The following is a 46,290-nucleotide window of genomic DNA, read 5'->3' on the forward strand; positions in this document are numbered from 1 at the left end:
CTCGCGGAGGCGGTCGGTGCCGACCTGGCCGGGATGCGTACGGCCCTGGAGGAGTCCGGGTATCTCGTCGAGACGGTGACCGGGCGGGAGGCCGGGCGTTCGGGCATCGCGACCGCGATCGAGGAGGCTGCCTCCGCCGTTCCGGAGCGCGGTACCTTCCTGCTGTACTTCACCGGCCACGGTGTGCGCCACGCCGGCACCGACTACCTCGTTCCCGCCGACGCCCGTGCCCCGCTGGAGGGCGGCGGGTGGCGCCGCTCGCACCTGGAATCGCTGCTGCCGGCCGATGTCAGCGACTACCTGACGGACTGCCGGGCGGGCCTGGTGCTCTGGCTGGTCGACGCCTGCCGTGACCCGCTGAGCGAACCGGACGAGGGCTTCGGCACCGCCATCACCCGGGGCCAGCCCGTCGGCCGCTACGCCGTCATGGTCGGCTGCTCGCCGGGCCAGCGGAGCGGCTATTCGGAGGAGGGGAGCTTCTTCACCCGGGGTCTGGCCGAGGCGCTCGGTTCGCTCTCCGCGCCGAGGACGGTGCACGAGGTGTTCGAGGCGGCCCGGGCCAGGACGGCCCGTTCGGCGGCGGTGTCGGGGCACCGGCAGGACGTCTGGATCCGCTACGGCGCCGACCAGGAGGAGGCGGCCAAGGCGACCGAGATCTGCGACGGGCGGCAGCTGCTGGCGGAGTGGGAGGCGATGGTCACGGCCCCCGCCCTGTGGGAGGCGGTGGCGCCCGGTCAGGACGAGGTGGTCGGGCGGCTCCAGCAGGCACTGGTCGAGTTGGTCCGGGACTGCGCCCGGTCGGTGCACCGGGCCCAGGAACGGCTGCCGGACCCGTGGGCCGACGAGGACTTCCCGGTACGGCTGCTGCGCGTCCTGCCGCAACTGCTGCCACCGGGCCGGGGCAGCTGCCTGCCGGTCGAGGTCGCCGCCCTCGCCGCCGCGCCGTTCCTGTACGAGCAGGCCCGAGCGGACCGCTGGCTCCAGCTGGCCGAGATCGAGCCGCTGACCGCCGAACGGCTGCCGCACGCAGGACAGTTGAGGCGCCATCTGGAGCAGGTGCACGACCACTACCGGCACGTCACCCGACGCTTGGAGCGCTGCCGGGAGCGCAACCGCCCCGAGGACGCCGAGACCCTGGCGCTGTGGCTGGCCCACCGGTGGGTCAACGAGCGGTCCGAGACGGACGCGGTCGCCGTTCCGGCGCAGGCGGCCGGGCCGTTCGCGGAGCTGGTGGCCGGGGCGCGCTCGACCGAATTCACCTCGGTAATAAGGGAGTTGGCGGGTCAGATCGGCCTCGATCTGCCGGCCGAGTACGAGGCGGGGCGCGAGGAGGTCCGGGTCCGGCCGTTCGGTCTGGCCGCGCAGTCCCTGCGGTTCCGCCCGCTGGCCGCCCTGCTCCGGCTGGCGGCCGCCCTGGCCGCCGACGCCCGGGCCCTCCCCTCGGTGGTGGCCGACCACCTGGCCGTCTCCGACCCCGTGACACCGGACGTCCTGCTGCGGGTGGTCCGGGAGACGGAGTGGGAACGCGACGCCCAAGGGCTGCTCCACCTGCACCTGGTGAGCCCGCATCAGGCCGTCCACGCCGCGATGGCCGAGATCGTCGAGCGCGCCGACCGCATCGCGGAGGGCATCGGCCGGGGGCGCAAGCGGATGCCCGGCAGCGAGACCGACCTGCTGGTGGCGGTGCCGCACCGGGTGACGGACAACCACCTGGCGGCGGGGGGCCAGGACGGCCGGCCCCGCTACGAGACCCCGCTGCTGCGTTTCCAGTTGGCGCAGACGGAGGTGCGGGAGCTGCTGATGGGCCGGCAGCTCTACGGGGAGCCGGAGTTGGCGATCCGTGAGCTGTACCAGAACGCGATGGACGCCTGCCGGTACCGGAGGATGCGCTGGCGCTACCTCGGGTCGAGCGGCCGGCACACCCTGCCGTGGACGGGGCGGATCACCTTCACGCAGGGGGTGGACGAGGCCGGCCGGCGGTACGTGGAGTGCCGGGACAACGGCGTGGGGATGGGCCGGGAGCAGCTGAAGTCGACGTTCACCCGGGCGGGTCGGCGGTTCGAGCAGTCGCGGTCGTTCCGGCGGGAGCAGGCGGCCTGGCTGCGGCACGACCCGTCGCTGCGGCTCTATCCCAACTCCCGCTTCGGAATTGGTGTGTTGAGTTACTTCATGCTGGCGGAGGAGATGACCGTGGTCACCCGGGAGGTGTACCCGGACGGCACCGTCGCCCGGCACGCGCTCCGGGTGGAGATCCCGAGCAGCGGCAGCCTCTTCCGCATCCAGCAGCACACCGACGGGACGGACGACAGCTGCCCGGAAGGCGGTACCCGGGTACGGCTCTACCTGCGCGACGATGCGGACCTGGCTGAACTGTCCTGCGTCAGCACCTTGGACCGCCTCGTTGCGGTGAGCGAGTTCGCGATGGAGGCCAGGTACGGCCACCTCGCGGAGGAGTGGGTGGCGGACGCGCTGCGTCCGGGCCCGTGGAACAGCGGTGGGGACGCCCAGCCGGCGGTGGCCGGAGCCCTCTGGTGGGTGCGCGGGACCGGGGCCGTGCTCACCGACGGGATCGTCTCGGACCGGAAGCCGACCGGGTACGTGCTGAACCTGACCGGGCCTCAGGCCGGGCGGCTGAGCGTGGACCGCAAGACGCTGCAGGAGTACGACCGGGAGTGGGAGAAGGAGACCTGCCTGGCGGGGCTGGACGCGCTGATCGCCTGGCCCCGGCTCACCATGGAATGGTTCTGGCAGTTGGAGGCCGCCGAGCTCCCGCTGGCCGAGGAGCTGTGGCCGCGGCTGAGGGGCCGGAGCTTGGTCGTCCGGGCGGAGACGGAGGGGGATGACCGCCAGGTCCGCTTGGACGAGGTCGGCTGGTGCTACCTGGATGCGGACCTCGGCGAGCTCCGCCGGCACCGGCTCTCCCCGGAAGTGAGCTCGGCGTTCGCCCCGTGGCGCGCAGCAGCCCTGTCGCGTCCCAGGGAGCTGCCCGGGCTGGTACCGCCGGTCTTCCTGACGGGGTACCCCCTGGCCGCGCCGGGCGACGTGGGCACGGCCGGTGTTCTGGTCGGGGGCTGGAAGGCCGCAGTGCGGGAGGCGTCCGGGCAGGGCCTGAGCCTGGCCGAGTTCCAGCGGGCAGGTCGCGGACTGCGCATGTGCCATCCGGACCTGGCGGTTCCCCGGCTGACGCCGGAACTGGCACGGACCGAACTGTCCCAGACGGACCTGCGCCTGATCGACGGAATGGCCTGGCAGTTGCCGCACCAGAGCGACTGGGTGATCCGTATCAGTCCGGGGATCGACGACCACGACGGCCTGCTCTGGTCCTCGATGGCACTCCGCCGGCCGCTGGGTGAGTTGGTGGAGCGGTTGAACCGGCTCGCGCCCCTGCCCCGCCTGGTGCTCCCGGAAGTCCCGGAGCACCATCGGGGCCATGTGTGCACGGAGGCGGAGATCGGCATGCTCTATGCCGACGGCGGTCGGGTCCGGACGTACTGGGACGTCCTGGAGGTGGCACCGGACGGCGACGTGGAGGTCGTGCTGGCCACCTTGGAGGCCTACGGTTGGCTGGGCTGGACCTGTCCCGACCGGTCGGCAGCCACAGCCTGGTCGACGCTCCCCGGCGATCTGCGCTCGGTGCTCCGGAAAGTGATGGTCCATCAGGAGGGGGCCTGGCTGCTGCGGCCCCTGGCGGAAGTGGTGCTGGCCCACGAGCTGGAGATCACGGTGGGCCGGGCGAGGGAGCTGGTCGCCGAGGTGGCGGAGAAGTTGAACCTGGTCCACACCTCCATGCCCGAGCCCGGGGTGCCGCACGACGAGCTGATCCCCTCCAGGCTCACGTCAGCGCTGTGCTTCAGCCCGTTGCGCCCCGTGGCCGCTCTCGGGGCGATGGTAAGGGCGTGCCGGCATGCACAGCTGGACGAGGTCACCGCGGCGCTGGACGAGCTGCGACGGCTGGGGATCGCTCTGCCACCCGGAAGCGGGCTGATCCGCGAGTGGCGGGAGCTACCCTTCCAAGCTCAGGTCGTTCTGGCGGACGGATCCTCCGAGAGCGACGACAGGATCGGTCCGGCCGATCGCATGACCGAGGCGGGTCTGTTCGCGGCGGCGCGGCGTCTGGGTGAGCCGCTGGAGAGCGTCTGGGCGTTGGCCCGGACCTTGGCGGACCGATTCGGTTTCCCCTGCCCGGAGTTTCCGGTGAGCCTCGCCGGGTTCCGGCCCGGCCAGCGGCACGGCCGGGCGCTGCTGCGGCTGGCCGGGCCGAGGCCGCAGTTGCTGCAGGTCGACCGCTGGGAGTGGCAGCCGCTGACCGGTGAGCTGCTGGCTGAGTGCACGTCGTCCCTCGAAGGGAGCGGCAACCCCGGTGCCGCCTACCGGGAGTTGGCAAGGATCCGTGATTTCGGCGCACTGGTACCGGAGCTGACGGCCGAGCAGATCGCCGCACTCGACGCCGCGTCGTGCAACGCATCCATCTGTGAGGCACTGAAGGACGACTATCGGGTGAGCGAGCCCGGGATGCCGCTGGTAGCGCTGGACTTGTTGAGCATCGCCGGCCGCCTCGGCGAGTCGGTTCGAGAGGTGTGGGAGCGGATCGAGCCGTACCTGGCGCTCGGGCCGGAGCCGCAGGTGCCGGAGCGGCCCGATGTGCTGCCGCTCTGGCAGGATTTCGCGATCCTCTCCGTGTACCTGGACGGGCTGCTCCCGGCCGTCTCGGGACGGGTGAGCCGGGAGCACGTGGTGTTCGTTGCCGGAGAGATCGAGGAGAGCGAGGAGTGGGTCTGGGGCCGGCTCGCGCTCTACCAGGGGATGTTCGGGCTGGACTTGGGAGAACGGAAGCAGGATGGCTGAGCACGACTTCGCCGCACAGTACGTCGAGCAGCGGCTGCCCGACGTGCCGGAGGCGGACTACACCCGCACCGAGGACGACAAGGGCGTCCGGGTGGTGGGGCCGTGTCCGCGGTGTCAGGGGCGGACGGAGACCAACTGGGGCCACGGGCTGGCCGGGACGGGGACCAAGGCGATCTTCCGGCGGAACCGGCAGGCGGTGGCCGCGCCCGTGCGGGAGGTCTACTACTGCGAGTGCGGATACCCCCACCCCGGGATGGCGGTGAACGCGCCGTTCACCGGGTGCGGCGCGAGTTGGCAGATCGAGGTGGCGCCGTGAGCGAGCAGGCGGACCGGCGGTGGGAGGTGCTGGCGCGGGAGTTGGAGTTCACCCAGCTGCCGGAGCTGCGCAAGCAGGCGGAGGGGTGGCGCAACGGGCTGTCGGGGCTGGCCGCGCTGGTCGCGGTGCTGACCGTGCTCAAGGGACGGGACGGGCTCGCCGAACTCCCCGACGGGCTCCGGAACGTGGCCGGGGTGGCGGTGGCCGCCGCGTTCGTGCTGCTGGTCACCGGGACGTTGCTCGCGGTGCGGGCCGCGCACGGCAGTCCGGGGGAGACCATCCTGCGCAACGGGCCCAGGCTGAAGGCGTGGACGGAGCAGGAGCTCGGCCGGGTCACCAGGGGTCTGCGGAGGGCGACTTGGTGCTGCGTCGGTGGTCTGGTGGCGGCGACCGCCGCCGTGGCGGTGGCCTGGTTCGGGGCGCCGTCCCCGCCCGCGCATCCGGTGCGGGTCGGCGAGGTCTGCGGTGAGCTGGTCTCGGCCGGGCCGGAGGGGATCGTGTTGAAGGTGGGGGACGAGGAGAAGCGGCTGGCGGTCGGGACGGTGGTGGCGGTGGGGAGTTGCACCCGGTCCTGAGGTGATCAGGCGGACAGGGCCTCGTCGAGGGCCGGGAGGGCGCGCTCGAAGCCGTGGTCCGAGGTGGCGGCGAAGCCGATCAGCAGTCCGCCGGGCAGGCCGGGTGCTGCCGGGTCGTGGTGGAGCTCGGTCAACCCGCGCAGGGCGATGCCGCGTTCGGCGCAGCGGGCCAGCAGGGCGGCCTCCTCGCGTTCGGTGGTGACCAGGGTGTGCAGCCCGGCGGGGACGCCGTGCGGGGTGAAGTCCGGGTGCCGGTCGATGAGTTGGTGCAGCAGGAGGCGGCGCCGGCGGTAGCGGAGTCGGGCGGCGCGGACGTGGCGGTCGTAGGCGTGGGTGTCGATCAGTTCGGCGAGGGTGAGCTGGCCGAGGGTCTCGGTGTAGAGGTCGGCCCGCTCCTTGGCCGCGACCACGGGGCGTACCAGGTGCGGGGGCAGGGCCAGCCAGCCCAGGCGGAGGGCGGGGGCGAGGGTCTTGGAGGCGCTGCCGCAGTAGGCGGTGTGCGCGGGGGCGAGGCCCTGGAAGGCGCCGACCGGGCGGCGGTCGTGGCGGAACTCGCCGTCGTAGTCGTCCTCGATCACCAGGCCGCCCGTGCGGTGGGCCCAACTCGCCAGCTCCCGGCGGCGGTCGGGGTGCAGCGGGACGCCGGTCGGGTACTGGTGCGAGGGGGTGAGCAGCACCGCCGGGGCGGTCAGCGTCTCCACCCGGGCGCCGTCGCCGTCCACCGGGACGGGCAGTACCCGCAGCCCCGAGCGGGCGATGGCCTCGCGGTAGGTGCGGTGGCCCGGGTCCTCGGCCGCCAGCTCCGTCACCCCCGAGTCCCGCAGCACCTCGGCGAGCAGGCCGATCGACTGGTAGAAGCCGGTGGTGATCACCACCTGCCCGGGCGTGGTCACCACGCCCCTGGTGCGGCCGAGTTGGGTCGCGAGCGCGGCGCGCAGCTCGTACCGGCCCTGGGGATCGCCGGGGCCGAAGTCCTCGGGCCGGGCCCGGGTCAGTACCCGCCGGGTGGCGGCCAGCCAGGCCCGGGTGGGGAAGGCGCTGCCGTCGGGAGTGCCGGGGCGCAGGTCGTGGCGGACGGGCGGGGTGGAGCGGACCGGCACCTCGAATGGCCGGTCGGGGAACAGGAGTTCGGCGACGGTGGTGGCCGCGCCCGGGTGGGTGAGCAGCAGGCCCTCGGCCACCAGCTGGTCGTAGGCGGCGGTCACGGTGCCCCGGGCCAGGCCGAGTTCGCGGGCCAGCGCCCGGGTGGAGGGCAGGGTGGCGCCGGGGCCGAGCCGGCCCTCGCGGACGGCGGCGCGCAGGGCGTCCTCCAGCCCGGCCTGCCGCCGGCCCGGGCCGAGCGACCCGACGTCCAGGTGCAGGTCCGGCCCGTGGGACGAGCGGTGGTTCGCCGACGTACTGGACCAGTCCTCTGTCACGGGACTGGACCTTACCGCTGGTCCGGGCGCTGGCTAGCGTGGGGATCACTCCCCTCGCCGACCGCCCTGGAGAACTCCCGTGATCGTCCTCGCCCATCTCAGCGACACCCACCTGGACGGCTCGCCGCGCGCCGCGGCCCGCACCCGGGCGGTGATGGAGTACCTGAACTCCCTGCCGTACGAGCTGGATGCGGTGCTGGTCAGCGGGGACGTCGCGGACCACGGCAGCCCGGCCGAGTACCGGGAGGCCCGGGAGCTGCTGAGCACCCGTCATCCGCTGCTGCTCCTACCGGGCAACCACGACCGGCGCGCCGCCTTCCGCTCCGTCCTGCTGGGGGAGCCCGGCGGTGAGGGTGCCGCGCCGGTGAACCGGCTGCACGTCGCGGAGCGGTTCGCCGTCGCGCTCTGCGACTCGACCCGGCCCGGGCGGGACGACGGGCTGCTGGAGGAGGAGACGCTGGAGTGGCTGGACGGCGCGCTGGGCTCGGTGGACGTGCCGGTGTTCGTCGCCTTCCACCATCCGCCGGTGCTGCTGGGCATCCCGTACCTGGACGGGCTGCGGCAGTTCGGCGCGGAGCGGCTGGCCGCGCTGACGGCCCGTCATCCGCACGTGGCGGCCTTCCTCTGCGGGCACGCGCACCTGTCGACCGCGACGACCTTCGCCGGCCGCCCGCTGGTGGTCGCCCCGGGAGTGGTGTCGACCGCTCGGCTGCCCTGGGAGGCGCGGCCGGCTCCGGAGGCGCACGTGCACCACGAGCTGCCGCCGGCGGTGGCGTTCCACGTGCTGGACGGGGAGGGGCGGTTCGCCACGCACGTCCGCGTCTGCTGAGTCGGGGCGGGTGCGAACCAGCCAAGTGCCGTATGGGGCGGTGCATCTGAGGGTGCGTCAGTCTCTCAGGAAATCCTCACGGACCTCTTTCGGAGCCATGTGATGTGTGCCATGGTACATGTCACACTCCCCACCGTGTTCACGTCAGGCGACGGGAGAGCCAGCACCACGTCCGTCGCCCTTCACGGTCCGCACCCTCAGATGCCGTGCCCCAAAACACGGCTCGCAGACCGGCCCGGAGGCCACTCCATGCGTAGTTCCCCCACGACGAAGGACCTTGTGCGGCTCCTGGTAGCCGCGTTGATCTGCTGTCTGGGCTTCGCCCTGTTCACCCCCGCCACCAGGGCCGCGGCCCGTGACACCAAGGCACCGCAGCCCGTTCCCGCGCCCCGCGCCGGTGTCGCCCCGCAGCCCGCGATCTCCTCCATAGCCCGCGACGCCCGGGCCGAGGACGGCCACGGCGCCGTCGACGCCGAGCAGCGCGCCCCGTTCCAGACCGTCGAGACCCCGGCGAGGAGCGAGCAGATCCGCTCCAAGCTCTCCGCCGGTGCCGCCGCGGCGGCGGCCGCCGTCTGCACCGTCTCCGACTTCACCTCCAAGACCGGCGCCGCGCTGGTCCAGCAGGTGAAGACGGCCGAGCCCGGCTGCGTCAACACCCTGTTCGCGCTGAAGGGTTCGGAGGCCCAGGCCGCGTTCCGCGAGGCTCAGATGGTCACCGTCGCCGACGCCCTGCGCGCCAACGTCGCCAACTACCCCGGCGACAACAGCACTTCCACCCTCCAGCTGGTGCTCTACCTGCGCGCCGGCTACTTCGTCCAGTGGTACGACCCCTCGGTCGGCACCTACGGCCCGGCCCTCAAGAGCTCCATCGAGGGCGCGCTGGACGCGTTCTTCGCGGCCCCGCGCTCGGCCGACGCGAACGACGCCAACGGCAACGTCCTGGCCGAGACCGTCACCCTGATCGACAGCGCCCAGCGCAACGCCCGCTACCTCTACGTGGTGAAGCGCCTGCTGACCAACTACACGAACGCCTACAACAGTTCGTGGTACATGGTCGCCGCCACCAACAACGCCTACAACGTGCTGTTCCGCGGCCACCAGATGGACGACTTCCTGCCCGCGGCGCAGGCCGACCCGGCACTGTTCACCGTGCTGCGCGACTTCGCCGTCGCCCACGACGACCTGCTCGGCACCGACCAGTGGTACCTGGCCGCCAACGCCGGCCGTGAGCTCGGCCGCTTCCTGCGCCACGACGAGCTGAAGTCGGCGATCCGCCCGATGGTCAAGGAGCTGCTCGGCCGTAGCAACATCACCGGCCGCACCGGCTCGCTCTGGATCGCGCTGGCCGAGATGGCCGACTCGTACGACCAGGCCAACTGCGCCTTCTACGACGTCTGCGACCTGCCCGCCAAGCTCAAGGCCGCTGTTCTGACGGTCAAGTACACCTGCAGCCCGAGCATCCGGATCATCGCCCAGGAGATGACCGAGGCCAACCTGGCGGCGGCCTGCACCAGCCTGACCAACCAGGACGCCTTCTTCCACAACGTGGTCCAGGACAAGGGCCCGGTGGCGGACGACAACAACAGCACCATTGAGGTCGTCGTCTTCAACTCCAGCGCCGACTACAAGAGTTACGCCGGGACGATCTTCGACATCTCCACCGACAACGGCGGCATGTACCTGGAGGGCAAGCCCGCGGTGTCCGGCAACCAGCCGCGCTTCGTCGCCTACGAGGCGGAGTGGCTCCGGCCGGACTTCCAGATCTGGAACCTCAACCACGAGTACACCCACTACCTCGACGGCCGCTTCGACATGTACGGCGACTTCGACGCCGGGCAGACCACGCCGACCGTGATGTGGGTCGAGGGCTTCGCCGAGTACGTCTCCTACTCGTACCGCAACGCCGCCTACGACAAGGCGGTCACCGAGGCCGGCAAGAACACGTACAAGCTCAGCACGCTGTTCGACAACACCTACAACAACTCCGACTCCACCAAGGTCTACCAGTGGGGCTACCTGGCGGTGCGCTACCTGATCCAGTCGCACCCGCAGGACGTGACCACCCTGCTGGCCAGGTACCGGGCCGGTGACTGGGCCGGCGCCCGCACCCTGCTGACCTCCACCATCGGCACCCGCTACGACGCCGACTTCGCCGCCTGGCTGGCGAAGTGCGCGGCCGGTGACTGCAGCACCACCGCCCCGTCCAACCAGACCCCCTCGGCCGGGTTCACCGCCCTGGCCACCGGCCTCTCGGTCAACTTCACCGACGTCTCCGTCGACCCGGACGGCACCATCGCCTCCCGGGCCTGGGAGTTCGGCGACGGCAGCAGCGCCACCACGGCCAACCCGACCAAGGTCTACGCCGCGGCCGGCACCTACACCGTCAAGCTCACCGTGACCGACGACAAGGGCGCCACCGCCACCATCAGCAAGCCGGTCACCGTGGTGGCGCTGCCCAACAACGAGTGCACCACGCCCCGCCGGGACGAGCTGGGCAAGAACTGCCAGCGCTCGAACGTCTCGGCCACGGCCGGGAACTACAGCCCCTTCTTCGTCTACCTCCCGGCGAAGGTCAGCTCGCTGAAGATCACCGTCTCGGGTGGCACCGGCGAGGCGGACCTCTACTACAACCCCACCGGCTGGGCCACCACCTCCGACTACACCGCGCGCTCGGTGAAGACCGGAAACGCGGAGACCCTCACCATCAAGAAGCCGCCGGCCGGCTACGTCTACATCAGCCTGTTCGCGGCCAAGAGCTTCGAGGGCGTCACGATCAAGACCGAGTTCTGAGAAGGCAGTTGATCCACGAAGGCAGTTGATCAACCGCTGAGACGAACGGCCCCGCCCACCGCGATCCGGTGGACGGGGCCGTGCGTCGTCGTGGGGTCAGTGCTCGGCGAAGGCGGCGGCCAGGCGGCGCAGGCCCTCCTCGATCTCCTCGGGGGAGTGGGTGGTGAAGGACATCCGCAGGGTGCGGGGGTCCGGCTCGGCGGCGTGGAACGGGGCGCCGGGGACGTAGGCCACGTCGTGCCGGACGGCGGTGGCGAGCAGCGCGGTGGCGTCGTAGCCCTCGGGCAGCGTGACCCAGAGGAACATGCCGCCCTCCGGCTCGTTCCAACTGCTGCCCGGGGGAAGGGTCTTGGGCAGCCCGGCGAGCAGTGCGTCGCGGCGCTCGCGGTAGGCCGCCTTGATCCGCTCCAGGTGGGCGTCCAGGTCGGCGTCGCGCAGGTACCGCGCGGCGGCGGCCTGGTCGATGGTGGAGGTGTGCAGGTCGGCCGACTGCTTGACCACCGTGCAGGCCCGGCGCAGCGCGGCCGGCGCCCGGAGGTACCCGAGGCGCAGGCCCGGTGCGAGCACCTTGGAGAAGGACCCCAGCAGTACGGTGCGGTCCTCGGCGCCGGGGAGGGAGGCGATCCACGGCTGCGGCTCGCCGTCGAACCGCAGCTCGCCGTACGGGTCGTCCTCGGCGATCCAGAAGCCGTACCGCCCGGCCAGCTCGGCGATCCGGCGGCGGCGCTCGGCGTGCAGGGTGCGGCCGGTGGGGTTCTGGAAGTTCGGCACCAGGTAGAGCAGCTTCGGCCGCTCGGCCGCCACCAGCTCCTCCAGCGCGTCCGGGAGCAGCCCCTCGTCGTCGGTCGGCACGGGCACGACCCGGGCCCCCGCGAAGGCGAAGGCCTGCAGCGCGGCGAGGTAGCACGGGTCCTCGACCAGCACCACGTCGCCGGGTTCGAGGAGCGCGGTGATCAGCAGCGTCAGCCCCTGCTGCGAGCCGGTGGTCACCACCAGATCGGACGCCTCGGTGGCCAGCCCACGCTTCGTCAGCCGCTCGGCGACCGCGGCCCGCAGGGCAGGGTCCCCCTCGGTGGTGGAGTACTGCAGGGCCTGCTCCGGCGTCTCCGCCAGCACCCGGTCGAACGCCGCCCGCAGCCCGGCCACGTCGAACAGCTCCGGGGCCGGCAGCCCGCCCGCGAACGACACCACCTCCGGACGGGCGGTCAGGGCGAGGATCTCCCGCACGGCGGAGGGCGCCACGGAGGCGGCCCGGCTGGCGAAGGGCGGCAGTTCGGCTCTGGTCATCCTCCGAGCCTACGAGTCGGCCCGGGGTGGATCGACCCCTTTCCACGGGTTGAGAACGGGGCGCGTGATCATCGCGGGAACCGGCGGCATTGACTGGGCGTCAGAAGGATTGCGGAAGTCGATGATTTCTGCAAAAGCGGATGATCAAGGCATTCTGCGCAAAGCTTCCCAGGTCGGTGCAATTTGCTGGCATGTTGTCAGATTGATATCAGGAATCGGAAGTTGGCTCTCAGGGGTCTGTCAGATTTGTCAAGAGTCGATCTTGGCTCGACAGATTCCAGGAGCTTTCCTTGCAACGTAGGTTCAAGGCCCCACGCGAGTTCGCGGGTGGGGTCTTCTCAGCACGTCGCGTGCGCCGAATAGCGGTGCTCGCCTCACTTGGGCTGCTGATCGAGACGGGGGTGGCGCTCGACGCGCTGAACTCCGCACCGGCAGTCGCAGCATCACCGTCCGCGCAGGCCGGGACGCCGAAGCCGTCCTCGACGGAGGCGCCTGACGCCGTGTCGGCGCTCCTCTCGGCCAAGCTGCAGGGCCACCGGGTCGAGGTGACCGGTGAGCGCAGCGAGACGTCCACGCTGTGGGCCAACCCGAACGGGACGCTGACGCAGGAGCGGTCGGTCGGTCCGATCCGCAAGCGGGTGGCCGAGGCCTGGGTCCCGGTCGACACCACGCTGGTGGAGACGGCGGACGGCAAGGTCGCGCCGAAGGTCCACCCGCAGGACGTGGTCTTCGCGGGCGGCGACGCCGGCGTGACGGTCGGGGACAAGCTCCCCGGCACGATCACCCCCACCCCCACCCCCACCCCGACCCCCGCGCCCTCGGCCGATGCTTCGCGGGCCTCGCGTGGCCTGGCCCGGGCCGCCGCGGTGGCGGCCGACCCGACTCCGGCGGCCGCCGATGCGGCCAAGCCGGCGGAGCGGGACCTGGTGAAGGTCGGCTCGGGTGACAAGCAGGTGGAGTTCGGCTGGCTGGGCAAGCTGCCCAAGCCGAGGCTGGACAAGAACAAGGCCACCTATGTGGACGCCCGGCCGGGGGTGGACCTCCTGCTGGAGGCGACCCGGTCAGGCTTCGAGCAGTACTTGATCGTCAAGGACCGCTCGGCCGTCTCGCAGGCGGGTACCCTGACGCTGCCGGTCGACACCACCGGCTACCAGGTGGCGCGGCAGTCGGACGGTGCGATCCACCTGTTGGGCGCCGACGGCAAGGCCGCCGTGAAGATTCCGGCGCCGGTGATGTGGGACGCCTCGGTCGAGGCCCTTTCCGGTGAGCACCTCAACCGCGCTCCCGTCGCGATGGAGCTGCGCGGTACGGGTGCTGACGCGGAGTTGGTCTTCACCCCGGACGCGGCATTCCTCGCGGACGCGAAGACGCAGTTCCCGGTGACGGTCGACCCGGCCGTGAGTGTCGAGGCGAACTTCGACACCTACGTCCACACGGGTGAGAACTTCGACAACTCCTCGTCCACGGAGTTGAAGATCGGGACGTACAACGGCGGGGCGACCAAGGCCCGTTCGTTCATCCACTTCCCCGGTGGCGACTTCAACGGCAAGCAGATCCTGGACGCCAAGCTGTACCTGGCGAACTTCCACTCTTCTTCCTGCGTTCCCAAGCAGTGGGAGGTCTGGACGTCCCAGTACGCCAACACCGGCAACCGGTGGGCCAACCAGCCGGGTCTGGGCTCCCGTTACGCGGTCTCGGACGAGACCCGTGACGTGGCGTGGGACAGCGGCGACACGCACACCTGCCTGGGCCCCGGCAACACCTACTGGGTGCAGGCCAACGTCACCAACCTCATCCGGGACTGGTCCGGGATGGGTGCGGGTACGTACGCGATGGGCATCAAGGCGGCGGACGAGAACGACTCCCTGAGCTGGAAGCGCTTCGAGTCCTCCGAGGGTGACCATCCGCCGTTCCTGGAGATCACCTACAACACGATCCCCAGCACCCCGGCGCTGGAGATCCGTCCCTCCCAGCAGGGCACCCCGCGCTACACCTCCTCCGCCACCCCGACCTTCGAGGTCCTGGCGCAGGACCCGGACGGCGGCAACGTCGGCGTGGACTTCGACCTCTACCGCGAGGGCGTATTCGTCAAGCGCGCGTACAAGGAGGGCCCCAACGGCACGGTCCAGAAGGCGGTTCCGTCCGACTTCGGTCTCGCGCGCCTGGACGAGGGCGTCTCCTACTCGATCGGCGCGCGCCTGTGGGACGGCCGGGCCAACTCGGGCTGGACGCCGACCGCCACGGTGATCGCCGACACGGTGGCGCCGGGCGCTCCGTTCGTGACCTCGTCCGCGTACCCGGCCGACGGTCTGTGGCACGGTGCCGCAGGGCAGGCGGGGACGTTCAGTTTCACCCCGGCAGGCGGCGTGACCGACCAGGTCGGTTACGTCTACACGGTGGACGGCGGCGCCTCGGTGACCGTCGACGGCACGGGTGCGGCCAACGCTGTCATCACCCCGGCCACCGACGGGTACCGGGTCCTGAAGGTGCAGAGCAAGGACCGTGCGGGCAACCTCTCGCCCCCGAACGTCTACACCTTCGCGGTCGGCACGGCCGGCCTGACCTCGCCGGTCAACGGCAGCCAGGCCGCGAAGCGCGTCAAGCTGTCGGTCGACGCGCAGACGCAGTACAAGCGCGTGGTCTACCAGTACCGCCGTGGCCCCGGTGCCACCGAGTACAACGTGCCGCTGGCGAACCTGGCCAAGGCCGACAACACCCCCGTCACCGACCCCAAGCCGCGGATGGCCGACCTCGGCCCGCACGCCAACTGGACGGTCGTCGACACCCTCGGCAACATCGGCGGCGTCGTCCAGGTCCGCGCCGTACTGTTCCCCGAGGACGGCTCCGGTACCGGCTACGCCACCTCGTGGAACACCATCACGGTGGACCAGAACGCCGACGGCGCCGCCTCTACCGAGGTCGGCCCCGGCTCCGTCAACCTCCTCACCGGTGACTTCACCACCGATGTCACCGACGCCAACGAGTTCGGTCTCTCGGTGGCGCGTTCGGCGTCGTCCAGGGGAGCGCAGCGCGGTTGGCAGGCTCAGGGTGAGCGGCTGGCGCTGAACCAGCGTCAGGTCGGCACCGGGACGGTCGGTTTCACGGCCGGCCACGGTTCGATCGAGCGCTCCACCGCGCGTGGTCACGACAGTTCGACGGACTCGCTGCTGGTCAAGGCCAGCACGACCGCCGGGCAGTGGGACTCCTTCGCGCAGCTGGACACCACGAGCATCGGGGTGAAGCCGGGCAAGACCTACCGCCTCAACGGCTGGATCTACGTCCCGGGTGCCACGGGTCTCAACTCGGCGGACTCGAACGTGGACGCCAAGCGGCGTGACCTGCGTCTGGTCGCCTTCTACATGGTCAACGGGGTGTGGCAGGAAGTCGCCTCGCCGCGCGCATCGTTCGTCGACGGCTGGCAGCAGCTGTCGGTGGACATCGCCTACCCGGGCAACACCCAGCAGGCGATGTTCCGCCTCTACAACGGCTCCACCAGCGGCTCCGGCAAGGAGGTCTACTTCGACGACCTGTCGCTGAAGGAGATCGTCGCCCCGTTCGGCCCGCAGTGGTCCGGCGGCCCCGACGCCGGTTCCGGCTCGGACTACCGCTCGCTGTCGTTCCCGCAGTCCGACCTGGTCGAGGTCAAGCAGAACGACGACTCGGTCCTGACCTTCGCCAAGGGCACCGATGGTGCGTTCTTCCCGGAGCCGGGCGCGGAGTCGCTGACCCTGACCCGCCAGGCGGCTGTCGCCGGTCAGATCACCACGCCGACCACCGGTCGCTGCCTCGACGTCTTCAACGGCAACACCGCCAGCGGCACTGCCGTCCAGACCTGGGACTGCAACGCCACCGCCGCGCAGCAGTGGACGCGTAACGACGACGGCTCGATCAGCGCGCTCGGCAAGTGCCTGGACGTCCCCAACGCATCGACCGCCGACTACGTCAAGCTCCAGCTCTGGGACTGCAACGGCACGTCCGCCCAGAAGTGGGAGGTCCGTGCCGACGGCACCCTGACCAACCCCAACTCGGGCAAGTGCCTGGACGCCCCGGACTCCGGTCAGCAGGGCACCCAGGTCACCCAGCACTTCTGCCACGGTGGCCTGAACCAGAAGTGGAACCCGGCCAGCGCGGGCAGCACCTACACCCTGAGCGACGTCGACGGCTCCGTCACCACCTTCGCGCGTGGCCAGGGGACGGACGTCTTCCAGGTCCAGAGCGAGACCGGCCCCGAAGCCGCCTCGACCACGCGCTACGTCTACGACGTCACCGACGGACGGGCGCTGCCCAAGCGGGCGATCGCCGCCGTCGAGCGGGGCGTTGACGACACCGGCAAGTGCGCGACGGCCACCCTGGCGCGCGGGTGTGAGGTGATGGACTACGAGTACGCCACCACCACGACCGCGGTCGCGGGCACCCCGGGTGACTTCACCGACCGGATCAAGTCCGTGAAGGTCTGGTCCTGGAATCCGACGACCAGTCAGCAGGAGGCCGTCGAGGTCACCCACTACGTCTACGACGAGCAGGGCCGCCTCGCCCAGGTCTGGGACCCGCGTCTGGCCACCCCACTCAAGACCTCGTACAGCTACGACGGTTCGGGCCGGGTCACCAGGATCACCCCGACCGGTGAGCTGCCCTGGTCCTTCGACTACGGCCGCGCCTCCGCGACCGACACCGACGCCGGGCGTCTGCTCAAGGTCCGTCGTGAGAGTCTCGCGCCCGGCACCAAGAGCACCGTCAACGGCGAGATCGCGACGAAGGTCGTCTACGAGGTCCCGCTGACTCCGGCGGCCGGTGGTCCGTACGACCTGTCCGGTACGACCGTGGGCACCTGGGGGCAGAAGGACGCGCCGACCGACGCCACCGCCGTATTCGGTCCCGAGGACGAGCCCGGCATCCACGCGGCCACGTCCGCGAGCCCGGGTACCGGCGGCTACAAGGCGGCCACCGTCCACTACCTCAACGCGTCCGGGCAGGAGGTCAACACCGCCACCCCGTCCGTGAACCCGGAGGGGGACATCGACACCTCCGAGTACGACCGGTACGGACACGTCGTCAGGACCCTTGAGGCGACGAACCGTTCCATCGCGCTCGGCAAGCACCCCGACACCGCCCGCTTCGAGGCCGAACTCGGCCTCCCCGCCGCCCCGGCGGACCGCGCGCAGCTGCTCGACTCCCGCACCACCTACACCCCCGATGGCCTCGACCTCGTCGAGACCCTCGGTCCGACGTACCGCGCCAAGCTCGCCGAGCCGGTCAACGGCGGCACGACCCCGGCCACGGTCACCTTCGAGGGCGAGGCCCTGCCCCGCCTCGGCGCCACCGCCACCGTCAAGACCCAGAGCGACGGCGGCTGGGTCGGCGGAGGCGGCTGGTCCGGCAACTCCCAGGTCATGCTCGTCGGCACCAAGACCGGCGACTACGCCTCGTTCCGGATCAGCGTCCCCGAGACCGGCCAGTACCTGCTGTCGGGCAAGCTGACCAAGTCCTACGACTACGGCACCGTCAGGTTCCTCATCGACGGCACCGCCGTCCCGGGCGCTTTCGACGGCTACGCCCCCATGCCCACCACCTCACCGTGGTCCGCAGGCGGCGCCCTCAACCTGGCCCGTGGTGACCACCAGCTCGACCTGGTCATCGACGGCGCCAACACGCTCGCTCAGTCGCCCTACTTCCAGGCCGGCATCGACACCGTCACCCTGACCAAGACCACCGTCAACCCCTCCCTGGAAGCGGGGACTTCGGTCCTGGTCCGCGACCACAACACCAACACCTACGACGAGGGCAAGCCCGACGGCCAGGCCTACCACCTGGTCACCACCTCCACCGACGGTGCCCGTCTAGACGGCTACACCAACGATGTCGACGTCCGGGTCACCAAGAACGGGTACGACACCCCGATCGGCGGCACCTCGGGCTGGGTCCTGAAGACCCCGACCTCGGTCACCACGGACGCGACCGGCGACAAGCTGACCGCGACCGTCAAGTACGACCCGTCGGGCCGCGCCTGGGAGTCGCGCAAGCCTGGTGCCTCGGGCACCGACGCCACGACCTCCAAGACCATCTTCTACATCGCCGGGCCCAACCCGGACGACCCGGCCTGCGGCAACCGTCCGGAGTGGGCGGGCAATCCGTGCGTCTCCTTCGCCGGTGGCCCGGTCGTCGGCGCGGACGCCAACCGGATGCCGACCACCCTGCCGGAGAAGCGGATCACCCGGTACTCCCGCTTCGGCGACGCCGAGGAGACCACGGAGACCAACGCCGGCAAGTCCCGCAAGACCGTCACCGTCTACGACGGTGCGGACCGGATCGTCTCCACCGAGATCACCGGTGACGACGGCTACCCGGTCCCCGCGGTCACCACCGAGTACGACCCGGCGACGGGTGACGCGGTGAAGACCACGGCCGGCGGCAAGTCGCTGTCCCGCACGATGGACGCCCTCGGGCGCTTGATCTCGTACACGGACGCAGACGGCGGCACGACCACCACGGAGTACGACAAGTTCGGCAAGCCGACCAAGGTCTCCGACCCGACCGGCTCCACCACCTACACCTACGACCGGGCCAAGGAACCCCGGGGCATGGTGACTTCGGTCAACGACAGCCTCGCGGGTGAGTTCACCGCCAAGTACGGCTCCGACGGCCAGCTGGTCGAGCAGAGCTACCCCGGCGGCATCGTCCGCAAGGACAGCTTCAACGCCGTCGGCGCGGCCACCAGCCGTACCTACACCCGGACTTCGGACAACAAGGACGTCTGGTCCCAGAGCATCGACGTCACCACCCAGGGTGCCGTCGCCAAGGACACCAGCTCCACCTACACCAAGTCCTACACCTACGACCGGGTCGGCCACCTCACCAAGGCCGAGCACTCCTCCGTCAACACCGGTTGCGTGACGCGTCAGTACTCCTTCGACGCCCACTCCAACCGGACCAAGAAGGCCACCTCGCAGACCGGCAACGCCAGTTCCTGCAGCACGGCCAACGCGGTGGAGGAGAACCATACCTACGACAGCGCCGACCGGATCACCGACCCGGGCTTCGCCTACGACGCCTTCGGCCGGACCATCGAGACCAACACCGGTACCGGCGTCGGCTACTACATCAACGACCGGGTCGCGGCCCAGCAGAAGGGCGACACCAAGCAGCAGTGGCAGCTTGACCCCGCCCACCGCATCGCCGGTTTCACCACGGCCAAGAAGCAGGCGGACGGCTCCTGGGCCAACGCCACCTCCAAGCTCAACCACTACGGCGACGACTCCGACGAAGTCCGCTGGACCATCGAGGACACCACCCAGGGCACCCTGACCCGCAACGTCTCGGGCCCCGACGCGGACCTCGTCGCCACCACCTCCAAGACCGGAGACCTCCAGCTCCAACTCACCAACCTGTTCGGCTCGGTGGTCCTCACCACCGACACCGCCCTCACCACCCCCGTCGCCCTGGACTTCGACGAGTTCGGCGTCCCGCTGCAGGGCCAGGCGGGTGTCCGCTACGGCTGGCTGGGCGGCAAGCAGCGCTCCGCCGAGGCGATGGACGGCGACATCCTGATGGGTGCCCGTCTCTACAGCACGACCCTCGGCCGCTTCCTCCAGGTCGACCCGATGCCGGGCGGCAACGCCAGCCCGTACGACTACTGCACCGGCGACCCGGTCAACTGCACCGACCTGGACGGCAACTGGGGCTTCTCCTTCAAGAAGGTCCTCAACGTCGTCGCCAAGGTGGCGGAGGTCGCGTCCTACATCCCGGGCCCGATCGGCGCGGTGGCGGCGGCGGTCTCGTCCGTCTCCTACGCGGCGACGGGCAACTGGGGCAAGGCCGCCGAGATGGCGGTCACCGCGGCGGCAGGATTGGTTGGCGCCAACACGGCGGTCAAGGCGTCCTTCGCCGCCGTGAAGGCCACCAGGGCCGCGAGGGCTGTCGGACGCGCGGCGGGCGGGGTGAAGACCGCCTACCGGGCATCCGCGAACGCGGCCAAGAGGGTCCTCGGCGGGTGCAACTCGTTCGCTCCGGACACTCCCGTGGCCATGGCGGACGGCTCACACCTGCCGATCAGTGAGGTGCGGGTCGGGGATCAGGTGCTTGCCACTGATCCGGTGACCGGAGATACCAGTGCCAGGCCGGTGCTCGACGTCATCGTCGGCTACGGAACCAAGCACCTCGTCCAGATCGAGACTGACCTCGACGGCGACACGGCACCTCTGATCTCCACGGCGGAACACCCGCTCTGGGTCGCCGGACGTGGCTGGACGAACGCCGGCAAGGTGGAAGCCGGGGACTCCCTGGTCTCGCTCGACGGTCCGCGAAGCACCGTGGCCAAGGTCATCGATCTCGGATACGTGGCTGACCAGCTCGTCTTCAACCTCAACGTCGGTGACGTCCACACCTACCTGGTGGCGATCGGCTCCGCGGACATCGTCGTCCACAACAGCAGCTGCAGCATCAAGTCCCGCGACTGGTCCGGGCACATTTTCCCGCGCCATATTTCCCGCAACACATTCCGCGGGAAGAGCAAGTTCCTCGGGGACCGTGCCGAGGTTCGTAGGCTTGTCCACGACACCGTACGGACCGGTACCAAGAAGAAGGCCACGCTCGGCCGTCCCGGGCACGTCTACGAGAAGAAGTACGGCGACAACGTCGGAATCCAAGGCAAGAGGGGCAAGAAGCGGGTCCGGGTGGTCGTGGTCAGAGGAAGGGTGATCACCGCTTATCCGTTCTAATTGAATCGGGGGGTGCGCAGAGGATCTCTTCTCTGCGCACCCCCTTTTCGTGATATTCTCACGGTGGGTGCCACCCTGCTGTCAGGGGTGGTCGAAATTACCGAAGATCCTCTGAGTGGTGCGAATGTCGATTGAAATTGCCATGACTGTCGGTGGTAATCCGCTGGGATCTCACAGGAGCAGGCCCCAGGATGTTGGCCTGACTGATCTGACCTACCGATTTCCGCTCGGGGACGTGTCTGTGAGGTCCGGGGGCGTGGAGTTCAAGGCGGTCCGGGTTCCGGTTTTTGACTTTGCTCGCGCCATGCCGCTCCTGCTGGCCGACCTCCGGGAGTCGGGCGATGTCGAGTTCGATTTCACCGACGGAGAGGGGAGTATGTTCTTCGCCGTTCGAGGGGAAGTCGTCGTGGTAACCTCCGACTTCGCCGAAGGGGTAATCGAGTCCAGTTTCTCCGAGCTCTCCACGGCCGTGCGAACGGCAGGACTCGAGTTCATCGACCACGTCCGGGAGTCCTCTCCGCATGTTCTCGCGAACGTGCATTTCAAGGCACTCCGTGCCTCATTGCTCGCGATGGGGGTGTGACACGCGCCCGGGTGGTTCCTGATCGGGTCAGCCGCGGGGGAGGACCAGGGACTGGACGTCGGGGAGGGTGCGCCAGTCGCTGGTGGTGATGGAGGCGTGGGCGGCGGCGAGTTGGGTGACGCGGGCACGGGCCTGGTCGGCCGTCGGGGTGGTGGCGGAGATGGCGGGGGCGACGTTGTGGGCGTCGGTCATGACCAGGAGGTAGTGGTTGCGGTCGTACCAGGAGAGGTCGGCGCCGTTGGTGAGGTAGGCGGCGGCGTCCCCGTCGAAGACGGCGAACCAGGGGCGGATGGTGGTGTCGGAGTACTTGGTGCGGGGGTCACCGGTGGCGGCGCCGTGGACGGCGGGGAAGACCTGGGCCTGGGCGATGCGGCCGGCGGCGGCCAGGTCGCGGAGGTACCGGGCGTACTCGACGTCGGTGTGCAGGGTGTCGAAGGGGTTCTGTTCCTCGACGGTGCCCGGGATGACGTGGAGAAGGACCCGGCCGGCCAGGGCGGCGCGGGGCGGCCAGGCGCCGGCCTTGGCGGCGGCGTCGAGCGAGGGGTGCGCGCCGAGCAGGTCGGCGGGGCGGAAGACGGCGGAGCCGAGGTGGGCGGCGATCAGGGCGTCGAGCTGGGCCGGGCCCATGCCGCGGTTGGCGGCGAAGCCGCCCTTGAGTTCGAGCTTGACGACCAGGGGGCCGGAGGTGGGGTGGGCGCCCAGCCAGAGGCGGATGTCGTCGAGGCAGTGCTCGAGGTTCTTGTTGCCGGAGCCGGTGTAGAGCTGGGCGGCGGAGGTGGCGGCCACGCAGTTGTTGGCGTTGCCGAGCGGGTTGGAGTGGCTGACCTTCCACTCGGTGGTGACGGTGTCGGTCCAGGCGTCCAGCTCGATCAGCGAGGTGCCGGTGTCCAGGGCCTTGGCCAGGTAGGGGAAGGCGGCCGGGTCGTAGGTGTTGTGGATGCCGACGGTGGTGGCGCCGATGAAGGGCAGCGGACCGGCCGGGGCGGCGGAGGCCGGGGCGTGCGGCAGGACGGCGAGGGAGGCGGCGGCGAGCAGGGCGGCGGCGGTCCGACGGAGGGTCAAGGGTCTCTCCTGGCAGCGGGGTTGAGGACGGCTCAGGGTGGACCATCAGAGTGGACGCGCGGTGACATGACAAGGAAATTGGCAGGAACCGTACGCCACGTGCGGCCTTGACCCCGTCATGCCACTGCCCCCACCATCGTGCTGGCGCGCGCCGCAGCTCCTCCCTCCATTCCGTCCTACCGGACCCCCACAGGAGGACAGTCATGCGACTGCCCCGTCGCGGAAAGCCCGCCGTGGCTGCTGCCGCGCTGCTCGCGCTCGCCCTGGCCGTGCCGCTCGGCACCGAGGCCAGCGCCAAACCCGTTGCGCCGAACGAGAGTTCGGTGGCGGACGAGACCATCACCCAGTACGCCGTCGACGGCCCGAGCACGGTGGCCGACCGGACTGCCATCGCGGCCACCGGGGTGTCGATCGACGAGGTGGACGCCCGCTCGGTGGTGGTCTCGGCCACCCGTGGCGAGGCGGCCCGACTGCGCACCATGGGCTGGAAGTTGACCGCCCTTCCGGGCCAGGAGAGCCAGCAGCTCCCGGGCGCGAAGGACATCACGATCAACGACTTCCCGAGCAAGGACTCGATGTACCACAACTACGCCGAGGCGACGGCGGAGATCAACGCGATCGTGGCCAAGTACCCGGCCATCATGAGCAAGCAGGTGATCGGCAAGTCCTACGAGGGCCGCGACCTGTTCGCCATCAAGATCAGCGACAACGTGGGCACCGACGAGGCCGAGCCGGAGGTGCTGTTCACCGCCCACCAGCACGCCCGCGAGCACCTCACCGTCGAGATGGCGCTCTACCTGATGCACGAGTTCGGCGACAAGTACGCCACCGACAGCCGGATCGCGGGCGTGGTGAACAGCCGTGAGATCTGGATCGTGCCGGACGTCAACCCGGACGGCGGCGAGTACGACATCGCCACCGGCAGCTACCGCAGCTGGCGCAAGAACCGCCAGCCCAACTCCGGCTCCAGCAACGTCGGTACCGACCAGAACCGCAACTGGAACTACAAGTGGGGCTGCTGCGGCGGCAGTTCGAGCTCCACCTCCAGCGAGACCTACCGCGGCAGCGCGGCCGAGTCCGCCAAGGAGGTGAAGGTGGTCTCCGACTTCGTGCGCAGCCGGATCGTCGGCGGCAAGCAGCAGATCACCGCGGCCATCGACTTCCACACCTACAGCGAGCTGGTGCTCTGGCCGTTCGGCTGGACGTACAACGACACCGCGCCGGGCATGACCGCGGACGAGCGCAACACCTTCGCCACCCTCGGGAAGACCATGGCCGCCAGCAACGGCTACACCCCCGAGCAGTCCAGCGACCTCTACATCACCGACGGGACCATTGACGACTGGCTGTGGGGCTCGCAGCGGGTCTTCGCCTACACCTTCGAGATGTACCCGACCGGCAGCGGGGGCGGCGGCTTCTACCCGCCGGACGAGGTCATCACCCGGGAGACCAGCCGCAACCGGGACGCCGTGCTCAAGCTGCTGGAGACGGCGGACTGCATGTACCGGGTGATCGGCAAGCAGCAGCAGTACTGCGGCATCGCGTCGTGACGACTGCGCCCTGAGTTCGTTCCGCCGGCCGGGCCCGCCCGGGTCCCGGCCGGCGGGGCGTCAGGGGGTGGCGTCCACCCGGGAGTTGATGAGGCGCAGGGCCGCCTCGGAGGGCGAGCCCGGTTCGGCGGTGTAGACGATCAGGGACTGGTCCGGGTCGTCCGGGAGCAGCAGGCACTCGTAGGCGAGGGTGAACTCCCCGGCCGCCGGGTGGCGCAGGTGGTAGCCGCCGTGGCTCTTCTCCCGCACCTCCTGGGCCTCCCAGTGCCGGCGGAAGTCGGCGCTCTCGGCGGAGATCCGGGTCAGGAAGTCGTGGAACTCCGGGTCGCACTGGTGCCGCCCGAGGTCCATCCGCAGCTGGGCGACCAGGTCGGCCGCCTTGCGCTCCCAGTTGACGTACCGCTCACGGACCACGGGGTGGCAGAAGGCCAGCCAGGTCTTGTTGCGCTGGGCCGGCGGGAGGGCGTCGAGGTCGACGGTGAGCAGCGCGGCGAAGAGCTCGTTCCAGGCCAGGATGTCGGTGCGGCGGCCGAGCACGAAGGCCGGGGTGTCCGCCATCGAGTCGAGGAGCCTGCGCATGCCGGGGCGGACCTGCTGCGCGGGGCGGGCGCCGGTGTGGTCGGGGCGGACCAGGTGCAGCAGGTGCTGGCGCTCGAACTGGTCGAGGCGGAGCGCGGTGGCGACCGCGTCGATCACGGTGTCGGAGACGTTCTCGGCACGGCCCTGCTCGAAGCGGACGTAGTAGTCGACCGAGACCCCGGCCAGCTGGGCCAGCTCCTCGCGGCGTAGGCCGGGCACGCGGCGGCGCTCGCCGTACTGGCGCAGGCCGGCGTCCTCGGGCTTGATCCGCGCCCGTCGGGAGCGCAGGAAGGTGCCTATCTCAGCTCGGTTGCCCATGCACACGATCCTACGGCGGCGCGGATGGTGGTTCTGGCAGACCTAGGTTGGGTGGTTCCCAGGTCGAACGGGGTGCTGGGTGAGGGTGGGGCGCGGCGGGCAGCATGGTGGGTGTCAGCAGGTCAGTCACCATGGAGGGTCCAACCCGATGAGCATCACCACCGTCCCCGCGTACGCCGCCCCCGCCCCGAAGGCCCCGCTGGAGCGGACCACGGTGCCGCGTCGCCCGGTCGGCGAGCACGACGTCCTGATCGAGATCAAGTACGCGGGCATCTGCCACTCCGACATCCACCAGGTCAACGAGGACTGGGGCCAGGCCCCGTTCCCGATGGTGCCCGGCCACGAGATCGCCGGGATCGTCGCCGAGGTCGGCCCCGGCGTCACCCGGTACGCGGTCGGCGACCGGGTCGGCGTCGGCTGCTTCGTGGACTCCTGCCGCGAGTGCGCCAACTGCCTGGCCGGGCAGGAGCAGTACTGCCTCAAGGGCATGAGCGCGACCTACCCGGTCAGCTCCGACGGGCAGCCCGCCTACGGCGGCTACAGCAGCCACATCGTGGTGGACGAGAACTACGCGCTGCGCATCCCGGAGGGCATCGACCTGGCCGAGGCCGCCCCGCTGCTGTGCGCCGGCATCACCCTCTACTCCCCGCTCAAGCACTGGCAGGCGGGCCCGGGCAAGAAGGTCGCGATCGTCGGCCTCGGCGGGCTCGGCCACATGGGCGTGAAGATCGCCCACGCGCTCGGTGCCGAGGTCACCGTGCTCAGCCAGAGCCTGCGCAAGAAGGCGGACAGCCTGCGGCTCGGCGCCACCGACCACCGGGCCACCTCCGACCCGGCCACCTTCGCCGAACTGGCGGGCACCTTCGACCTGGTGGTGAGCACCGTCTCGGCCGTGCTGCCCTTCGACGACTACCTGGGCCTGCTGAAGACCGACGGCACCCTGGTGAACGTCGGCGCCCCGGCCGACCCGATCTCGCTCAACCTCTTCTCGCTGATCGGCGGCCGCCGCTCGCTGGCCGGTTCGATGATCGGCGGCATAGCGGAGACCCAGGAGATGCTGGACTTCTGCGCCGAGCACGGGCTGGGCGCCGAGATCGAGGTGATCTCGGTGGAGCAGGTCAACGAGGCGTACGCCCGGGTGCTGGCCGGTGACGTGCGGTACCGCTTCGTCATCGACACCGCGACGTTCTGATCCCTCCGGTGGTGCTGACCGTGGTGGTCCGCTACCAGGCAGGGGAGGGTCAACAGGACCTGCTGCGCACCGAGTTGGAGGCGCTGCTGGAACCGGCGGCGGAGTGGCCCGGCTGTCTGGCGTACGAGCTCTACGCCGACCCGAACCGCCCGGAGCGGATGGTGGTCTTCGAGGAGTGGAGCTGCCTGGACGACTGGGAGCGGTACCGCCGCTGGTCGGCCGGGCGGACGGCCGGGCTGCTGGCCCGCCCGGCCACCGTCCGGCTCCAGTACGGGGGCGGGTACGGGGGCGGGTACGTGGGCGGTGACGGGCTCATTTGAGCAGGCGGGAGAGGCGGCGGTCGGCCAGCACCCGGCCGCCGGTCTGGCAGGCGGGGCAGTACTGGAGCGAGGAGTCCGCGAAGTTGACGGACCGTACGGTGTCGCCGCAGCGCGGGCAGCGTTCGCCGGCCCGGCCGTGCACCGCCATCCCGGCCCGCTTCTCCGCCTTGAGCGCGTCGGCGGTGGTCTCGTGCGCCCGGGCCACCGCCGTGCCGAGGGTTTCGCGGACGGCGGTGTGCAGGGCGGTGAGCTGCTCGGGGGTGAGGGTGGAGGCCAGGGCGTAGGGGGAGAGCAGGGCCGCGTGCAGGATCTCGTCGGAGTAGGCGTTGCCGATGCCGGCCAGCACGGTCTGGTCGGTGAGGAAGGTCTTCAGGCGGTGCCGCTGGCCGGCCGCCAGCTCGGCGAGGCGCTGCTCGGTGAACTCCGGCCCGAGCGGATCGGTGCCCAGCCGGGCCACGCCGGGCACCAGCTGAGGGTCCGTCACCACGTACGCGGCCAGCCGCTTGGTCGTGCCCTGCTCCGTGACGTCGAAGCCGGAGCCGTCGTCCAGCACGATCCGCAGCGCGAGCGGTCCCCGGCCCGGCCGCCCGCCGCCGGCGCCCGGCTTCGGCGGCGGGAAGGACGCGCGGTGCCGGATCCAGCCGGCCCGGGCCAGGTGCAGCACCAGGTGCGGCCCGTCCCCGGCCAGCAGGTCCAGGAACTTCCCGTGCCGTCCGACGGAGGTGACGGCCTGTCCGTGCAGCGCGGTGACCGGCGGGTCGAAGGTCTTCAGCACCTGGACGGACAGCACCTCCACCCGCTCGACGGTGCGCCCCGCCGAGAGCTCCGCGATCCGCTCGGCCAGCGCCTGCACTTCCGGCAATTCGGGCATACAGCCCAGCTTAGGGGCTGCCGGGAACCCCCGCTGATCCGTCGTCAGGCGTGCGGCAGGGCGCGGGCCAGGCGGGTAATGCCCTCGGTGACGGCGGTGGGGTGGGGGGCGGCGCCGTAGGAGAGGCGGAGGTGCGGGGCCGGGGCTTCGGCGGGGAAGTAGGGGCGGCCGGGGGTGAGGGCGACGCCCTCGCGGCGGGCGGCGGCGGCGAGTTCGCGGTCGTCGGTGCCATCGGGGAGGCGGAGCCAGAGGTGGTAGCCGCCGCGCGGGAGCGGGTCGGGGAGGAGGTCGGGGAGGTGGTGGGCCAGCGCGGTGGCGGCGGTCTGGCGGCGTTCGGCGAGGGCGGTGGAGACGGTGCGCAGCTGGCGGGCCCAGGCGGGGGAGCCGACCAGCTCGAGGGCGGTCTCCTGGAGCGGGCGGGAGACGAAGAAGGAGTCCACCGCCTGGACGGCGCGCAGCCGTTCGAAGGCGGGGCCGCGCGCGGTGAGGGCGCCGACCCGCAGGCTGGCGGAGGTGATCTTGGTGAGCGAGCGGACGTGCACCACCACACCGTCCGGGTCGTCGGCGGCCAGCGGCGGGGCGGGTGGCGGTGCGTCGGCGTGCACCAGCATCCGGGCGAAGTCGTCCTCCACCACGAAGGCCCCGGCGGACCGGGCGATCCGCAGGACCTCGGCCCGCCGGTCGGCGGCCAGTACCGCGCCGGTCGGGTTGTGGAAGAGCGGCTGGCAGACGAAGACCCGGGCCCCGCTCGCGGCGAAGGCCTCGGCCAGCAGCTCCGGCCGGACGCCGTCCCGGTCCACCGGCACCGGCACCGTCCGCAGCCCGGCGGCCCGGGCGGCGGCCAGGGTGCCGGGGTAGCCGGGCGATTCGATCAGGACGGGGGCGCCGGGGGCGACCAGGGAGCGCAGGGCGGTGGAGAGCGCGCCCTGGCCGCCGGCGGTGATCAGGACGTCCGAGGCGTGCAGGGTGCCGTCCGGGCCGCCGATCTCGCGGGCGAACCACTCGCGCAGCTCGGTCAGCCCCTCCACCGGCGGCCGGCCCCAGGCGCCGGGGCGGCGGCCGGCCCGGGCCAGGGCGGCAGCCAGGGCCCGTTCGGGCTGGAGGGAGGGGTGCAGGTAGCCGCTGTTGAGGTCGATCACCTCGGGCGGCTGGACGGCGAGCGAGGTGAGCACGCCGGTGGCGTCGGCGCGGCGGTCCGGGCCGGGGGAGGGCTCGGCGGAGAGCGCGACCTCCTGCCAGGAGACGTCCCGGCGTTCGGCGGTGGCGGCGGCGCGGGTGGCGGCCCGGAAGACCCCGGCGCCGGGGCGGCTGACCACCAGGCCCTCGGCGGCCAGCGTGGCGATGGCCCGGGAGACGGTCACCGGGCTCACCTGGTGACGGTCGATCAGGGCCCGGCTGGACGGCAGCTTCTCACCCGGAGAGTAGCGCTCCAGCTCCTTGCGGAGGCTGGCGGCCAGTTCGCTGACGCTGCTACGCTCGTGCATGAGAGCACACGATAGCGCTATTCAGTCGAGCACGATAGCGGTCAGCACCACCGGTGCCAGCACCACCGCCGCCACCACCGGGGCGAGCGGCACCGTCCGGGCGGCCCTGGGCGTGGTCTGCTTCTCGCTCAGCTTCCCGGCCACCGTCTGGGCCCTGGACGGCTTCGGCCCCTGGACCTCCACCGGTCTGCGCGGCCTGCTGGCCGCCGTGCTGGCCGCCGTCTGCCTCAAGGCCGGCCGGGTCCCGCTGCCCGCCCGCCGGCACTGGCCCGGGCTGGTCGCGGTGGCGCTCGGCTGTGTGCTCGGCTTCCCGCTGCTGACCACGCTGGCGCTGCAGACCTCCTCCACCGCGCACACCGCCGTGGTGGTCGGCCTGCTGCCGCTGGCCACGGCCACCGTGGCGGCGCTGCGCTCGCGCACCCGGCTCTCCCGCACCTTCTGGGGCGCGGCCCTGGGCGGCGCGGCGGTGGTGCTGGCGTTCACCCTCCAGCAGAGCGGTGGCGCGTTCAGCCTGGCGGACCTGTACCTGGCCGGGGCGCTGCTGGTCTGCGCGATCGGCTACGCGGAGGGCGGCCGGCTGGCCAAGGAGATGCCGGGCTGGCAGGTGATCGGCTGGGGCGTGGTGGCGGCCGCCCCGCTGACGGCCGTGGTCACCGTGCTCGCCCTGCCGGCCGAACCGGTCCACCTGACGCTCCGTGCGCTGACCGGGCTGGCGTACGTCGCCGCGGTCTCGCAGTTCGGCGGCTTCGTGCTCTGGTACCGGGGCATGGCCCAGATCGGCATCCCCCGGGCGAGCCAACTCCAGCTCGCCCAGCCCCTGTTGACCCTGTTCTGGGCCGTCCTGCTGCTCTCCGAGCCGCTCCCGCTGGCCGCCCCGCTCACCGCGGTGGGCGTGCTGGCCTGCATCGCGATCACCCAGCGGGCGCGCACGAAGGGGTAGTTGGGGGCCGGAGAGCACCCTCGCGGGGGTGGGGTGACGCAGGGCAGGACGGGCCGCCGGTGAGGGCGGGCCCGTCCTGAGCGGGTGTCAGGTGCGGCGGGGCGTCAGTTGATGCCGGCCGCGGCGCAGGCCGCCGCGTGCTCCGGGTCGCAGATGTCCTCGCGCTTGTAGAGGCCGCCCGCGACGACGGTCTCGGCGATCTTCGCCTTGGTGACCACGACCGGGGTGAGCAGCATCGAGGGGATCTGCTCGCCGCCGCTCTCGGTCACCGAGCTGGCCACGCCGGTGATGTCGATGCCGTTGAGCAGGTAGACCGCGATGGAGGCGGCGGTGTCGGCCTCCGGCTTGTACGGCTTGTAGATGGTGTAGGTCTGCTCGCCCGTCAGCAGGCGGCGGATCGCCTCGACCGAGGCGTCCTGGCCGCCGACCGGCACGTTCTTCACACCGGCCGCCTTGAGCTGCGCGATGATCGCGGTGGCCATGCCGTCGTTGGCGGAGTAGACGGCCTGGAAGCCGTCCTTGCCGAGCGAGGTGATCGCCTCGGTGGTCTTCTGGGCGGCCACCTCCGGCTTCCACTCGCCGGACTGCTCGTAGCCGATCTTCTTGACCTTGGCGTCCAGCACCTTGTGCGCCCCGGCCTTGAAGCTCGCGGCGTTCGGGTCGGTCTCGGAGCCGTTGATCATCACCACCGTGGCCTGCGCGGCCCTCGGCCCGAGCGCGTCCACCAGGGCCTGGCCCTGGAGCTCGCCGGTCCGGGTGTTGTCGAAGGAGACGTAGGCGGAGACCTTGCCGGCCGCCAGCCGGTCGTACGCGACCACCTTGACGCCGCGCTTGGCGGCCTCGGCCACCCACGGGCCGGTGCCCTGGGCGTTCACCGGGTCGAGCAGCACCACCTTGACACCCTTGGCCAGCAGCGCGTCGAACTGCTGCTTCTGCACCGTCTCGTCGCCGTCCGCGTTGGCGTAGTCCACCACGCACTTGGTGCACAGGCCCGCGATCGCCGACTCGATGAGCGGCTTGTCGAAGGCCTCGTACCGGGTGGACGAGGAGCGCTCGGGCAGCAGCAGGCCGATGGTCTTGTTGCCGGCCGAGCCGGCCCCCTTGCCGTCCTGGCCGCAGGCGGCCAGCGTCAGCGCCGTCGACAGCGCGATCATGCCGACGAGAGTGCGACGCAGTGGTGCGTTCATGGTGGGTGGTGCCTCCCTGACTGCCTGCCGCAGCGTCGCGGCAGTGCGGAGGGAGTCAAGCCTTTAAGCCGACTTGCCGTCAATAATTAAACCCTACGAAACGGTGTGCTGCGCCAATCGTTATGGACTCGAAGGCAGTCGCCCGATTGGTCGGTATATGCCAAGGGCCCGCCTTCACCTTGAGAAGGTGGGCGGGCCCGGGGCGGGCTGACAGGACGTCAGCGTTCGGTGCGCACCACCAGCACGACGGCGGCCACCACGATCGCGCCGCCCAGCACGACGGGCAGGGTGAGCGGCTCGGCCAGGACCAGCCAGCCGAGCAGCACGGCCACCACCGGGTTGACGTAGGCGTAGGTGGCGACCAGCGGCAGTGGGGCGGCCTGGAGCAGCCAGGCGTAGGCGGTGAAGGCGACGACCGAGCCGAACACGACCAGGAAGGCCAGGCCCAGCCAGGAGGCGGTGGAGACCTCGGCCGGGTGGAAGCGCTGCGGCTCGCCCTTGACCAGCGAGACCGCCAGGCAGCCGAGACCGCCAGCGATCATCTCGTAGGCGCTGGTGGCGAAGACGTCGGCCGGCATGGTGAGGCGCTTGGCGAGGAACGAACCGCCGGCCCAGGAGAGCGTGGCCAGCAGGATCAGCGCCACGCCCAGCGGCTTCACGTCGCCGCTCAGTCCGGAGCTGGAGAGCACCGCCAGGCCGGCCAGGCCGAGCAGCACGCCGGCGACGGTGGTCCAGGCCGGGCGGTGCCCGGAGACCCACCGGGCCAGCACCAGCCAGAGCGGCACCACGGCGATGATCAGCGCCGTCAGCCCGGAGGGCACGTCCCGCTCGGCCAGCACCACCATGCCGTTGCCGCCGAGCAGCAGCATCAGGCCGACCAGGGCGGCGGAGCCCAGCTGACGGGGCGTCACGCGGAGCGCGGCCGTGCCGCTCCTCGCCGCCACCAGGGCGAGCAGCAGCAGGCCGGCGGGTATGAAGCGCGCGGTCGCGGAGAGGAACGGGGGCATGGTCTCGACCACCACCCGGATGGCCAGGTAGGTCGAGCCCCAGACCACGTAGACCACCGCGAGGGCGGCCCAGACGGCGGGGGTGATGGTGCGCAGGGGGGAGACGGCGTCGAGAGGGGCGGGGGACGTTCTGGCGGAGTGCGCGGATTGCTGGGGCGCGGCGGTCATGAGCCTCTCCTGGATTTGGTGCTGTCGGCCGACATGGCACCACACCCCGTGCCACCTGCGCGAGTTCGTTTGCTGCCAACCTCGGACGAGTTGCTGCCAGCCCGCCCACCGGGCGGTCGGGTGCGCCGAGTGGCTGACGCCGTCGGTGGGGCTGGGCGCGGGGGCGGGGCCCGAGTGGTAGTCATGGGACCGGTCCGGCGGGAGGAGGGCGGGGTGGAGTGGGTCGCGGCACCCGAGTACTGGCTCGGGCGGCTGGCCTTCCAACGGCTGGTCGCCGCCGTATACCTGCTCGGGTTCGTGGCCGCCGCACGGCAGTTCCGCGCGCTGATCGGCGAGCACGGCATGCTCCCGGTGCCGCGCTTCACCGCCAGGACCGGCTGGCGCCGGGCACCCAGCCTGTTCCAGTTCCACTACTCGGACCGGGCGTTCGCCCTCGCCGCCCGGACCGGCGCCGTCCTCGCCGCCGCCGTACTGGCCGGCGCCGCCGACCACCTCCCGCTCGGGGCCGCGCTGCTGCTCTGGGCGGTGCTCTGGCTGCTCTACCTCTCGATCGTCAACGTCGGGCAGGCCTGGTACTCCTTCGGCTGGGAGTCCCTGCTGCTGGAGGCCGGCGTGCTCGCCGCCTTCCTCGGCAACGACCGCGTGGCCCCTCCGCTCCCGGTGCTGCTGCTGGCCCGCTGGCTGCTGTTCCGGGTCGAGTTCGGCGCCGGGCTGATCAAACTGCGCGGGGACAGCTGCTGGCGCGACCTCACCTGCCTGCGCTACCACCACGAGACCCAGCCGATGCCGGGCCCGCTCAGCTGGTTCTTCCACCACCTGCCCGCGCCGCTGCACCGGGTCGAGGCCGCCGCCAACCACCTCGTGCAACTCGCCGTCCCGGTCGGCCTGTTCCTGCCCCAGCCGGTGGCCGGGGTCTGCGCCGCACTGATCGTCGTCACCCAGCTCTGGCTGGTGCTCTCCGGCAACTTCGCCTGGCTCAACTGGCTCACCATCGCCATCGCCTGCACCGCCGTCCCGGCCACGCCGCACCCCCGGCCCGCCGGCCCGGACTGGTGGTTGGGCCTGGTCGCCGCGTACACCCTGCTGGTCCTGGTGCTGAGTTACCGCCCCGCCCGCAACCTGCTCTCGCACCGTCAGGTGATGAACCGTTCGTTCGACCGGCTCCACCTGGTGAACGCCTACGGGGCGTTCGGCTCCGTCAACCGGATCCGCTTCGAGGTGGTGGTCGAGGGAACGGACCAGCTCCTGCCCGGGCCGGGGACGGCCTGGCGGGAGTACGGCTTCCACGGCAAGCCCGGCGACCCGCGGCGGATGCCGCGTCAGTTCGCGCCCTACCACCTGCGGCTGGACTGGCTGATGTGGTTCGCCGGGATCTCCCCGGCGTACGCCCGGCCCTGGTTCACCCCCTTCGTGCACCGCCTGCTGGCCGCCGACCGGGACACCCTGCGGCTTCTCCGGCACGACCCCTTCGCGGGCGCGCCCCCGGCGTACGTCCGTGCCCGGCTGTACCGTTACCGCTTCACCGACCCGCGGACCCTGCGCGACACCGGGGCCTGGTGGGAGCGCACCCTGGTCCGCGAGTACCTCCCTCCGGTCGCCCTCGCGGACTTCCCTCCGGTGCGCGGCGATCCGCACTGAACCCGCACGACTTCCGCGCGTCTCCAGTACCTCGCCCGCCGCGCCACAACGCCAAGGGCCGGGTTGCGTGCGGGGCTCGAACGCCCACCCGTATCCTGGCGTCCACACCGGACGCCCGCACCCTCGTCCGTGCCGGCGGAGACCGCCGCCGCCACCGCCCTGTCCGCCCAGCCACGAACCGGAACTCCACACATGACCGTGAACTTCCTGAACGACGCCGACCACCCGGCGGTGGACACCTCCCCCTCCGCGACCGCCGCGCCCTCCGGCGAGGCCCGCGAGGACCTCGGCCGCTACGCCGAGCTCGGTGGCCTCTCGCTCGCCGCCGACACCAACCCCTGGGTCTCGGCCGCGGAGACCGTCCGCACCCCCGAGGACGCCCGCGCGGGCTCCACCGCGCTGGCCGAACTGCGCAGCCACGACCTGCTCGCCACCCGGGACGCCCTGGCCGAGCTGCTCGGCTCCGCGGCCACCCCCGCCAACCTGGCCGAGCTGGCCAGGCTCACCGCCATCCTCCAGAGCGCGCACGGCACTTCGGCCACGCTGCGCCCCGAGGTCTACGACACCGACCTGGACGCGCTCGCCGCCGCGCTGGCCCCCTGGCGGCAGCGCGGCGAGCAGAGCGTCAAGCTCGGCTGGGGCCGCCGGCGCGCGCTCCGCGCCCAGGCCAAGAAGCTCGCCGTGGACGGCCGCGCCCGCCGGGCCGACCTGCTCGACGCCGTCCGGTCCGCCGCCGCCACCCAGGACGAGTGGGCCGCCGCCGGAGCCGTCGGCCGCCCGGCCCCGGTCGCCGACCCGGCCCGGCTGACCACCCTCACCCAGACCGTCGAGGAGCTCGGCCAGGCCGCCCGGGCGCTCGGCGCCCTGCTCCCCGACTACGCGCTGGACGCCCTCCCGCTGGGCGAACTCGCCGACCTGGTCGACCGCTTGGCCGCCGACGAGGGCACCCTCTACCGGCTGCCCGCGCTCCGTGCCCTGCGCGCCGCGCTGCTCGCGGCCGAGCCGGAACTGGTCGACCTGCTGGGCGAGCTGGCGGACCGTCAGGCCGACCGGGACGCGGCGCTCGCGGCGTACGACCGGCTGCACGGCACGGCGACCGAGGCGGAGGCCATCCAGGTCCTCGCTGCCGGGCCCCGCGAGGCGGAGCCGGAGGTCGAGCCCGTCGCCGAGGTCGAGCCTGAGGTCGAGCCCGTCGCCGAGGTGGAGCCTGAGGTCGAGCCCGTCGCCGAGGTCGAGCCTGAGGTCGAGCCCGTCGCCGAGGTCGAGCCCGAGGTCGTTGCGGAGGTCGAACTCGAGCCCGTGGCCGAGGAGCTGACGGAGGTCGAGCCCGAGGTCGAGGTCGAGCCTGCTGCGGAGCCGGTCGTCGCCGAGGTCGAGCCCGTCGCCGAGGAGCTGACGGAGGTCGAGCCCGAGGTCGAGCCGGAGCCCGTCGTGGCCGAGCCCGTCGCCCCCGCGAAGAAGGTGCGGCGTCCGAAGAAGCCCGAGGTCACCGCCGGCCGCGCCGTGACCGCCTACGAGCCGGCCGAACTGGTCGCCCTGGTGCGGTGGTTGGACAGCGACGGCACCGACCGCACGGAGGACGAGCTGCTCCGCGCCGCCGTCAAGGAGCTCGGCTTCTCCCGGGTCGGGCCGCGCCTGAAGGAGGCGCTGGCCCCGGCCGTCGCCGAGGCCCGCTCCTGACCCGAGGTCACGTACGCTGAACCCCCTGGACCCTGTCGGGTCCAGGGGGTTCCTGGCGTTCAGCGGCCGTTGCGGGTCTGCCAGACCTCGCTCTCGACGTAGTGGTTGTCGTACTGCTCGCCCGACTCGCGGATCTCCTGCCAGCTGGCCTCGCCCTTGTTGACCCGGTCCAGCAGGCGGTAGTAGTCGAAGCGGTCCATGCCCGGGGTGAAGAAGACCAGCACGTCGGCGGTGGAGCCGGCCGCGGGGGCGAAGGCGTGCTTGGTGCCGGGCGGCACGGCGAGGAAGTCGCCCTGGCGGAGGGTCTCGACGCGGTCGTCGAGCAGGACGTCCAGCTCGCCCTCCAGGCCGAAGAAGAACTCGGTGGCCCGGGTGTGGAAGTGCGGCGGGGCGCCGGTCGCGCCCTTCTCGAAGGTGGCCCGGTTGCTGGTCACCTTGCCTCCGGTGGTGGCCGAGTCGGCGAACAGGGTGATCAGGCTGCCGGGCGCGTCGGTCAGCGCCTCGGCGGCGGCGGCGCGGACCAGGACGACCTCGTGGTTCTCGGACATGTGGGCTCCCCCTCGGGTGGTTCTCGCTTGCTTCGATGATCAGCTTACGGGGGAACCGGCCCAGGCCTCTGGTCCATTCGATCATCAAATCCCTTGGGCCACTTGTGAGCTGATCAGGCGTCAGCGGCCTCCCCGCCCGGGGCCACGGCGCCCAGGAAGGTGATGGTCCGGCTCTGGGTGAAGCCGAGGGCCTTGTAGAGGCGGATCGCGCTGACGTTGTCGTCGGCCGCGTGAAGGAACGGGACCTCGTCCCGCTCGCGGATGCCGGCCGCGACGGCGCGGACCAGGCGGGCCGCCAGGCCCTGGCCGCGGTGGGTGGGGGCGGTGCAGACGGCACTGATCTCGGTGTGGCCGACCGGGTGCATCCGCTCGCCCGCCATCGCGATCAGGACGCCGTCCTGACGGATGCCCAGGTAGCGGCCCAGGGCGATGGTGCGGGCCTCGAACGGGCCGGGGCGGGTCTCCGCCACCAGGGCGAGCATCTCCGGGACGTCCTCGGGGCCCAGCTCCACCGCCTCCGGGTCGTGGGCGTGCGCCAGCCCGTCGCCGACCAGCTGGACGCCGTCGAGCGAGAAGGTCACCTGCCAGCCGGCGGGCGGGACGATCCCGTTCCCGGCCAGCAGGGCGAAGCCGCCCGGGCCGGTGAGCCCGGCCAGGTCGGCCCAGTCCGCCGCCGTCGGGTCGTCCGGGAGAGCGTGGAAGGGGGAGACGTCGGCCGGGTAGCGGGCGGCCCGGCCGCGCCGCTCGGCGAGCCCGGCGTGCGGGCCGAAGAGCGCGGAGTGGGCCGGGTTGGCCAGGGGGTCGGTGTGCGGCATCGCTGGTCCGTTCTCGTGGTCCTGGGCAGGTCGTCCTGGGCGGTGGCGTGGGCGGAGGCCTGGGCCGGCAAAGGGCGAGGGGCCCCACGGCGCAGCCGCGGGGCCCCTCGTTCACGCTCTTCTGACGGTGCGTCAGCCCAGCTGGGCCAGCGCCTCGTTGAAGGTGGCGGACGGACGCATCACGGCCGCGGCCAGCGCGGGCGACGGCTGGTAGTAGCCGCCGATCTCGACCGGCGAGCCCTGCACCGCGATCAGCTCGGCCACAATGGCCTCCTCCTGCTCCGCCAGGGTCTTGGCGAGGCCGGTGAAGGCGGCGGCGAGCTCGGCGTCCTCGGTCTGCTGCGCCAGCTCCTGGGCCCAGTACAGGCCGAGGTAGAAGTGGCTGCCGCGGTTGTCGATGCCACCGAGGCGGCGGCTCGGCGACTTGTCCTCGTTGAGGAAGGTGCCGGTGGCGCGGTCCAGGGTGTCCGCGAGGACCTGGGCGCGGGCGTTGCCGGTGGTCTGGGCCAGGTGCTCGAAGCTGGCGGCCAGCGCGAAGAACTCGCCCAGGCTGTCCCAGCGCAGGTAGTTCTCCTTGACCAGCTGCTGGACGTGCTTCGGGGCGGAGCCGCCGGCGCCGGTCTCGAACAGGCCGCCGCCGTTCATCAGCGGGACGACCGAGAGCATCTTGGCGCTGGTGCCCAGCTCCAGGATCGGGAACAGGTCGGTCAGGTAGTCGCGCAGCACGTTGCCGGTGACCGAGATGGTGTCCTCGCCGCGGCGGATGCGCTCCAGCGAGTAGGCGGTGGCCTTGACCGGGGAGAGGATCTCGATGGTCAGGCCCTCGGTGTCGTGCTGCGGCAGGTACTCGTTGACCTTGCCGATCAGCACCGCGTCGTGGGCGCGGGTCTCGTCCAGCCAGAAGACGGCCGGGGAGCCGGTGGCGCGGGCGCGGTTGACGGCCAGCTTGACCCAGTCCTGGATCGGGGCGTCCTTGGTCTGGCAGGCGCGGAAGATGTCGCCGGCCTCGACGGCCTGCTCCAGCACCACGTCGCCCGAGGCGTCCACCAGGCGGACGGTGCCGGCGGCGGCGATCTCGAAGGTCTTGTCGTGGCTGCCGTACTCCTCGGCGGCCTGGGCCATCAGGCCGACGTTCGGGACCGAGCCCATGGTGGCCGGGTCGAAGGCGCCGTGGGCGCGGCAGTCGTCGATGACGACCTGGTAGACACCGGCGTAGGAGCTGTCCGGCAGGACGGCGAGGGTGTCGGCCTCCTGGCCGTCCGGGCCCCACATGTGGCCGGAGGTACGGATCATGGCCGGCATCGAGGCGTCGACGATGACGTCGGACGGCACGTGCAGGTTGGTGATGCCCTTGTCGGAGTCGACCATCGCCAGGGCCGGGCCGTCGGCCAGCTCGGCGTCGAACGAGGCCTTGACCTCGGCGCCGTTGGCGAGCTTGTCCAGGCCGTCGAGGATGCCGCCGAGGCCGTTGTTCGGGTTCAGACCGGCCGCGGCCAGGTCGGCGCCGTACTTGGCGAAGGTCTGCGGGAAGAAGGCGCGGACCACGTGGCCGAAGACGATCGGGTCGGAGACCTTCATCATGGTGGCCTTGAGGTGCACCGAGAACAGCACGCCCTGGGCCTTGGCCTCGGCGATCTGGGCGGCCAGGAACTCGCGCAGCGCGGCGGCGCGCATGACCGAGGCGTCGACGACCTCGCCGGCCTGGACCGGGACGGACTCGCGCAGCACGGTGGTGGTGCCGTCGGCGGCGAGCAGCTCGATCCTGAGCGAGCCGGCCTCGGTGATCACGGCCGACTTCTCGGTGGAGCGGAAGTCGTTGACGCCCATGGTGGCGACGTTGGTCTTGGACTCCGGGGTCCAGGCGCCCATGCGGTGCGGGTGGGCCTTGGCGTAGTTCTTCACCGAGGCGGGGGCGCGCCGGTCGGAGTTGCCCTCGCGCAGGACCGGGTTGACGGCCGAGCCCTTGATCTTGTCGTAGCGGGCGCGGACGTCGCGCTCCTCGTCGGTCTGCGGCTCGTCCGGGTAGTCCGGCAGCGCGTAGCCCTGGGCCTGCAGCTCGGCGACGGCCGCCTTGAGCTGCGGGATCGAGGCCGAGACGTTCGGCAGCTTGATGATGTTGGCCTGCGGGGTCTTGGCGAGCTCGCCGAGCTCCGCGAGGGCGTCGCCGATGCGCTGGCCCTCCTCGAGACGCTCCGGGAAGGCGGCGATGAGGCGGCCGGCCAGGGAGATGTCACGAGTCTCCACCCGCACGCCCGCGGTCGAGGCGTACGCCTGGACGATCGGGAGGAACGAGTACGTCGCCAGGGCGGGCGCCTCGTCGGTGTGGGTGTAGATGATGGTCGAGTCAGTCATCGGTACTCCGCTTCACGGCTACAACGTCTCGACATCAAGATATCCCGTGACAGCTCCATTCTGGCAACCAACCCCGCCCAGACTTCTCCCAGTCGGCGGAAGCGGCCTGCGGCGGGGCGGCGCCCGGCCGGGGTTTCAGTCGCGGCGGAAGGCGGTGAAGGCGGCCGCCAGGTCGTCCGGGGAGCCGAAGACCTCCAGCTGGTCGGGGGTACGGCGCTGCCAGAGGAAGAGGAGCAGCTGGGAGGCGGAGCCGCGGACGGCGACGGCGCCCTTGGCGTGTTCGGTGAGCAGCTGCCAGGTGCCGTCCTCGGCGACCCGCAGGGTCCACTCGCCGGGGCCGTCGGTGGCGTGCAGGTGGAGGCCGTCGGCGGGGAAGCCGGCCGGCGGGGTCTCGTGGCGGCAGACCGAGAGGAACTCCTCGATGCCGTCCGCCGCCAGCTCCCGCTCGATCGGCTCGTCGCGGCCGAGGGCGTTCAGCGCGTCCCAGGCGTGCACCGCCGTCTCCTGCGCCATCCGGCGCTGGACGAACCCGGCGTCCTTCCGGGTGGACCAGGACCAGCGGGGCTCCGCCGGGTCGAGCACCTCGACGGCGGCGGCACAGGCCTCGGCACCGGCGGCCAGCCAGCCGGGCAGCTCGGCGTCGTCCTCGGGGGCGTCGTCCGCGCCGGTCCAGGTGCTCGGGTCGGCGAGGGTGCCGTCGGCGATCCGGGTCCAGAAGCGGTGCACGGTCCCGGTGTGGAACAGCAGGTCACCGAGGGTCCAGTCGGGGCAGCTGGGCACCCGGGTGGTGAGGTCGGCGCCGGTGGTGGCGGTGGCCATCAGCTCGGCGTGGCGGCGGAGGGCGGACACGTAGTCAGATCGGTTCACACTTCCGGACCTTAGCCAGGCTGGTGGGCGGCGGCGAGGGGGTTTCAGACCTGCCGGAAGGCGGCGAGCGCGGCGGCCGGGTCGCCGGTGGTGGTGACGGTGTGCAGGGGGAGGCGGCGCCAGAGCACCAGGAGGAGGTCGGAGGCCGGGCCGCGTAGGGTGGTGGCGCTGTCGGCAGGTTCGTTCCGCCTCAACTGCCAGGAGCCGTCGGACGGTTGGAGCAGCCAGCGGTCGGGGGCGTCGCTGGGGGCCAGGTACAGGCCGGGGTGGCCGGGTGGGGGTTCGGGGAAGCGGAAGTGGGTGAGGTAGTCGTCCAGGCCGTCCAGGGCGAGGGTGTGGTCGATCGGCTCGGTGTGGCCGGCGGCGTTGTCGGCGTCCCAGCGGTGCATCCCGACCTCCTGGGCGCAGCGGCGCTGGACGAAGCCGACGTCACGCTGCTCGGCCCAGGTCCAGCACGGCCGCCGGGGGTCGGCGGCCTCCAGGGTGGCGGCGGTCGACTCGGTCAACCCGGCCACCCAGCCCGGGAGTTCGCCGGCCGCGGGCCGGGCCGGCAGTCGGTGGTCGTCGGGAGAGGTGGTCCGGCCGTCGGTGATCCTGGCCCAGAAGTCCAGCACCACCCCGGTGTGCCAGAGCAGTTCCGCACCGTCCCACTCGGGACAGCTCGGCACGGTCCGGTCCAGCACCCGCCCGCCCGCCCCGGCCAGCCGCGCGCCGTCCCGGCGCAGCGCCGCCACGTAGTCGCTTCGCTCCACGCTCGGTGAGCCTAGTGGTGCCGTCAGGCCGAGCGGGGGAGGCGCGGGGCGCGGGAGCCGGCGATGTTGCGTATACGGCGGGTCCGGCCGCCCTCGGCGAGTGCCGCCAGCGCGGTGGGGGAGGCGCTGGTCTCCGCGAGGCGCAGCTGGAGCCAGGTGGAGGAGGTGAGCAACTGTTCGGCGGACCAGGGCTCGTCCAGGGTGACGTCGCGCAGCAGGGCCCACTCGGCGAGGCGGCGGGCGGAGAAGTCGTCGACCGCGACGGGGCCGGTCATCTCCTGCCGCCAGGCCGGGAAGTGCGGGTCGGTCAGCAGGGCGGCGGCCCGGAGGTCGAGGTACTCGCAGACGGCACTGTTGGCCATGGACCGGTCGGAGTCGGAGAGCACCCGGCCGACCAGGGCGGCCGCCTCCGCCGGGGCGACCGCGGCGAAGAGCCGCCGGTAGTGGGCGAAACGGACGTGCTCGTCCGGGTCCTGAGCGGGATCGTCGGTGCCGGTCATGGGGGGTGAGCGTACGTGACCGCGCACCGCCTCGCTCTTGACGGGGCACGGGTCCCGGATCGGATGGGCTTCCGGTCACCGGCTCGACCGCCGGTGGGCGGTAGCGTGGTGCCGGGCCGAGCATCCGGAGGAGACGATGAATCCCGAGCACCTTGCCTTGATCGAGGAGTTCAGACGGTCCGCCCCGTCGAACTTCAAGATCGAGTTCTCCGGCGACACGGTCATCATGCAGGCCTCGCCCTCGGCCATCCATGAGCGCAACCTCGCCGTGGTGCGGCGGCAGTTCGAGGCGCACGCGCCGCTCGGGTACCTGCCCACCGGGAACATGGACCTGGCCTCGCCGGAGGTGGCCAAGCAGCGCAACCCGGATCTCACGTACCTCCCCGAGGGGGCGATGGAGAGCACCGAGAACAAGGTCCCCGCCGAACTCGCCCTGATCGCGGTCGAGATCGTCTCGCCCTCGAACCCGGAGAACGACTGGGTCGGCAAGCTCCGGGACTACCCGCTGATGGGCATTCCGCTCTACCTGCTGGTCGACGCCACGAAGAAGACCGTGACGCTCTTCCGGGAGTCCGAGGCCGGGCGGTACCGGATGCGGGAGGATGCGGACTTCGGGGAGGGGGTGCACATCCCCGAGCCGTTCGGGTTCGTGCTGGACACCTCGGTACTGATGCCCTATTGAGAGCGCGTCATGGCAGGTTTGTAGGCTGCGATCATGCGTGATTTCGTGGCGGGGTTGGGGTATCTGGTCAAGGGCCAGAAGTGGGTGGCGCGGCACGGGCGGTGGTGGGGGTTCGGGATGATCCCGGCGCTGATCGCCCTGGTGGGGTACGTGGCGGCGCTGGTGGTGCTGGTGGTGTACGCGGAGGACGTGGCCGCTTGGTCGACGCCGTTCGCGGACGGGTGGGGGTCGCCGTGGCAGGGGCTGGTGCGCGGGGCCGTGGAGGTGGCGGTGCTCGGGGGCGGGTTCGCGCTGTCGGTGGTGACGTTCACGGCGGTGACGCTGCTGATCGGGCAGCCGTTCTACGAGTCGCTGTGCGAGAAGGTGGACGAGACCGAGGGCGGGGCGCCGGCAGGTCAGGGGCTTTCGCTGTGGCGGGAGTTGGTGGTCTCGGCGCGGGACAGCCTGTACGTGCTGCTGCGGGTGCTGGGCTTCGGGGTGGTGCTGTTCCTCGCGGGGTTCGTCCCGGTGGTGGGGCAGACGGTGGTGCCGGTGCTGGGGATCCTGGTCTCGGGGTACTTCATGACGGCCGAGCTCTCGGCGGTGGCGCTGCAGCGGCGGGGGATCGACCAGCCCGAGCGGCTGCGGCTGCTCCGTGGCCGGCTCGGGCTGGCGCTGGGCTTCGGGGCGCCGCTGATGGTGCTCTTCCTGGTGCCGTTCGTGACGGTGCCGGCGATGCCGGGCGCGGTGGCCGGCGCGACCCTGCTGGCCAGGGACCTGGCTCCGGTCGAGGAGGCGGAGGAGGATCCGGAAGAGGATGACGAGTAGTTAAATCGGACAAACCCAGCGGAATTTGACATTCCGCCAGAAGCTGCACGATAACTGCCCGCATGAGGGCAACGGCGGACACCGGTCAGCTTCAGCACACCCCCGGCGGGATCGATCTCGCCGACCCGGAGTTCTGGCGGCTCCCGCTGCCCGAACGGGCCGCCGCCTTCGCCCGGCTGCGCGTTCTGGAGGGCCCGCTCCACTTCACCGACCTGCGCACCGGCCGCGGCTTCCACGCCCTGGTCCGGCACGCCGACGTGGTCGCCGCCAGCCGTACGCCGGAGGTCTTCGTCAGCGGTCCCGGCGTCACCACCCCCGAACCGGCCCGCTGGGTGCGGACGGTGTTCGGCGACTCGATGGTGAACCTGGACGACCCGCGCCACGCGGACCTGCGGCGGATCGTCTCCCGGGCCTTCACGCCACGGCTGGTCTCCCGGGTCGAGGAGGACATCCGTTCGGTGGCACGGGAGTTGGTGGACAGCGTGGCGGCCGAACGGCCCGCCGACTTCGTCGGCGCGGTGGCCGCCCAGCTCCCCTATCGGGTGATCTGCAACATGATGGGGGTGCCGGAGCAGCAGCGGAACCGCATCCTCGCCATGGTCAACGACGCCTCCGAGCACACCGGCGTGGCCCGCAGCCGGCTGCGGGTGCCGGGCCGCGGGCTGATGGCGCTGGCCCGGATGCAGGGCATCATCGCCGCGCTCGGCCGGGAGCGCCGCCGCCGCCCCACCGGGGACCTGATCTCCGCCCTGGTCACCGCCGACGTGGACGGACGGCGCCTCAACTCCCGTGAGCTGGGCGCCTTCTTCTCCCTCCTGCTGGTCGCCGGGGTGGAGACCACCCGCAACGCGCTGGCCCACGGGCTGCACCTGCTCTCCACCCACCCCGGGCAGCGCGAGCTGCTGATGACCGACCTGGACGGGCGGCTCGGCGGCGCGGTCGAGGAGATGGTCCGGCACTCCACCCCGATCATCCAGTTCCGCCGCACCGTGGCCGTGGACCACGAGCTGAACGGCGCCCGGTTCGCCGCCGGGGACAAGGTGGTGCTGTTCTTCGGCTCGGCCAACCGGGACGAGGCGGTCTTCGCCGACCCGGACGCCTTCGACATCACCCGCTCGCCCAACCCGCACCTGGGCTTCGGCGGCGGCGGTCCGCACTTCTGCCTCGGCGCCTACCTGGCCCGGCAGGAGATGAAGGTGCTCTTCCGCGAGCTGCTCACCCGCCTGCCCGCGATCCGCTCGGTCGGCGAACCGGTCCTGGTGCACTCCAACTTCGACAACCGGGTCAAGTCGCTGCGGCTCGCGTACTGAGCCGCGCCCCGAGACCCGGCAAGCGGCGGGACGTACGGTTCGGCGGGGCGGATTGTCCGTTCCGGCGGGCTGTCCGCACCGGCCGGCGGCCCTAGCGTTCCGGCCCATGGACGAGTGGCTGATACACGACTACCGCGAGGACGACCTGGCGGCCGTGGTGCACCTGATCGACACCACCGCGGGCCTGGGCCAGGAGTCGGTCTTCTCGCTGGCCGAGTGCATCTCGGCGCTGACCGACCGTCAGCCCGCCGTGGTGGCGGTCCGCCGGGGCGAGCCGATCGGGGCGGCGCTGGCCCACCTGGCGGGGGACCGGGCCTGGGTGATGCGGATCGCCATCGCCCCCGGCTGGCGCGGCCGGGGCCTGGCCAGCGCGCTGCTGCGGGAGCTGGAGCGGCGGCTGCTGGAGCGCCGGGTCCGCCGGATCGCCTACGTGCTCCCCGAGGAGGAGCAGCTCGGCGAGGGCCTGCGCAACGCCGGCTACACCCGTCGCCCGGCGGTCGCGTACTTCGAGAAGGACGAGCCGCAGGCCGGCCCGGGCGGCGGGCTGCTGGACGAGCTGGGCGGGCGGCTGCTGCCGGGCGACCTCTGGGAGCGGGTGGCCGGGATGGGCACCGAGAAGGACCTGATCGAGCGTCGGGTGGTGCAGCCGCTGGCCGAACCGGAGCGGGCCGCCCGGCACGGGGTGCGGCCGCCGCGGGCGATCGCGCTGTTCGGCCCGCCCGGCACCGGCAAGACCACCTTCGCCCGGGCGGTGGCCTCCCGCCTCGGCTGGCCCTTCGTCGAACTGCTGCCCTCCCGGCTGGCCGACGGGGGCAACCTGGCCGCCGCGCTGCGCACCGCCTTCGGGCGGATCGCCGAGCTGGAGCGGGTGCTGGTCTTCGTCGACGAGGTGGAGGAGATCGCGCCGGTCCGGGGCGAGGCGGTGGACTCCGCGCTGCACGGGGTCACCAACGAACTGCTGAAGCTGATCCCGGGCTTCCGCGAGGGGGAGGAGCGGCTGCTGGTCTGCGCCACCAACTCGATCCGCTCGATCGACCCGGCCTTCCTGCGCCACGGCCGGTTCGACTACCTGATCCCGATCGGCACGCCGGACCCGGAGGCCCGGCACGCCATCTGGTCCCGCTACACGGCCGGTCGGGACGGCGTCGACCTGGACCTCCTGGTCGAGCGCAGCGCCCTCTTCACCCCGGCCGACATCGAGCACGCCGCCCGGGCGGCGGCCCAGGCGGCGTTCGAACGGGACACCGGCGAGGACCCCTCGGCGACGGCCGGCGCCACCACCGCCGACTACCTCGCGGCCGTCGCCCAGTGCCGCCCGACCGTCACACCGGAGCTGGTCGCAGACTTCGAGGCGGACATCACCACCCACGCCCGGCTGTAGCGCTCACGCCGGGTGCGCGCCGACCGCGTCGCGGATCTGCTCGCCGAGGCCGCCGTCGCGGCGGGCGCAGTTGGCACAGCAGAAGAACTTGCCGGAGACCTCGACGCCGTGGCCGACGATCCGCACCTGGCAGTACTCGCAGCGCGGCGCCAGCTTCTCCATCGCGCACTCGAAGCTGTCGAAGGTGTAGGTGTCTCCGGTGATCGTCTTGATCTCGAAGGCCAGCCAGTAGTCGTTGCCGCAGGCCGCGCAGACCGCCATGGGGGTGCTCCGTCTCGGAGTGGGAGGACGCCCGGCCGGGCTCGGCCGCGCGCTTCCACTGTCGAACCGGCCCCCAGGGGCGGCAACCGCGTGCGGCCGAACGGACAGGTCGAACGGACAGGTCGAACGGACAATGGAGGGGACCGGAGGTGGTGGCGATGATCGTCCGGATCTGGGAGGCGCAGGTGGTCCCCCGCCGCAGGGACGAGTTCTGCACCAGGCTGACCGAGGAGGTGATCCCGGCGCTGGACGGGACCGACGGCTTCGAGGGGGCGGAGCTGATGAGGTCGGTCTCCGAGCTGGACCACCGGGTGCTGGTGGTGACCCGCTGGCGGGACGAGGCGGCGCTGCGGGCCTACGCGGGGACGATGTGGCGGATCAGACCGGTCTGGGCGGAGGGCGAGTTCGGCTTCCTGGAGCACCCGCCGTCCGTGTCGCACTTCGAACACCTCCCGCTGGCCGCCGAGTTGACGGCGCCTCGACCGTGAAACGCTAGTAGGGCTTGGTCAGGTCCGTATCGGTGTGGGTATGTCGCGGTGGCAGGTGGGGCAGGTGCCGGCCCAGGTCGCGAGGAGTAACTGCAGCTCGCGGACGACCTGATAGAGGCTCAGGCCGGTGCCGTTTCTTTTGGGGTCCGGGCCAGCCTCCGCAGGGTGCAGAAG

The 46,290-nt window shown here is 71.7% G+C and carries 33 protein-coding genes (1 of these 33 running past the window's edge); 18 read left to right on the forward strand and 15 right to left on the reverse strand.

From position 1 onward, the window contains the following. The 3 genes in view from ACZ6ZR_RS12880 to ACZ6ZR_RS12890 are tightly spaced (each overlapping or abutting the next) and all read left to right on the forward strand, a layout consistent with a single transcriptional unit that may run on beyond the window. On the forward strand, positions 1-4,845 hold the 3' portion of the coding sequence (locus ACZ6ZR_RS12880) for an HD domain-containing protein (RefSeq protein ID WP_465642156.1). The gene continues 63 nt to the left of window position 1, outside the view; the window shows 4,845 of its 4,908 coding nt (coding positions 64-4,908); its start codon lies beyond the left edge, outside the window; the stop codon is at positions 4,843-4,845. Further along, positions 4,838-5,161: a hypothetical protein gene (locus ACZ6ZR_RS12885; protein ID WP_465642125.1), complete on the forward strand. Its 324-nt coding sequence runs from the start codon at positions 4,838-4,840 to the stop codon at positions 5,159-5,161. The genes ACZ6ZR_RS12880 and ACZ6ZR_RS12885 overlap by 8 nt, the downstream gene beginning before the upstream one ends. Beyond that, a complete protein-coding gene (locus ACZ6ZR_RS12890) occupies positions 5,158-5,736 on the forward strand; it encodes a hypothetical protein (protein WP_465642126.1) in 579 nt (192 codons plus the stop codon). Before ACZ6ZR_RS12885 ends, ACZ6ZR_RS12890 begins: the two co-directional genes overlap by 4 nt. A 5-nt stretch (positions 5,737-5,741) precedes the next feature. On the opposite strand, the gene pdxR is transcribed toward ACZ6ZR_RS12890, so the two are convergent. Further along, positions 5,742-7,154, reverse strand: coding sequence for a MocR-like pyridoxine biosynthesis transcription factor PdxR (gene pdxR / locus ACZ6ZR_RS12895; RefSeq protein WP_465642127.1), 1,413 nt, complete (start codon positions 7,152-7,154; stop codon positions 5,742-5,744). A 79-nt stretch (positions 7,155-7,233) separates the two neighbouring features. Between pdxR and ACZ6ZR_RS12900 the strand changes: the two genes are divergently transcribed. Further along, complete coding sequence (locus ACZ6ZR_RS12900; protein WP_465642128.1) at positions 7,234-7,983, forward strand: metallophosphoesterase; 750 nt, start codon at positions 7,234-7,236, stop codon at positions 7,981-7,983. A gap of 249 nt (positions 7,984-8,232) precedes the next feature. Next, the gene (locus tag ACZ6ZR_RS12905) at positions 8,233-10,773 is read left to right on the forward strand and encodes a collagenase (protein WP_465642129.1); all 2,541 of its coding nucleotides are present in this window, start codon (positions 8,233-8,235) and stop codon (positions 10,771-10,773) included. A gap of 96 nt (positions 10,774-10,869) precedes the next feature. Here the strand turns inward: ACZ6ZR_RS12905 and ACZ6ZR_RS12910 are convergent, their stop codons facing one another. Beyond that, positions 10,870-12,060, reverse strand: a complete 1,191-nt coding sequence (locus ACZ6ZR_RS12910; protein WP_465642130.1) for an aminotransferase-like domain-containing protein — start codon at positions 12,058-12,060, stop codon at positions 10,870-10,872. 500 nt (positions 12,061-12,560) lie between these two features. Here ACZ6ZR_RS12910 and ACZ6ZR_RS12915 point away from each other — a divergent pair, with 500 nt between their 5' ends. Both ACZ6ZR_RS12915 and ACZ6ZR_RS12920 read left to right on the forward strand, forming a co-directional pair. Next, a complete protein-coding gene (locus ACZ6ZR_RS12915) occupies positions 12,561-20,774 on the forward strand; it encodes a ricin-type beta-trefoil lectin domain protein (RefSeq protein WP_465642131.1) in 8,214 nt (2,737 codons plus the stop codon). 256 nt (positions 20,775-21,030) lie between these two features. After that, positions 21,031-21,357, forward strand: a complete 327-nt coding sequence (locus ACZ6ZR_RS12920) for a hypothetical protein (RefSeq protein WP_465642132.1) — start codon at positions 21,031-21,033, stop codon at positions 21,355-21,357. Positions 21,358-21,384: 27 nt separating this feature from the next. Here the strand turns inward: ACZ6ZR_RS12920 and ACZ6ZR_RS12925 are convergent, their stop codons facing one another. Continuing rightward, positions 21,385-22,419 (reverse strand): phosphatidylinositol-specific phospholipase C domain-containing protein, encoded by a 1,035-nt coding sequence (locus ACZ6ZR_RS12925; protein ID WP_465642133.1) that lies wholly within the window; start codon positions 22,417-22,419, stop codon positions 21,385-21,387. 203 nt (positions 22,420-22,622) lie between these two features. Here ACZ6ZR_RS12925 and ACZ6ZR_RS12930 point away from each other — a divergent pair, with 203 nt between their 5' ends. After that, positions 22,623-23,969 (forward strand): M14 family metallopeptidase, encoded by a 1,347-nt coding sequence (locus tag ACZ6ZR_RS12930; protein WP_465642134.1) that lies wholly within the window; start codon positions 22,623-22,625, stop codon positions 23,967-23,969. Between the two features lie 60 nt (positions 23,970-24,029). Here the strand turns inward: ACZ6ZR_RS12930 and ACZ6ZR_RS12935 are convergent, their stop codons facing one another. Then, positions 24,030-24,866 (reverse strand): helix-turn-helix transcriptional regulator, encoded by an 837-nt coding sequence (locus ACZ6ZR_RS12935; protein WP_465642135.1) that lies wholly within the window; start codon positions 24,864-24,866, stop codon positions 24,030-24,032. Between the two features lie 154 nt (positions 24,867-25,020). Between ACZ6ZR_RS12935 and ACZ6ZR_RS12940 the strand changes: the two genes are divergently transcribed. Beyond that, positions 25,021-26,058, forward strand: coding sequence for an NAD(P)-dependent alcohol dehydrogenase (locus tag ACZ6ZR_RS12940; RefSeq protein ID WP_465642157.1), 1,038 nt, complete (start codon positions 25,021-25,023; stop codon positions 26,056-26,058). An 8-nt stretch (positions 26,059-26,066) separates the two neighbouring features. Next, positions 26,067-26,378: a putative quinol monooxygenase gene (locus tag ACZ6ZR_RS12945; protein WP_465642136.1), complete on the forward strand. Its 312-nt coding sequence runs from the start codon at positions 26,067-26,069 to the stop codon at positions 26,376-26,378. On the opposite strand, the gene ACZ6ZR_RS12950 is transcribed toward ACZ6ZR_RS12945, so the two are convergent. Next, on the reverse strand, positions 26,371-27,249 hold the full coding sequence (locus ACZ6ZR_RS12950; protein WP_465642137.1) for an Fpg/Nei family DNA glycosylase: 879 nt from the start codon (positions 27,247-27,249) through the stop codon (positions 26,371-26,373). The two genes, ACZ6ZR_RS12945 and ACZ6ZR_RS12950, sit on opposite strands and share 8 nt — an antisense overlap. Before the next feature lie 44 nt (positions 27,250-27,293). After that, a complete protein-coding gene (locus ACZ6ZR_RS12955; RefSeq protein WP_465642138.1) occupies positions 27,294-28,733 on the reverse strand; it encodes an aminotransferase-like domain-containing protein in 1,440 nt (479 codons plus the stop codon). On the opposite strand from ACZ6ZR_RS12955, the gene ACZ6ZR_RS12960 reads away from it, so the two are divergent. Further along, a complete protein-coding gene (locus ACZ6ZR_RS12960) occupies positions 28,732-29,673 on the forward strand; it encodes a DMT family transporter (RefSeq protein ID WP_465642139.1) in 942 nt (313 codons plus the stop codon). The genes ACZ6ZR_RS12955 and ACZ6ZR_RS12960 overlap by 2 nt on opposite strands. 104 nt (positions 29,674-29,777) lie before the next feature. Here ACZ6ZR_RS12960 and ACZ6ZR_RS12965 read toward each other — a convergent pair whose 3' ends face one another. Next, positions 29,778-30,860, reverse strand: coding sequence for a sugar ABC transporter substrate-binding protein (locus ACZ6ZR_RS12965; RefSeq protein WP_465642140.1), 1,083 nt, complete (start codon positions 30,858-30,860; stop codon positions 29,778-29,780). Positions 30,861-31,078: 218 nt separating this feature from the next. Then, entirely contained in the window at positions 31,079-32,035 is a 957-nt protein-coding gene (locus tag ACZ6ZR_RS12970; protein ID WP_465642141.1) for an EamA family transporter, read from the reverse strand. Positions 32,036-32,248: 213 nt separating this feature from the next. On the opposite strand from ACZ6ZR_RS12970, the gene ACZ6ZR_RS12975 reads away from it, so the two are divergent. Together ACZ6ZR_RS12975 and ACZ6ZR_RS12980 are read left to right on the forward strand one after the other, a co-directional pair. Next, positions 32,249-33,673, forward strand: coding sequence for a lipase maturation factor family protein (locus ACZ6ZR_RS12975; RefSeq protein ID WP_465642158.1), 1,425 nt, complete (start codon positions 32,249-32,251; stop codon positions 33,671-33,673). Between the two features lie 192 nt (positions 33,674-33,865). Continuing rightward, positions 33,866-35,353: a hypothetical protein gene (locus ACZ6ZR_RS12980; RefSeq protein WP_465642142.1), complete on the forward strand. Its 1,488-nt coding sequence runs from the start codon at positions 33,866-33,868 to the stop codon at positions 35,351-35,353. Positions 35,354-35,412: 59 nt separating this feature from the next. Here the strand turns inward: ACZ6ZR_RS12980 and ACZ6ZR_RS12985 are convergent, their stop codons facing one another. The 6 genes from ACZ6ZR_RS12985 to ACZ6ZR_RS13010 form a co-directional block, all read right to left on the reverse strand. Next, on the reverse strand, positions 35,413-35,901 hold the full coding sequence (locus tag ACZ6ZR_RS12985) for a cupin domain-containing protein (protein WP_465642143.1): 489 nt from the start codon (positions 35,899-35,901) through the stop codon (positions 35,413-35,415). A gap of 113 nt (positions 35,902-36,014) precedes the next feature. Further along, entirely contained in the window at positions 36,015-36,716 is a 702-nt protein-coding gene (locus tag ACZ6ZR_RS12990) for a GNAT family N-acetyltransferase (protein WP_465642144.1), read from the reverse strand. A gap of 132 nt (positions 36,717-36,848) precedes the next feature. Next, complete coding sequence (locus ACZ6ZR_RS12995; protein WP_465642145.1) at positions 36,849-39,068, reverse strand: NADP-dependent isocitrate dehydrogenase; 2,220 nt, start codon at positions 39,066-39,068, stop codon at positions 36,849-36,851. Positions 39,069-39,203: 135 nt separating this feature from the next. Next, positions 39,204-39,935, reverse strand: a complete 732-nt coding sequence (locus ACZ6ZR_RS13000) for a maleylpyruvate isomerase family mycothiol-dependent enzyme (RefSeq protein WP_465642146.1) — start codon at positions 39,933-39,935, stop codon at positions 39,204-39,206. Positions 39,936-39,979: 44 nt separating this feature from the next. After that, the gene (locus ACZ6ZR_RS13005) at positions 39,980-40,687 is read right to left on the reverse strand and encodes a maleylpyruvate isomerase N-terminal domain-containing protein (protein WP_465642147.1); all 708 of its coding nucleotides are present in this window, start codon (positions 40,685-40,687) and stop codon (positions 39,980-39,982) included. A gap of 23 nt (positions 40,688-40,710) precedes the next feature. Continuing rightward, complete coding sequence (locus tag ACZ6ZR_RS13010; protein WP_465642148.1) at positions 40,711-41,187, reverse strand: hypothetical protein; 477 nt, start codon at positions 41,185-41,187, stop codon at positions 40,711-40,713. A gap of 136 nt (positions 41,188-41,323) precedes the next feature. Here ACZ6ZR_RS13010 and ACZ6ZR_RS13015 point away from each other — a divergent pair, with 136 nt between their 5' ends. From ACZ6ZR_RS13015 to ACZ6ZR_RS13030, 4 genes are all read left to right on the forward strand, one after another. Beyond that, a complete protein-coding gene (locus tag ACZ6ZR_RS13015) occupies positions 41,324-41,869 on the forward strand; it encodes a Uma2 family endonuclease (protein ID WP_465642149.1) in 546 nt (181 codons plus the stop codon). Positions 41,870-41,902: 33 nt separating this feature from the next. Then, entirely contained in the window at positions 41,903-42,676 is a 774-nt protein-coding gene (locus tag ACZ6ZR_RS13020) for an EI24 domain-containing protein (protein ID WP_465642150.1), read from the forward strand. A gap of 62 nt (positions 42,677-42,738) precedes the next feature. Further along, the gene (locus ACZ6ZR_RS13025) at positions 42,739-43,986 is read left to right on the forward strand and encodes a cytochrome P450 (protein ID WP_465642151.1); all 1,248 of its coding nucleotides are present in this window, start codon (positions 42,739-42,741) and stop codon (positions 43,984-43,986) included. 106 nt (positions 43,987-44,092) lie between these two features. After that, the gene (locus tag ACZ6ZR_RS13030; protein ID WP_465642152.1) at positions 44,093-45,367 is read left to right on the forward strand and encodes an ATP-binding protein; all 1,275 of its coding nucleotides are present in this window, start codon (positions 44,093-44,095) and stop codon (positions 45,365-45,367) included. Positions 45,368-45,370: 3 nt separating this feature from the next. Here the strand turns inward: ACZ6ZR_RS13030 and ACZ6ZR_RS13035 are convergent, their stop codons facing one another. Further along, positions 45,371-45,628, reverse strand: coding sequence for a Prokaryotic metallothionein (locus tag ACZ6ZR_RS13035; RefSeq protein WP_465642153.1), 258 nt, complete (start codon positions 45,626-45,628; stop codon positions 45,371-45,373). Between the two features lie 158 nt (positions 45,629-45,786). Between ACZ6ZR_RS13035 and ACZ6ZR_RS13040 the strand changes: the two genes are divergently transcribed. Beyond that, positions 45,787-46,116 carry an antibiotic biosynthesis monooxygenase family protein gene (locus tag ACZ6ZR_RS13040; RefSeq protein WP_465642154.1) on the forward strand — a complete coding sequence of 110 codons (330 nt, stop codon included), beginning with the start codon at positions 45,787-45,789 and terminating at the stop codon, positions 46,114-46,116. Positions 46,117-46,290: the final 174 nt, after the last annotated feature.

Source organism: Kitasatospora sp. NPDC088742 (assembly GCF_055584905.1).

Excerpts from the sequence above, each read along its gene's own strand:
- ACZ6ZR_RS12885 (WP_465642125.1), top strand. The coding sequence starts at position 4,838 with ATGGCTGAGCACGACTTCGCCGCACAGTACGTCGAGCAGCGGCTGCCC.
- ACZ6ZR_RS12905 (WP_465642129.1), top strand. The coding sequence starts at position 8,233 with ATGCGTAGTTCCCCCACGACGAAGGACCTTGTGCGGCTCCTGGTAGCC.
- ACZ6ZR_RS12910 (WP_465642130.1), bottom strand. The coding sequence starts at position 12,060 with ATGACCAGAGCCGAACTGCCGCCCTTCGCCAGCCGGGCCGCCTCCGTG.
- ACZ6ZR_RS12930 (WP_465642134.1), top strand. The coding sequence starts at position 22,623 with ATGCGACTGCCCCGTCGCGGAAAGCCCGCCGTGGCTGCTGCCGCGCTG.
- ACZ6ZR_RS12935 (WP_465642135.1), bottom strand. The coding sequence starts at position 24,866 with ATGGGCAACCGAGCTGAGATAGGCACCTTCCTGCGCTCCCGACGGGCG.
- ACZ6ZR_RS12950 (WP_465642137.1), bottom strand. The coding sequence starts at position 27,249 with ATGCCCGAATTGCCGGAAGTGCAGGCGCTGGCCGAGCGGATCGCGGAG.
- ACZ6ZR_RS12960 (WP_465642139.1), top strand. The coding sequence starts at position 28,732 with ATGAGAGCACACGATAGCGCTATTCAGTCGAGCACGATAGCGGTCAGC.
- ACZ6ZR_RS12955 (WP_465642138.1), bottom strand. The coding sequence starts at position 28,733 with ATGCACGAGCGTAGCAGCGTCAGCGAACTGGCCGCCAGCCTCCGCAAG.
- ACZ6ZR_RS12965 (WP_465642140.1), bottom strand. The coding sequence starts at position 30,860 with ATGAACGCACCACTGCGTCGCACTCTCGTCGGCATGATCGCGCTGTCG.
- ACZ6ZR_RS12970 (WP_465642141.1), bottom strand. The coding sequence starts at position 32,035 with ATGACCGCCGCGCCCCAGCAATCCGCGCACTCCGCCAGAACGTCCCCC.
- ACZ6ZR_RS12980 (WP_465642142.1), top strand. The coding sequence starts at position 33,866 with ATGACCGTGAACTTCCTGAACGACGCCGACCACCCGGCGGTGGACACC.
- ACZ6ZR_RS12985 (WP_465642143.1), bottom strand. The coding sequence starts at position 35,901 with ATGTCCGAGAACCACGAGGTCGTCCTGGTCCGCGCCGCCGCCGCCGAG.
- ACZ6ZR_RS12990 (WP_465642144.1), bottom strand. The coding sequence starts at position 36,716 with ATGCCGCACACCGACCCCCTGGCCAACCCGGCCCACTCCGCGCTCTTC.
- ACZ6ZR_RS12995 (WP_465642145.1), bottom strand. The coding sequence starts at position 39,068 with ATGACTGACTCGACCATCATCTACACCCACACCGACGAGGCGCCCGCC.
- ACZ6ZR_RS13010 (WP_465642148.1), bottom strand. The coding sequence starts at position 41,187 with ATGACCGGCACCGACGATCCCGCTCAGGACCCGGACGAGCACGTCCGT.
- ACZ6ZR_RS13015 (WP_465642149.1), top strand. The coding sequence starts at position 41,324 with ATGAATCCCGAGCACCTTGCCTTGATCGAGGAGTTCAGACGGTCCGCC.
- ACZ6ZR_RS13020 (WP_465642150.1), top strand. The coding sequence starts at position 41,903 with ATGCGTGATTTCGTGGCGGGGTTGGGGTATCTGGTCAAGGGCCAGAAG.
- ACZ6ZR_RS13025 (WP_465642151.1), top strand. The coding sequence starts at position 42,739 with ATGAGGGCAACGGCGGACACCGGTCAGCTTCAGCACACCCCCGGCGGG.
- ACZ6ZR_RS13030 (WP_465642152.1), top strand. The coding sequence starts at position 44,093 with ATGGACGAGTGGCTGATACACGACTACCGCGAGGACGACCTGGCGGCC.
- ACZ6ZR_RS13035 (WP_465642153.1), bottom strand. The coding sequence starts at position 45,628 with ATGGCGGTCTGCGCGGCCTGCGGCAACGACTACTGGCTGGCCTTCGAG.
- ACZ6ZR_RS13040 (WP_465642154.1), top strand. The coding sequence starts at position 45,787 with ATGATCGTCCGGATCTGGGAGGCGCAGGTGGTCCCCCGCCGCAGGGAC.